At 40.0% G+C, this 57,671-nt stretch carries 59 protein-coding genes (1 of these 59 running past the window's edge); 35 read left to right on the top strand and 24 right to left on the bottom strand.

The genetic code is table 11. The features are described 5' to 3' along the window. Positions 1 to 360: the start of a glycine--tRNA ligase subunit alpha gene (glyQ, locus tag BTO22_RS17675; protein WP_060993456.1), read on the bottom strand. Its footprint begins 573 nt before the window's first position; only the first 360 of its 933 coding nucleotides appear in the window; its start codon is at positions 358 to 360; its stop codon lies beyond the left edge, outside the window. Positions 361 to 578: 218 nt separating this feature from the next. Between glyQ and BTO22_RS17670 the strand changes: the two genes are divergently transcribed. Continuing rightward, on the top strand, positions 579 to 1,826 hold the full coding sequence (locus tag BTO22_RS17670; RefSeq protein WP_105056628.1) for a valine--pyruvate transaminase: 1,248 nt from the start codon (positions 579 to 581) through the stop codon (positions 1,824 to 1,826). A 202-nt stretch (positions 1,827 to 2,028) separates the two neighbouring features. On the opposite strand, the gene ibpA is transcribed toward BTO22_RS17670, so the two are convergent. From ibpA to dnaA, 5 genes are all read right to left on the bottom strand, one after another. Next, the gene (gene ibpA / locus BTO22_RS17665) at positions 2,029 to 2,463 is read right to left on the bottom strand and encodes a small heat shock chaperone IbpA (protein WP_023604444.1); all 435 of its coding nucleotides are present in this window, start codon (positions 2,461 to 2,463) and stop codon (positions 2,029 to 2,031) included. A gap of 426 nt (positions 2,464 to 2,889) precedes the next feature. Next, positions 2,890 to 5,307: a DNA topoisomerase (ATP-hydrolyzing) subunit B gene (gene gyrB / locus BTO22_RS17660; RefSeq protein WP_060993458.1), complete on the bottom strand. Its 2,418-nt coding sequence runs from the start codon at positions 5,305 to 5,307 to the stop codon at positions 2,890 to 2,892. A gap of 17 nt (positions 5,308 to 5,324) precedes the next feature. After that, entirely contained in the window at positions 5,325 to 6,404 is a 1,080-nt protein-coding gene (gene recF / locus BTO22_RS17655; RefSeq protein WP_060993459.1) for a DNA replication/repair protein RecF, read from the bottom strand. Between the two features lie 15 nt (positions 6,405 to 6,419). Continuing rightward, a complete protein-coding gene (dnaN, locus tag BTO22_RS17650) occupies positions 6,420 to 7,520 on the bottom strand; it encodes a DNA polymerase III subunit beta (RefSeq protein ID WP_060993460.1) in 1,101 nt (366 codons plus the stop codon). A gap of 31 nt (positions 7,521 to 7,551) precedes the next feature. Beyond that, complete coding sequence (gene dnaA / locus BTO22_RS17645; protein WP_060993461.1) at positions 7,552 to 8,961, bottom strand: chromosomal replication initiator protein DnaA; 1,410 nt, start codon at positions 8,959 to 8,961, stop codon at positions 7,552 to 7,554. 294 nt (positions 8,962 to 9,255) lie between these two features. On the opposite strand from dnaA, the gene BTO22_RS17640 reads away from it, so the two are divergent. The 23 genes from BTO22_RS17640 to glmU all read left to right on the top strand — a co-directional run bounded on the left by BTO22_RS17640 (position 9,256) and on the right by glmU (position 29,404). After that, positions 9,256 to 10,008, top strand: a complete 753-nt coding sequence (locus BTO22_RS17640; protein ID WP_060993462.1) for an amino acid ABC transporter substrate-binding protein — start codon at positions 9,256 to 9,258, stop codon at positions 10,006 to 10,008. A 151-nt stretch (positions 10,009 to 10,159) separates the two neighbouring features. Next, the gene (locus BTO22_RS17635) at positions 10,160 to 10,831 is read left to right on the top strand and encodes an amino acid ABC transporter permease (RefSeq protein WP_061005055.1); all 672 of its coding nucleotides are present in this window, start codon (positions 10,160 to 10,162) and stop codon (positions 10,829 to 10,831) included. Further along, complete coding sequence (locus tag BTO22_RS17630; protein WP_105056627.1) at positions 10,828 to 11,565, top strand: amino acid ABC transporter ATP-binding protein; 738 nt, start codon at positions 10,828 to 10,830, stop codon at positions 11,563 to 11,565. Before BTO22_RS17635 ends, BTO22_RS17630 begins: the two co-directional genes overlap by 4 nt. 184 nt (positions 11,566 to 11,749) lie before the next feature. Then, entirely contained in the window at positions 11,750 to 11,884 is a 135-nt protein-coding gene (gene rpmH, locus BTO22_RS17625; protein WP_012548915.1) for a 50S ribosomal protein L34, read from the top strand. Positions 11,885 to 11,900: 16 nt separating this feature from the next. Continuing rightward, positions 11,901 to 12,254, top strand: a complete 354-nt coding sequence (gene rnpA, locus BTO22_RS17620; RefSeq protein ID WP_012548914.1) for a ribonuclease P protein component — start codon at positions 11,901 to 11,903, stop codon at positions 12,252 to 12,254. Continuing rightward, complete coding sequence (gene yidD, locus BTO22_RS17615; protein ID WP_081091604.1) at positions 12,221 to 12,478, top strand: membrane protein insertion efficiency factor YidD; 258 nt, start codon at positions 12,221 to 12,223, stop codon at positions 12,476 to 12,478. Before rnpA ends, yidD begins: the two co-directional genes overlap by 34 nt. Positions 12,479 to 12,480: 2 nt before the next feature. Then, complete coding sequence (gene yidC, locus BTO22_RS17610; protein WP_105056626.1) at positions 12,481 to 14,106, top strand: membrane protein insertase YidC; 1,626 nt, start codon at positions 12,481 to 12,483, stop codon at positions 14,104 to 14,106. Positions 14,107 to 14,204: 98 nt separating this feature from the next. Then, positions 14,205 to 15,572, top strand: coding sequence for a tRNA uridine-5-carboxymethylaminomethyl(34) synthesis GTPase MnmE (gene mnmE / locus BTO22_RS17605; RefSeq protein ID WP_105056625.1), 1,368 nt, complete (start codon positions 14,205 to 14,207; stop codon positions 15,570 to 15,572). Positions 15,573 to 15,630: 58 nt separating this feature from the next. Further along, the gene (mioC, locus tag BTO22_RS17600) at positions 15,631 to 16,065 is read left to right on the top strand and encodes an FMN-binding protein MioC (protein WP_105056624.1); all 435 of its coding nucleotides are present in this window, start codon (positions 15,631 to 15,633) and stop codon (positions 16,063 to 16,065) included. Between the two features lie 422 nt (positions 16,066 to 16,487). Beyond that, positions 16,488 to 18,377 carry a tRNA uridine-5-carboxymethylaminomethyl(34) synthesis enzyme MnmG gene (mnmG, locus tag BTO22_RS17595; protein WP_105056623.1) on the top strand — a complete coding sequence of 630 codons (1,890 nt, stop codon included), beginning with the start codon at positions 16,488 to 16,490 and terminating at the stop codon, positions 18,375 to 18,377. 1 nt (position 18,378) lies between these two features. Then, positions 18,379 to 19,011: a 16S rRNA (guanine(527)-N(7))-methyltransferase RsmG gene (rsmG, locus tag BTO22_RS17590; protein ID WP_105056622.1), complete on the top strand. Its 633-nt coding sequence runs from the start codon at positions 18,379 to 18,381 to the stop codon at positions 19,009 to 19,011. A 17-nt stretch (positions 19,012 to 19,028) separates the two neighbouring features. Next, complete coding sequence (locus tag BTO22_RS17585) at positions 19,029 to 19,829, top strand: ParA family protein (RefSeq protein WP_105056621.1); 801 nt, start codon at positions 19,029 to 19,031, stop codon at positions 19,827 to 19,829. Continuing rightward, the gene (locus BTO22_RS17580; protein WP_105056620.1) at positions 19,819 to 20,703 is read left to right on the top strand and encodes a ParB/RepB/Spo0J family partition protein; all 885 of its coding nucleotides are present in this window, start codon (positions 19,819 to 19,821) and stop codon (positions 20,701 to 20,703) included. Before BTO22_RS17585 ends, BTO22_RS17580 begins: the two co-directional genes overlap by 11 nt. Positions 20,704 to 20,892: 189 nt before the next feature. After that, positions 20,893 to 21,282 (top strand): F0F1 ATP synthase subunit I, encoded by a 390-nt coding sequence (locus BTO22_RS17575; protein ID WP_060993472.1) that lies wholly within the window; start codon positions 20,893 to 20,895, stop codon positions 21,280 to 21,282. A gap of 8 nt (positions 21,283 to 21,290) precedes the next feature. Beyond that, on the top strand, positions 21,291 to 22,088 hold the full coding sequence (gene atpB / locus BTO22_RS17570; RefSeq protein ID WP_060993473.1) for a F0F1 ATP synthase subunit A: 798 nt from the start codon (positions 21,291 to 21,293) through the stop codon (positions 22,086 to 22,088). Positions 22,089 to 22,133: 45 nt separating this feature from the next. Beyond that, the gene (gene atpE, locus BTO22_RS17565) at positions 22,134 to 22,391 is read left to right on the top strand and encodes a F0F1 ATP synthase subunit C (RefSeq protein WP_004411110.1); all 258 of its coding nucleotides are present in this window, start codon (positions 22,134 to 22,136) and stop codon (positions 22,389 to 22,391) included. Positions 22,392 to 22,447: 56 nt separating this feature from the next. Continuing rightward, positions 22,448 to 22,918, top strand: a complete 471-nt coding sequence (gene atpF, locus BTO22_RS17560) for a F0F1 ATP synthase subunit B (RefSeq protein ID WP_060993474.1) — start codon at positions 22,448 to 22,450, stop codon at positions 22,916 to 22,918. A gap of 17 nt (positions 22,919 to 22,935) precedes the next feature. Continuing rightward, complete coding sequence (gene atpH, locus BTO22_RS17555; RefSeq protein ID WP_060993475.1) at positions 22,936 to 23,469, top strand: F0F1 ATP synthase subunit delta; 534 nt, start codon at positions 22,936 to 22,938, stop codon at positions 23,467 to 23,469. A gap of 13 nt (positions 23,470 to 23,482) precedes the next feature. Beyond that, positions 23,483 to 25,024, top strand: a complete 1,542-nt coding sequence (gene atpA, locus BTO22_RS17550; protein WP_060993476.1) for a F0F1 ATP synthase subunit alpha — start codon at positions 23,483 to 23,485, stop codon at positions 25,022 to 25,024. A 45-nt stretch (positions 25,025 to 25,069) separates the two neighbouring features. After that, entirely contained in the window at positions 25,070 to 25,936 is an 867-nt protein-coding gene (gene atpG, locus BTO22_RS17545; protein ID WP_060993477.1) for a F0F1 ATP synthase subunit gamma, read from the top strand. A 33-nt stretch (positions 25,937 to 25,969) separates the two neighbouring features. After that, positions 25,970 to 27,373, top strand: coding sequence for a F0F1 ATP synthase subunit beta (atpD, locus tag BTO22_RS17540; protein ID WP_060993478.1), 1,404 nt, complete (start codon positions 25,970 to 25,972; stop codon positions 27,371 to 27,373). An 18-nt stretch (positions 27,374 to 27,391) separates the two neighbouring features. After that, positions 27,392 to 27,814, top strand: a complete 423-nt coding sequence (locus BTO22_RS17535; RefSeq protein ID WP_060993479.1) for a F0F1 ATP synthase subunit epsilon — start codon at positions 27,392 to 27,394, stop codon at positions 27,812 to 27,814. Positions 27,815 to 28,045: 231 nt separating this feature from the next. Continuing rightward, positions 28,046 to 29,404 (top strand): bifunctional UDP-N-acetylglucosamine diphosphorylase/glucosamine-1-phosphate N-acetyltransferase GlmU, encoded by a 1,359-nt coding sequence (gene glmU / locus BTO22_RS17530; protein WP_105056619.1) that lies wholly within the window; start codon positions 28,046 to 28,048, stop codon positions 29,402 to 29,404. 150 nt (positions 29,405 to 29,554) lie between these two features. Here the strand turns inward: glmU and cspE are convergent, their stop codons facing one another. From cspE to ilvG, 5 genes are all read right to left on the bottom strand, one after another. Further along, positions 29,555 to 29,764 (bottom strand): transcription antiterminator/RNA stability regulator CspE, encoded by a 210-nt coding sequence (cspE, locus tag BTO22_RS17525; protein WP_060993481.1) that lies wholly within the window; start codon positions 29,762 to 29,764, stop codon positions 29,555 to 29,557. 277 nt (positions 29,765 to 30,041) lie between these two features. Then, positions 30,042 to 31,574 carry a threonine ammonia-lyase, biosynthetic gene (gene ilvA, locus BTO22_RS17520; RefSeq protein ID WP_061005066.1) on the bottom strand — a complete coding sequence of 511 codons (1,533 nt, stop codon included), beginning with the start codon at positions 31,572 to 31,574 and terminating at the stop codon, positions 30,042 to 30,044. 4 nt (positions 31,575 to 31,578) lie between these two features. After that, positions 31,579 to 33,435 (bottom strand): dihydroxy-acid dehydratase, encoded by a 1,857-nt coding sequence (ilvD, locus tag BTO22_RS17515; RefSeq protein WP_060993483.1) that lies wholly within the window; start codon positions 33,433 to 33,435, stop codon positions 31,579 to 31,581. Positions 33,436 to 33,455: 20 nt separating this feature from the next. Continuing rightward, positions 33,456 to 33,701 (bottom strand): acetolactate synthase 2 small subunit, encoded by a 246-nt coding sequence (gene ilvM / locus BTO22_RS17510; RefSeq protein WP_060993484.1) that lies wholly within the window; start codon positions 33,699 to 33,701, stop codon positions 33,456 to 33,458. Then, positions 33,701 to 35,347 (bottom strand): acetolactate synthase 2 catalytic subunit, encoded by a 1,647-nt coding sequence (gene ilvG, locus BTO22_RS17505; RefSeq protein ID WP_061005069.1) that lies wholly within the window; start codon positions 35,345 to 35,347, stop codon positions 33,701 to 33,703. The genes ilvM and ilvG overlap by 1 nt, the downstream gene beginning before the upstream one ends. 405 nt (positions 35,348 to 35,752) lie before the next feature. On the opposite strand from ilvG, the gene BTO22_RS17495 reads away from it, so the two are divergent. Together BTO22_RS17495 and BTO22_RS17490 are read left to right on the top strand one after the other, a co-directional pair. After that, positions 35,753 to 37,279: a YifB family Mg chelatase-like AAA ATPase gene (locus BTO22_RS17495; RefSeq protein WP_105056618.1), complete on the top strand. Its 1,527-nt coding sequence runs from the start codon at positions 35,753 to 35,755 to the stop codon at positions 37,277 to 37,279. Positions 37,280 to 37,378: 99 nt separating this feature from the next. Beyond that, positions 37,379 to 38,236 carry an acyltransferase gene (locus BTO22_RS17490; RefSeq protein ID WP_181044696.1) on the top strand — a complete coding sequence of 286 codons (858 nt, stop codon included), beginning with the start codon at positions 37,379 to 37,381 and terminating at the stop codon, positions 38,234 to 38,236. Positions 38,237 to 38,310: 74 nt separating this feature from the next. Here BTO22_RS17490 and BTO22_RS17485 read toward each other — a convergent pair whose 3' ends face one another. The 5 genes from BTO22_RS17485 to BTO22_RS17465 all read right to left on the bottom strand — a co-directional run bounded on the left by BTO22_RS17485 (position 38,311) and on the right by BTO22_RS17465 (position 42,268). Next, entirely contained in the window at positions 38,311 to 38,910 is a 600-nt protein-coding gene (locus BTO22_RS17485; RefSeq protein ID WP_181044702.1) for a thiol:disulfide interchange protein DsbA/DsbL, read from the bottom strand. A 90-nt stretch (positions 38,911 to 39,000) separates the two neighbouring features. Beyond that, positions 39,001 to 39,984 carry a serine/threonine protein kinase gene (locus BTO22_RS17480; RefSeq protein ID WP_181044695.1) on the bottom strand — a complete coding sequence of 328 codons (984 nt, stop codon included), beginning with the start codon at positions 39,982 to 39,984 and terminating at the stop codon, positions 39,001 to 39,003. 57 nt (positions 39,985 to 40,041) lie between these two features. Further along, positions 40,042 to 41,460, bottom strand: coding sequence for a cytochrome c oxidase accessory protein CcoG (gene ccoG / locus BTO22_RS17475; RefSeq protein WP_105056615.1), 1,419 nt, complete (start codon positions 41,458 to 41,460; stop codon positions 40,042 to 40,044). A gap of 259 nt (positions 41,461 to 41,719) precedes the next feature. Then, positions 41,720 to 41,983 carry a YihD family protein gene (locus BTO22_RS17470; protein WP_105056614.1) on the bottom strand — a complete coding sequence of 88 codons (264 nt, stop codon included), beginning with the start codon at positions 41,981 to 41,983 and terminating at the stop codon, positions 41,720 to 41,722. A gap of 117 nt (positions 41,984 to 42,100) precedes the next feature. Beyond that, a complete protein-coding gene (locus BTO22_RS17465; protein ID WP_105056613.1) occupies positions 42,101 to 42,268 on the bottom strand; it encodes a hypothetical protein in 168 nt (55 codons plus the stop codon). 241 nt (positions 42,269 to 42,509) lie between these two features. Between BTO22_RS17465 and BTO22_RS17460 the strand changes: the two genes are divergently transcribed. Both BTO22_RS17460 and trhA read left to right on the top strand, forming a co-directional pair. Next, positions 42,510 to 43,298: a sporulation protein gene (locus BTO22_RS17460; RefSeq protein ID WP_105056612.1), complete on the top strand. Its 789-nt coding sequence runs from the start codon at positions 42,510 to 42,512 to the stop codon at positions 43,296 to 43,298. A gap of 99 nt (positions 43,299 to 43,397) precedes the next feature. Next, positions 43,398 to 44,045 (top strand): PAQR family membrane homeostasis protein TrhA, encoded by a 648-nt coding sequence (trhA, locus tag BTO22_RS17455; RefSeq protein WP_105056611.1) that lies wholly within the window; start codon positions 43,398 to 43,400, stop codon positions 44,043 to 44,045. A gap of 74 nt (positions 44,046 to 44,119) precedes the next feature. Here the strand turns inward: trhA and BTO22_RS17450 are convergent, their stop codons facing one another. The 5 genes from BTO22_RS17450 to def form a co-directional block, all read right to left on the bottom strand. Further along, on the bottom strand, positions 44,120 to 45,565 hold the full coding sequence (locus BTO22_RS17450) for a TrkH family potassium uptake protein (RefSeq protein WP_105056610.1): 1,446 nt from the start codon (positions 45,563 to 45,565) through the stop codon (positions 44,120 to 44,122). Between the two features lie 2 nt (positions 45,566 to 45,567). Beyond that, on the bottom strand, positions 45,568 to 46,944 hold the full coding sequence (trkA, locus tag BTO22_RS17445; RefSeq protein ID WP_060993495.1) for a Trk system potassium transporter TrkA: 1,377 nt from the start codon (positions 46,942 to 46,944) through the stop codon (positions 45,568 to 45,570). Between the two features lie 24 nt (positions 46,945 to 46,968). Further along, positions 46,969 to 48,249: a 16S rRNA (cytosine(967)-C(5))-methyltransferase RsmB gene (gene rsmB, locus BTO22_RS17440; protein ID WP_105056609.1), complete on the bottom strand. Its 1,281-nt coding sequence runs from the start codon at positions 48,247 to 48,249 to the stop codon at positions 46,969 to 46,971. Between the two features lie 103 nt (positions 48,250 to 48,352). Next, complete coding sequence (fmt, locus tag BTO22_RS17435) at positions 48,353 to 49,300, bottom strand: methionyl-tRNA formyltransferase (protein ID WP_105056608.1); 948 nt, start codon at positions 49,298 to 49,300, stop codon at positions 48,353 to 48,355. Positions 49,301 to 49,365: 65 nt separating this feature from the next. Continuing rightward, positions 49,366 to 49,875: a peptide deformylase gene (gene def, locus BTO22_RS17430; protein WP_105056607.1), complete on the bottom strand. Its 510-nt coding sequence runs from the start codon at positions 49,873 to 49,875 to the stop codon at positions 49,366 to 49,368. A 117-nt stretch (positions 49,876 to 49,992) separates the two neighbouring features. Between def and BTO22_RS17425 the strand changes: the two genes are divergently transcribed. From BTO22_RS17425 to BTO22_RS17410, 4 genes are read left to right on the top strand one after another with little or no spacing between them, the layout of a single operon-like run. Next, entirely contained in the window at positions 49,993 to 51,063 is a 1,071-nt protein-coding gene (locus tag BTO22_RS17425) for a LysM peptidoglycan-binding domain-containing protein (RefSeq protein WP_105056606.1), read from the top strand. A 6-nt stretch (positions 51,064 to 51,069) separates the two neighbouring features. Continuing rightward, positions 51,070 to 52,179, top strand: coding sequence for a DNA-processing protein DprA (dprA, locus tag BTO22_RS17420; protein WP_105056605.1), 1,110 nt, complete (start codon positions 51,070 to 51,072; stop codon positions 52,177 to 52,179). Between the two features lie 2 nt (positions 52,180 to 52,181). Next, the gene (locus BTO22_RS17415) at positions 52,182 to 52,655 is read left to right on the top strand and encodes a DUF494 family protein (RefSeq protein WP_105056604.1); all 474 of its coding nucleotides are present in this window, start codon (positions 52,182 to 52,184) and stop codon (positions 52,653 to 52,655) included. 11 nt (positions 52,656 to 52,666) lie between these two features. Beyond that, the gene (locus tag BTO22_RS17410; RefSeq protein WP_105056603.1) at positions 52,667 to 53,227 is read left to right on the top strand and encodes a DNA topoisomerase family protein; all 561 of its coding nucleotides are present in this window, start codon (positions 52,667 to 52,669) and stop codon (positions 53,225 to 53,227) included. Between the two features lie 54 nt (positions 53,228 to 53,281). On the opposite strand, the gene BTO22_RS17405 is transcribed toward BTO22_RS17410, so the two are convergent. Then, positions 53,282 to 54,394, bottom strand: coding sequence for a 5-(carboxyamino)imidazole ribonucleotide synthase (locus BTO22_RS17405; RefSeq protein ID WP_105056602.1), 1,113 nt, complete (start codon positions 54,392 to 54,394; stop codon positions 53,282 to 53,284). A gap of 2 nt (positions 54,395 to 54,396) precedes the next feature. Then, complete coding sequence (gene purE, locus BTO22_RS17400) at positions 54,397 to 54,882, bottom strand: 5-(carboxyamino)imidazole ribonucleotide mutase (protein ID WP_060993503.1); 486 nt, start codon at positions 54,880 to 54,882, stop codon at positions 54,397 to 54,399. Between the two features lie 203 nt (positions 54,883 to 55,085). On the opposite strand from purE, the gene BTO22_RS17395 reads away from it, so the two are divergent. The 3 genes from BTO22_RS17395 (at position 55,086) to BTO22_RS17385 (ending at position 56,793) form a co-directional block, all read left to right on the top strand. Further along, positions 55,086 to 55,643, top strand: coding sequence for a Sua5/YciO/YrdC/YwlC family protein (locus tag BTO22_RS17395; RefSeq protein ID WP_105056601.1), 558 nt, complete (start codon positions 55,086 to 55,088; stop codon positions 55,641 to 55,643). Positions 55,644 to 55,707: 64 nt separating this feature from the next. Further along, on the top strand, positions 55,708 to 56,529 hold the full coding sequence (aroE, locus tag BTO22_RS17390; protein WP_105056600.1) for a shikimate dehydrogenase: 822 nt from the start codon (positions 55,708 to 55,710) through the stop codon (positions 56,527 to 56,529). Further along, complete coding sequence (locus BTO22_RS17385; protein WP_105056599.1) at positions 56,530 to 56,793, top strand: DUF1488 family protein; 264 nt, start codon at positions 56,530 to 56,532, stop codon at positions 56,791 to 56,793. Here BTO22_RS17385 and BTO22_RS17380 read toward each other — a convergent pair. Then, positions 56,786 to 57,331 (bottom strand): gamma carbonic anhydrase family protein, encoded by a 546-nt coding sequence (locus BTO22_RS17380; protein WP_105056598.1) that lies wholly within the window; start codon positions 57,329 to 57,331, stop codon positions 56,786 to 56,788. The two genes, BTO22_RS17385 and BTO22_RS17380, sit on opposite strands and share 8 nt — an antisense overlap. Positions 57,332 to 57,671: the final 340 nt, after the last annotated feature.

Below are 57,671 nucleotides of genomic sequence, written 5' to 3'. Positions count from 1 at the left end.
GTTGTCTTCTACGAAACGAATATCATGAACAAGAGGATCGATACCAAGCACTTCTAAAGAACCTAAGTACAGCTCTTGAATGTTATCTGGAGAAGGCTTTAACGCTACCTGAAATTGATAGTAGTGCTGCAGACGGTTAGGGTTTTCACCATAACGGCCATCCGTAGGACGACGAGATGGTTGAACATAAGCGGTAGCCATTGGCTCTGGGCCAAGTGCACGCAGACATGTCATTGGGTGAGACGTACCTGCGCCCACTTCCATATCTAATGGCTGTACAATCGTACAACCTTGTTGTGCCCAATAATCCTGCAGCGCGAGGATCATTCCCTGGAAGGTTTTGATATCGTATTTTTGCATAATTTAATTCGCGCGATGGTTGATAAATATAACCAAGAAGTATACCTCGCAGACCCCTTTGGGAGTAGCAAAAATAAGCACTTTCTCAAAATTCACTTTCAGTTTACGGCCTAAGCAATGAAATAAGAGCCTATCTTGGCTCTTTATCTCTGTTTGGTGTTGAGGTATGTTGTTAAAACAATCAATACATCCACTCTCTAATTATCACGGTAGTCGTAATGAAGTTTACTCAATTTGGCGAAAAATTTACTCGTTACAGTGGGATCACCCAATTAATGGATGACCTAAATGATGGCTTACGCACCCCTGGCGCGATCATGCTCGGTGGCGGTAACCCTGCAGGCATTCCCGCCATGCTCGACTACTTTAAAAACGCCTCACAAAAAATGCTCGATTCTGGTGAATTAGTAGCAGCAATGGCCAACTATGATGGGCCACAAGGCAAAGACAGCTTTGTAAAGGCATTGGCGAAACTACTTAAAGAGACCTATGGTTGGGATATCAGTTCCAAAAACATCAGCCTAACTAACGGTTCTCAAAGTGCTTTTTTTAGCTTATTCAATTTATTAGCGGGTACTTACGCTGACGGCTCTAAAAAGAAAATCTTATTACCTCTCGCGCCTGAATACATTGGTTATGCCGATTCTGAGTTAGAAGTTGATAGCTTCATTTCTTATCGTCCAGAGATTGAATTGCTCGACAACGGTTTATTTAAATACCACGTCGATTTTAGCCAACTAAAAGTTAATGATTCTGTTGGCGCTATCTGTATTTCTCGCCCTACAAACCCTACAGGTAATGTAATCACTGATGATGAAGTGATTAAGCTGGATAAACTAGCGCGTGAAAATAATATTCCATTAATTCTCGATAATGCTTATGGCACCCCTTTTCCTAATATTATCTTTGAAGAAGTTACGCCATTTTGGAATGAAAACACCATTCTATGCATGAGTCTGTCTAAGTTAGGTTTACCAGGTTTACGCTGTGGCATTGTGATTGCCAATGAGAAAATGACGGAAGCGATGACCAATCTAAACGGCATTATCAGTTTAGCGCCGGGAAGCATGGGGCCTGCGTTGGGTCTGCACATGATTAGGTCGGGTGATTTATTACGTTTAAGTGAAGACGTCATTCAGCCTTTCTACCGCCATAAATCTCAAGCCGCAGTTAAGATGCTACAAACCGCGATTACCGATCCTCGTTTTCGTATTCATAAACCTGAAGGCGCTATTTTCTTGTGGCTATGGTTTGATGAACTGCCAATCACAACGATGGAACTGTACAAACGCTTGAAAGCACGTGGCGTATTAATTGTTCCGGGAGAGTATTTCTTTATCGGCCAAGACGACAGTTGGGATCATGCTCACCAATGCTTACGCATGAACTACGTACAAGATGAAGCCATGATGCAAAAAGGCATCGATATTATTGCAGAAGAAGTGCTGAAGGCGTATTCAGAGTAGATAAACTCTGTACTCATGACTCATTGCTTTTCCATCACCAACAAATGGCAATATCAAGTGTTGAATGATCATCAATGACAAACAGCATTGGTGATTCCAAAGCAATAAGTCATCACTATTTCTAAGACCCGCAGTAATAAAATACAGACACAAAAAAGGCGCTATCACAGCGCCTTCATTTCAAATTCTTACCAATCTACGATTAGCTTTCCAGTAAGTTATTGCCGTTAATCGCAATCTTACGTGGTTGCATCGCTTCTGGAATTTCACGTTCTAAATCAACATGCAGTAAACCATTCTCCATGGTTGCGCCCACCACTTTCACGTAATCCGCTAATTGGAATTTACGCTCAAAATTACGCTCTGCAATACCTTGATATAAATAGGTTTTAGTTTCATCAGCATCAGGACGTTCACCACGTACAATCAGCATGTTTTCATGTTGAGTTAAATCGATTTGTTCTTCAGCAAAACCAGCCACCGCCATGGTTATACGGTAGTTATGTTCTGATTTTTGCTCGATATTGTACGGAGGGTAACCGCCATTTGTTTTTGCCGTGTTGTTTTCCATTAGATTGAAAAGACGATCAAAACCAATTGCTGAACGGTACAGTGGAGTGAAATCTACATTACGCATAATACTATCCTTTACTTTAAGCAATAGTGAGTACAACTACCCCAAACTTGGGTCCTTAGTTGCCTCTATCAAATTATAAGACTTTCCATATTGGACAAGTCATTTTCAAAAGACCCTTTCGGCATCCTCTTCATAATTAGATATGCGGCTCAGTAATTTTATTTTCAAGAGATATAACCAAAAATATTTTCCACTCCCATTCAAAACTAATACTAAACAACTGAACTACAAACGAAAACAACCCCCAAATTCCAGATAAAAAAAAGCACCGCCAACAGCAATGCTTCCTAATATATCTAAATTCTAAGTTGAGATAAATTGCCGCTGTAATCGCTTAGTTCAAGGAGAAGGCGCGGAGCTTATGAATATAAGCGAGCACCTTCGACGCAGAAGTAGGACTAACTGGCAAAATATAGAATTAAAAATTTATACGTCTAAGTTAGCTACACGTAATGCGTTCTCTTCAATGAAGTTACGACGCGGCTCAACATGATCACCCATTAGCGTAGTAAACAACTCATCCGCACTTACTGCGTCATTAATCGTTACTTGCATCATACGGCGAGAATCAGGATCCATCGTTGTTTCCCAAAGCTGCTCAGGGTTCATTTCACCCAGACCTTTGTAACGTTGTAAATAAACACCACGACGAGAGTCTTTAATCAACCATGCAATAGCTTCATCCAGTGTTTCTACTGGTTGTTTACGCTCACCACGTTGTGCATAAGCACCTTCTTCAATCAGACCATTAAGTGCTTCTGATAAATCAGCAATACGACCGTACTCTTTCGAGTTCAGTAGATCAGCACTTAATACGTATTCATGTTGAACACCGTGAGTACGAACAACAAGCTTAGGCTGGTGAATGTTTAACTCTTCGTTAAAGTCTAGTGCCGGATTGTACTGGCTTGCACCTGTTTCATGCTCATTAAGATCAGCAACTAATGCTTCAGTCCATGCTTGAACTGTCGCTTCATTTTCACACTCTTCTTGAGTTAAACGAGGCGTGTAAACTAAACGATTTAATAGCGGTAATGGGTAACGACGGCTCATACGCTCAATCAATTTAACCACACCATTAAACGTGCGAATTAAGTTTTCAAGCTCTTGACCGAAGATAGATTCATTTGGATTAACAAATAACGCAGCATTGTCTAATGCTTGCGTAATTTGGTATTCACCCATCGCTTCTTCATCTTTAATGTATTGCTCTTGTTTACCTTTCTTCACTTTATAAAGTGGTGGTTGAGCAATGTAGATGTAGCCACGTTCAATCAGCTCAGGCATTTGACGGTAGAAGAAAGTCAAAAGTAGAGTACGGATGTGAGAACCATCGACATCGGCATCGGTCATGATGATGATGTTGTGGTAACGTAGTTTATCTGGATTGTATTCGTCACGACCAATACCACAACCTAATGCAGTAATTAGTGTTCCAACCTCTTGAGAAGAGATCATTTTATCAAAACGTGCTTTTTCTACGTTTAGAATTTTACCTTTCAGCGGAAGGATCGCTTGGTTTTTACGGTTACGTCCCTGCTTGGCTGAACCGCCAGCAGAGTCCCCTTCCACTATGTATAGTTCAGATTGTGCAGGATCTTTTTCCTGACAATCAGCAAGCTTACCAGGAAGACCTGCGATATCTAACGCGCCTTTACGACGAGTCATTTCACGAGCTTTACGAGCCGCTTCACGTGCGCGAGCCGCATCAATGATTTTAGAACAAACCATTTTTGCTTCGCCTGGATTTTCCGCTAAGAATTCAGCTAATTTTTCATTCATTGCCGATTCAACCGCAGACTTCACTTCTGAAGAAACCAGTTTATCTTTAGTTTGGCTTGAGAATTTAGGATCAGGAACTTTAACAGAAACAACCGCCGTTAGACCTTCACGCGCATCATCACCTGATGCTGATGATTTCGCTTTCTTAGAAAAGCCTTCTTTGTCCATGAACGTGTTTAATGTACGAGTTAACGCAGAGCGGAAGCCAGATAAGTGAGCACCACCATCTCGTTGTGGGATGTTATTGGTGTAACAAAAAATGTTCTCTTGGTAAGAGTCATTCCACTGCATCGCTACTTCAACAACAATACCGTCTTCTTTACGCTCTGCATCAAAATAGAATATTTTCTGGTGAACTGGCGTTTTATTACGGTTTAAATGAGTAACAAACGCTTGAATACCACCTTCAAACATAAAGTGATCAGATTTATCTTCTTCACGCATGTCTTGTAAAATAATAGACACACCAGAATTCAAGAAAGAAAGTTCACGTAGACGTTTAGCTAAGATGTCATAAACAAACTCAACGTTTGTGAATGTTTGGTCACTAGGCCAAAAACGAATTTTGGTACCTGTTGTATCTGTTGTGCCCACAACCGCTAATGGCGCTTGAGGTTCACCGTGACAATACGTTTGTTGAAAAATTTCACCTTTACGATGGATCGTTAGTTCAACTTTTTCAGATAATGCGTTTACAACCGAAACACCAACACCGTGAAGACCACCCGATACTTTGTATGAGTTATCATCAAACTTACCACCAGCGTGAAGTACCGTCATGATAACTTCTGCTGCTGATACGCCTTCTTCTTCATGGATTTCAGTTGGAATACCACGACCATCATCACTAACCGAAACAGAGTTATCTTCATGAATCGTTACAATAATGTCATTACAGTGACCAGCAAGAGCTTCATCGATTGAGTTATCGACAACCTCAAACACCATGTGGTGAAGACCAGTACCGTCGTCGGTATCGCCGATATACATACCCGGACGTTTACGTACCGCATCCAGACCTTTTAGTACTTTAATACTCGATGAATCATAATTTTCTGACATGAGTTACTCTCGCGTTTTTATCCTTGGGCTATTTTGCCATGTTCTATCTCAAACATCTTGCTTTCTTCATCATGCATATCTGCAATCTGTTCAGCAGTTATTGAACTGATAAACACCTGTGCCTTTGTCTGTTTCAAATATTGAGCCAGCAATTGGCGACGGTGACTATCCAATTCAGAAGCAAAATCGTCTATTAAATAGATGCACTGCTTTCCTGTTGCTTCCGTTAAATGTTGTCCTTGCGCTAATCGTAACGCACATACCATCAACTTAAGTTGACCACGAGACAACACATCTTCAACAGGAGTGCCTGCAACTTTAATTCGTAAGTCGGCTTTATTTGGGCCGCCGACGGTATAACCCAGCTGTTTATCTCGCTCAAAATTTCGTTTAAGCAATTCCGCGTAAGGAGTATCTTTCTCCCAACCTCGGTAGTATGACAGCTTTATGTCGAATTCTGGTAAGAATGCCTGACATATTTGTTGAGTTGCTTCAGATATGTGATTGATATAATCCACTCGCCACTGATCGATTTTCTCAGCTAGCAGTGCAAGTTCCAAATCCCAGTAACTCAACTCTCGATAACTTTGTGCCGTTTTTAATAACGCATTACGCTGCTTAGTCAGTCGCTTCACCCTGCTCCATGCATCATAAAATGCAGGTTCCACGTGAAACACCCCCCAATCAATAAATGCTCGGCGAAATTTAGGGCCGTCGGTAACTAATTCAAACCCTTCAGGGTGAATCAATTGAAGTGGTAAAACCTTGGCTAATTGTGCCAGTTTTTGTCCACTTTCTCCGCCTATTTTTACCTCAGTTGTGCCATCTCTCTGTTTATTTATGCCTATTGGCAATTCAAACTGCTCTGGCGTGGTAAATCGACCATGAATAAAAAGCTCGTCACAGTCATTTCGAATAATTCGACCTGTTAACGAGCTTTTGAAAGAACGCCCGTGCCCGAGCAAATAAATAGCTTCAAGGACACTGGTTTTCCCACTACCATTAGGACCGATAACAAAATTAAACCCTGTAGATAATTGAATATCACATGAGTTAATGTTGCGAAAATCATTAATGATTAAACGTGATAATGGCATGTTTTATTATGGTCTTTATAGACGAATAGGCATAACAACATATTGTGCTTCATCATTCGCACAATCTTCCACTAACGCACTCGCGTTCGCGGTTGTCATTGAAATACGTACACGCTCACACTTCAATGTATTTAATACATCCAATACGTAACTAACGTTAAACCCAATCTCTATATCGTCGCCTTGGAAATCTACATCTAAGATCTCTTCTGCTTCTTCTTGCTCTGGGTTATTAGCAGTAATACGCATTTGGTTATTCGCTAAATTAACACGAACACCACGGAATTTTTCATTCGATAGAATAGCGGCACGCGCAAATGCTTGACGCAATTCATCACAGTCCGCTTCTAATGTTTTGTTGCTGCTCTGCGGCATTACACGGCGATAATCAGGGAAACGGCCATCAACAAGTTTGGAAGTGAACACAAAATTATTTACTTCAGCACGTACATTTGAATTACCAAACTGTAAAGTAACACTCTGATCCGGCGAGTCAAGAAGACGAACAAGCTCTTGAATACCTTTGCGTGGCATGATCACTTGTTGTTCAGGTAGTTCAGATTCAACTGGCATATTACATACTGCCATTCGGTGACCATCGGTTGCTACAGAACGGAAGATATTACCTTGAGTTTCGAACATCATACCATTGAGATAATAACGAACATCTTGGTTCGCCATAGAAAACTGTGTGCTTTCTATTAGCTTACGCAGTTGAGCTTGAGATAACGTGATCTCTACTTCACTCTGCCAACCTTCAATATTTGGAAAATCATTCGCAGGTAAAGTCGCTAATGTAAATCGACTACGACCAGAACGTACTAAAACACGATCGCCTTCTAATGCGATAGTAATGTTGGCGCTATCAGGAAGACCACGACAGATATCAAGAAACTTACGAGAAGGAACCGTAATAGTACCGGCTTCAAAATCTCCTTCTAACGTAATTTTACTGATCAATTCTACTTCTAAATCGGTTGCAGTCATAGACAACTGACCATTTTCTACCTGAAGTAAAATATTGCCTAAAATTGGCAATGATGGACGGCCCCCAAGGGCACCAGATACTTGTTGCAGTGGCTTTAACAACAGACTGCGTTCAATAGAAAATTTCATAATACTCATTTATTTAAAAGTAGATAATGACTTACGATGATAACGTTCGAATCAAGTTAGAGTAGTCTTCTTTTATATCATGACTCTCTTCACGAAGCTGAGCTATTTTACGACAAGCGTGAAGTACAGTTGTATGGTCTCGACCACCAAACGCATCACCGATCTCAGGTAAACTATGGTTAGTTAACTCTTTTGACAGTGCCATTGCAAGTTGACGTGGGCGAGCAACCGAGCGAGAACGGCGTTTAGATAATAAATCCGCCATTTTAATCTTGTAGTATTCTGCTACGGTTTTTTGAATATTATCAATCGTCACTAGCTTTTCTTGCAGAGCTAATAAATCTCGTAATGCTTCCCGCACAAAATCAATCGTAATTGCGCGACCAGTAAAGTTTGCATTAGCGATAACACGGTTAAGTGCACCTTCTAATTCACGTACATTCGAACGTAAACGCTTTGCAATAAAGAAAGCAACTTCATCTGCTAGGTGAATCTGATGATCTTCTGCTTTCTTCATCAAGATAGCAACTCGAGTTTCTAATTCTGGCGGCTCAATCGCAACCGTAAGACCCCAACCAAAACGAGACTTAAGGCGATCTTCTACGCCATTAATCTCTCTTGGGTATTTATCTGACGTCAGAATGATTTGCTGGTTACCTTCTAATAGTGCATTAAAAGTATGAAAGAACTCTTCTTGAGAACGCTCTTTATTCGCAAAGAATTGAATATCATCGATAAGCAAGGCATCAACACTACGATAATAGCGTTTAAATTCTTCAATCGCGTTATTTTGCAGTGCTTTAACCATATCTTGAACAAAACGTTCGGAATGCATATATACAACTTTAGCATCTGGTTTACGTTCAAGAATCGCATTACCTACGGCTTGCAATAAATGGGTTTTACCTAAGCCAGTTCCACCATATAAGAAAAGTGGGTTATATGCCGTTCCTGGATTATCAGAAACCTGACGAGCAGCGGCTAAACCAAGTTGGTTTGATTTACCTTCTACAAAGTTAGTAAATTTATGCTTAGGGTTAACGTTAGAGCGATGATTTAAATCAGCAGAAACCGGTTCTGAACTCTGGGATTCCCATGGTTTATTTACTGATTGTCGAGCTTGAAGTTGTGCAGGTGCTGAGGTTGAAGCAGCAACATCCGCAGCCGTTCTTTTAGGCGCTGGTGCAGCAGATACAGGTTTACTTCCCACTTCAAAGCGTAATGTAGGTACATCACTACCACAGAACTCATTTAATAATGAGTTAATGCTATTTAGGTACTTATCACGAACCCAATCCAACACGAAACGGTTCGGCGCAAATAGCGTAAGGGTATTGTCATTTAATTCAGCTTGCAGTGGTCTAACCCACATGCTGAATTCTGCGGAAGGTAATTCTTCTTGAAGGCGCTGTAAACACTGCAGCCAAAGCGATGAAGACACGGACAACCCCACTCATAATTATTTTAAAAGGTTGTCGATTTTATACTGTGGATAACTATTGTGCCAGTGTTAGATCGATGATCCAGTGAATAAGATCGAAGTTATTCACACCGATCACGCTTTTTTACCTAGATCAACACACTTTTTACCTTAGTTATACCCACATTAATCAACAATGATTGAAAAACAGACTTTTATTGAGTATTTGGTTATTACACATAACCATCGGGTATTTAGAGGTGAATCGCAAAAAAAGTATGATGATCCCACTGATGAATAATGGGAGTATCAATCATGAAATGGACAAAGAATATCCTTACTGGATTAGCGTTAACTTTAGCAGCAACACAGTTTGCTCAAGCAGCCACTGAAGTAAAAGTAGGGATGTCTGGTCGTTATTTCCCATTTACCTTTGTTAAGCAGGATAAATTACAAGGTTTTGAAGTTGATTTGTGGGATGAAATTGGTCGTCGTAATGATTACAACGTGGAGTACGTTACAGCGAGCTTCTCTGGCCTATTTGGTTTATTAGAAACCGGTCGTATTGATACAATTTCAAATCAAATAACAAAAACAGAAGCACGCGAAGCAAAGTATCTTTTTGCTGATCCTTATGTTGTTGATGGTGCTCAAATTACCGTTCGTAAAGGTAACGATAGCATTAAAAGTATTGATGACTTAGCAGGAAAAACCGTTGCGGTGAATTTAGGATCGAACTTTGAGAAATTACTAAGAGATAATGATAAATCAGGCCAAATTAACATCAAAACTTACGATACTGGTATCGAACATGATGTCGCTTTAGGTCGCTCTGATGCATTTGTGATGGATCGTTTATCTGCGGCACAATTAATCAAAAAGTCAGGTTTACCACTACAATTAGCAGGTGAACCGTTTGAAACGATCGAAAATGCATGGCCTTTTGTTAAAAATGAGAAAGGACAAAAACTTCAGAAAGAAGTGAACAAAGCCCTCTCTGAAATGCGTGCAGATGGCACATTAGCAAAAATATCTCAAAAATGGTTTGATGCTGACGTAACAAAATAATCTGTTACTTATGTTAAGTAAGCGTTCACTCAGAAGAACGATCAAAACCCACTATCAACTCTAGTGGGTTTTGTGTTTATTGCTTATCTCATTTATTTCATTGACACTAACAACAGTCACTTTTCTTCATACGAATACATAGAGAGACATCATGGGATTTGATTTTACGTATATGATTGAGCTCTTACCTATACTATTTAAGTATTTAGGTACGACACTAGAAATGGCAATATGGGGATTATTCTTCGCATTAGCTCTCGCGTTAGTACTTGCTAACTTAAGAGTATTTAAAGTCCCTGTATTGGATCAACTCAGCCAGCTTTACATCAGTTTCTTTCGTGGAACACCATTGCTTGTTCAGTTATTCCTACTTTATTATGGCCTACCGCAAGTGTTTCCAATTTTTGTAGGGTTGGATGCATTCAGTGCTGCCGTTATCGGGTTAACACTTCATTTTGCAGCTTATATGGCTGAAAGTATTCGTGCAGCTATTATCGGTGTCGATCGCAGCCAAATGGAAGCGAGCTTGTCTATCGGTATGACAACTTCCCAAGCAATGCGTCGTATTATTCTACCTCAAGCAACTCGCGTGGCTTTACCTTCATTAATGAATTACTTTATCGATATGATCAAGTCGACTTCTTTGGCCTTTACACTTGGTGTATCTGAAATAATGGCGAAAGCTCAAATGGAAGCCTCTTCCAGCTTTAAGTTCTTTGAAGCCTTTTTAGCCGTAGCGCTAATCTATTGGGGTGTTGTCGTTATTCTTACCCGAGTACAAACTTGGGCTGAAACTAAACTTAATAAGGCCTATGTACGATGATAAAAATTACCAACCTACATAAAAGCTTTGGTGAGACTGACGTTCTCTCAGGTATTGACCTTACCATTAATAAAGGTGAGATAATTGCCGTCATAGGATCTAGTGGCACAGGCAAATCCACATTACTAAGATGCGTTAATTTTCTTGAAACAGCCGACAAAGGAACTATCAGTATTGATGATGTCAGCGTTGATGCTGAAAAAAATACCAAGGCAGAAATATTAGCGTTACGACGAAAAACAGGCTTTATCTTCCAAAATTATGCCTTATTCTCTCATTTAACCGCACGACAGAATATTGCTGAAGGCTTAATAACTGTCCACAAGTGGAATAAGGCAGAAGCACTCAAACGATCTCAACAAATATTAGATGATATTGGTCTTGGTGATAAAGGAGATAGTTACCCTGCAGCCCTCTCTGGTGGCCAGCAACAGCGTGTAGGCATTGGTAGAGCAATGGCATTAGAAGCTGAGCTATTATTGTTTGATGAACCCACGTCAGCGCTAGATCCTGAATGGATAAATGAAGTATTGAGTTTAATGAAAAAACTCGCTACTCAACATCAAACCATGTTAGTTGTTACCCATGAGATGCAATTTGCTAAAGAAGTTGCCGATAGAGTTATCTATATGGCTGATGGAAAGATCGTAGAACAAGGAACGCCTGAACAAATTTTTGGTTATCCACAGGATCCAAAATTACAGAAATTCTTAAATCAAGTTGGGATCGCATAAAGATCCTTGCGCTCTCGCTCACAAAACGTATAATTCATCGTCCGGAAAATACGTGGAACCTCTTATTGACTATTTTTCTGTCAATGATTACAATTCCGCCTCTTTGTTGAGAGGCGTCGGAATGTACGTCCCACGCCGGGTTTAATTAAACCTAATAACTACTGATCAGTAATAAGGTAATACCATGAAACGCACTTTCCAACCTTCAGTTCTTAAGCGTAAACGTTCTCACGGCTTCCGTGCTCGTATGGCAACTAAGAACGGTCGTAACACAATCAACGCTCGTCGTGCTAAAGGCCGTAAGCGTCTATCTAAGTAATCAATAGATTATTTTGATGAATTACGACTTCTCTCGGGAGTTACGCTTGTTAACTCCCGAGGATTACAAATCAGTTTTCAAGCAAGCTCATCGAGCCGGCTCACCTCACTTCACCATTCTTGCCAGAGAAAATTCACTATCACACCCTCGTTTAGGTCTTGCTGTTCCTAAGAAGCAAATTAAAACTGCTGTTGGTCGCAATAAGTTTAAACGTATAACTCGTGAAAGTTTCCGCAATAAGCAACATTCATTACCTGCGAAAGACTTTGTGGTTATCGCTAAAAAGAGTGCTCAAGAATTGAGTAACGAAGACTTTAACAAGCTACTAGATAAATTATGGCATCGCCTGTCTCGCCCTTCTCGTGGATAGCTATCGGTCTAATCCGTTTTTATCAACTCGTCATCAGTCCAATGATTGGACCTCGCTGTCGATTTACTCCAACGTGTTCACATTATGCAATTGACGCACTAAAGTCACACGGTTTAGTAAAAGGGTGTTGGCTAACTGGCAAACGTCTATTAAAATGTCATCCTTTGAATGATGGGGGCTATGACCCCGTCCCACCCAAGCAGCATAAAGACAGAGAACAATAACGATGGATACCCAACGTAATATTCTGTTGCTAGCACTGGCTTTAGTTTCTTTTTTACTTTTCCAACAATGGCAAGTAGAAACTAATCCGCAGCAACCAGCTACAGTTAGTACCGTTCAACAAACTCACACGAATGGTGATGTTCCAACTTCTTCAACAGCAAACAGTGATACTCCAGCGGATTCAGCACAATCTGACAAGCTGATTACAATCACAACTGATGTGCTTACTTTAAAAGTAGATACGTTGGGTGGTGACATCATTGAATCTGTTCTTAATAAATACGATGCAGAATTAGACTCTAAAGCAAAATTTGTTCTTCTTAAAAACGATGCTGATCATAGCTATATTGCTCAGAGTGGTTTAATCGGTCCTCAAGGCATCGACTCGAACACTGGTCGTGCACAATTTACAACGCAAAAAACAGATTATGTTTTAGCGGATGGTCAAAACGAATTACGCGTTCCGTTAACATTAGTGAAAGATGGTATTACTTATACTAAAACACTAGTGCTTAAACGTGACAGCTACGCTATTGATGTTGATTACACGGTTGATAACCAATCTTCAGCACCAGCAACAGTAGAAATGTACGCAAACTTAAAGCAAAACTTACTGGATGACGGTGGCAGCTTAACAATGCCAACGTACCGTGGTGGCGCTTACTCTACTGAAGATACACGCTATAAAAAATACAGCTTTGACGACATGGAAGATAAGAATTTATCTATCGACATGACAAATGGTCAAGGTTGGGCAGGTATGTTGCAACATTATTTCGCATCTGCTTGGATCCCACGTAACGTAAATGACGCAACACTGACTTCACGTGTTGCTGGCGATTACGGTTACATTGGCGTTCGTATGCCTTCAGTGACAATCCCTGCAGGCCAAGAAGCTACGCTTACAGCAACGCTTTGGACAGGCCCAAAACTTCAACCAGAAATGGCTGCAACTGCTAAATACTTAGATTTAAGTGTTGATTACGGTTGGTTATGGTTCATCGCTTCTCCACTTCACAAATTACTGTCTTTCATTCACGGTATTGTTGGGAACTGGGGTCTAGCGATCATGTTCTTAACGTTCATCGTTCGTGGTGCTATGTACCCGCTAACGAAGGCACAGTACACATCAATGGCTAAAATGCGCATGCTTCAACCTAAGTTGGCAGCAATGCGTGAACGCATCGGCGATGACCGTCAGCGTATGAGCCAAGAAATGATGGAACTTTATAAGAAAGAGAAAGTAAACCCACTAGGTGGTTGTTTACCAATCGTTCTTCAAATGCCTATCTTCATTTCTCTGTACTGGGCACTAATGGAATCAGTTGAACTTCGTCATTCACCATTCTTTGGTTGGATCACGGATTTATCAGCACAAGACCCATACTACATCCTGCCATTACTAATGGGTGCGAGTATGTTCTTAATCCAGAAGATGAGCCCAACGACAGTAACGGATCCAATGCAACAGAAGATCATGACGTTCATGCCTGTTATGTTCACAGTCTTCTTCTTATGGTTCCCAGCAGGACTAGTTCTTTACTGGTTAGTATCAAACATCGTAACGTTAATTCAGCAAACTCTGATTTACCGTGCACTTGAGAAAAAAGGCTTACACTCTAAGTAAGTTGAATTTCTAAAGAAATAAACAAAAGGCGGCCATTGGTCGCCTTTTTTGTTTTATCGGCTTACAATATGCTCAAGCAATAGACATTAAGAATTATCATGACATTACATACAGACACCATAGTTGCACAAGCAACAGCCCCTGGCCGAGGCGGCGTAGGCATCATTCGAGTATCAGGTCCTAAAGCTCAACGAGTTGCTTTAGAAGTAGTAGGAAAAACACTTAAACCTCGTTACGCAGAATATACCCCGTTTAAAGATGAAAGCGGTGTAGAGCTTGATCAAGGCATCGCCCTCTACTTCCCTAACCCACATTCATTTACTGGTGAAGATGTTCTAGAACTTCAAGGTCATGGCGGCCCTGTTGTCATGGATATGCTCATTAAACGTATTTTGAAAATAGATGGCATTCGAACTGCAAGGCCTGGTGAGTTTTCAGAAAGAGCTTTTTTGAATGATAAAATGGATTTAGCTCAAGCCGAAGCCATTGCCGATTTAATCGATGCAAGTTCTGAAGAAGCAGCAAAATCTGCATTAAATTCACTGCAAGGTGTCTTTTCAAATAAAATTAACACCTTAGTAGAATCCCTTATTTACCTTCGAATTTATGTTGAAGCCGCCATAGATTTCCCAGAAGAAGAAATCGATTTTCTTGCTGACGGTAAAGTCAGTGGTGATTTACAAGGGATCATTGATAACCTAAACGCAGTTCGTAAAGAAGCGAATCAAGGTGCGATCATGCGTGAAGGTATGAAAGTAGTGATAGCTGGACGCCCTAATGCGGGCAAATCCAGCCTGCTCAATGCCTTATCAGGTAAAGACAGCGCTATTGTTACAGATATTGCAGGAACCACCCGTGACGTACTCAGAGAGCATATTCACATTGATGGTATGCCTTTACATATCATTGATACTGCTGGCCTTCGTGAAGCCTCTGATGAAGTAGAGCGTATTGGTATTGAACGAGCATGGGATGAAATTGCTCAAGCCGATCGCGTTTTATTTATGGTTGATGGCACAACAACTGATGCTACAGATCCTAAAGTAATCTGGCCTGAGTTTCTTGATCGTTTACCTAAAAATATGGGAATGACCGTGATCCGCAATAAAGCAGATCAAACAGGTGAAGAACTTGGTATTTGCCACGTAAATGATCCTACTCTTATCCGATTATCAGCCAAAACAGGCGAAGGTGTTGATGCTCTGCGTACTCACTTAAAAGAGTGCATGGGCTTTTCGGGTAACCAAGAAGGTGGCTTTATGGCTCGTAGACGCCATTTAGAAGCACTAGAAAAGGCCTCTCAACACCTAGATATAGGCCAGCAACAACTTGAAGGTTATATGGCTGGTGAAATTCTTGCTGAAGAACTGAGAATAGCACAGCAACACCTGAGTGAAATTACAGGTGAATTTACTTCTGATGACCTGCTAGGACGTATATTTACTTCTTTCTGTATTGGTAAATAACACTAAATAATACAAACAATAATGGGCTATTACAGCCCATTTTTTATAGGAAAAATTCATGAAAAATGCATCAATCATTACAGGTAGCACCCTAGGTGGTGCTGAGTATGTTGGCGATCATATCGCTGATTTATTAGAGGAAATGGACTTTACAACCGATATCCATAATCAACCTAATTTAGACGAAATAGACAACAGTAGCCTTTGGATTGTAGTCGTATCTACTCATGGTGCGGGAGACTATCCAGATAACATCAAGCCTTTCATTCAGCAGCTCATCGAGAACAACACAAGCATCTCAAAAGTAAAGTTTGCAATAGTTGCCATTGGTGATTCAAGTTACGACACTTTCTGTGCAGCTGGTAAATCACTGCAAAACACGCTTCTAAAATTAGGGGCAACTGAAGAATTTCCACTTTTAGAGATAGATGTAACCCAACATAGTATCCCAGAAGAACCGGCAGAATTATGGCTAAAAGAATATATTTGTTAATAATTCATTTGGGATCATGATGAAAAGTTATTAAATAGAAAACATCTACTATGTGGATAACTATAGAAAGATCCAGTGATCAAGTTATAGTTATCCATTGAATAAGATCTACTGCACTACCCCCTGTGGATAACAAGCTCTTTTATCCTCAAGCCATCCGATCGAAGATCAAAGAAAAGTAACAACTTTAGATCGATCCAAAGTATATGATCCAATTGATCATTTACCACTTATCCACAGAGATCGATGATCTATATAATAGATCTAATAAAAGATCTCTTTAAAAGATCTTAAATATATTAAGCGATCTTTCTTTTTTGAACTTCGTCACTTTTTCGTTTCTTTCCAAGCTAGAAAAAGGGTAAAATAGATCTCTTAAGTTAAATTCTTCTAACTCTTTTCATTACACCTAAGGTCGAATCATGTTTTACCAAGAAAACTTTGATGTCATTGTTATTGGCGGTGGTCATGCTGGTACTGAAGCAGCACTTGCTGCGGCAAGAACAGGTCAAAAAACACTTCTCCTCACTCATAACATTGACACATTAGGTCAAATGTCGTGCAACCCTGCTATTGGTGGGATCGGCAAAGGCCATCTGGTAAAAGAAGTGGATGCCTTAGGTGGATTAATGGCACAAGCCATTGATCACGGTGGTATTCAATTTAGAACCCTAAATGCTTCAAAAGGCCCAGCAGTAAGAGCGACTCGTGCTCAAGCTGATAGAGCACTGTATAAAGCATTTGTTCGTTCAGTATTAGAAAATCAACCAAACTTAACGTTATTTCAACAAGCCGTAGATGACTTAATTATTGAAAACGACAAAGTTGTTGGTGCTGTAACTCAAATGGGCCTTAAATTCCGTGCTAAATCAGTTGTATTAACCGCTGGAACCTTTTTAGGGGGTCAGATACATATTGGCATGGAAAACTTCTCTGGAGGCCGCGCAGGAGATCCTTCTTCGATCACTTTAGCCCAACGATTAAGAGATCGTCCATTTAGGATCGGGCGCTTAAAAACAGGTACCCCACCTCGTATCGATGCTCGCACTGTTAATTTTTCAGTATTAGAGGCACAACCAGGTGATAACCCAACGCCTGTATTTTCATTTTTAGGTAATCGAGAACAACATCCTAAACAAGTGAATTGTTTTATTACTCATACCAATGAAAAAACCCATGATGTAATTCGCAAAAACCTTGATCGCAGCCCTATGTATGCTGGTGTTATCGAAGGTATTGGTCCTCGTTACTGTCCTTCAATTGAAGATAAAGTAATGCGCTTTGCTGACAAAGATAGCCATCAAATATTCATTGAACCAGAAGGACTAACTACACACGAATTATACCCAAATGGTATCTCAACAAGTTTACCATTCGATGTTCAATTACAAATTGTTCAATCAATGAAAGGCTTCGAAAATGCACACATCGTGCGTCCTGGTTACGCAATTGAGTACGATTTCTTTGATCCTCGTGATTTAAAATCAACGTATGAAACTAAGTTTATTGAAGGTCTATTCTTTGCAGGCCAAATCAACGGTACAACTGGATATGAAGAAGCTGCTGCTCAAGGTCTAATGGCAGGTTTAAATGCTAGTTTATTTGCTCAAGGCAAAGAAGGCTGGAGTCCACGACGTGATGAAGCGTACATGGGAGTTCTGATTGATGATTTATCAACGCTTGGAACAAAAGAACCATATCGTATGTTTACTTCTCGCGCTGAATATCGCTTATCTTTACGTGAAGATAATGCAGATTTGCGTTTAACTGAACAAGGTCGTGCTCTTGGTTTAGTTGACGATATTCGTTGGGCTCGCTTTAGCGAAAAAGTAGAAAATATTGAAAAAGAAAATCAACGTTTAAAAGATATTTGGATTAACCCAAAATCTGAAAATATTGATCAAGTAAATTCGATCTTAAAAACCCCGATCGTTCGTGAAGCAAATGGAGAGGATCTTCTTCGTCGTCCAGAAGTGACTTACAACTCTTTAGTGTCACTTGAAAATTTTGGTCCAGGGATTGAAGATCAGCAAGCTGCAGAACAAGTTGAAATTCAAGTTAAATATGCCGGCTATATTCAGCGTCAACGAGATGAGATTGAAAAATCATTACGCCACGAAAATACAAAACTGCCATTAGATTTGGATTACAGCAAAGTAAAAGGTCTCTCAAATGAAGTGGTTGCTAAATTAAGTGATGCAAAACCTGAAACTCTTGGTATTGCTTCTCGTATCTCAGGTATCACTCCTGCTGCGATTTCAATTTTATTGGTTCATTTAAAGAAACACGGTTTATTAAAAAAAGGTGAGTAACGTGACCGATTTATCTCAACAATTCGATCGTTTGATTGCTCAAACTGATTTAACTGTCTCTGAATTGCAAAAAGAGCAGTTACTTGGTTATGTAGCTCTACTTCATAAGTGGAATAAAGCGTATAACTTAACTTCTGTAAGAAATCCAAGTGAAATGGTTATTAAACATATCTTGGATAGTATCGTTGTTAGTCCAAAACTATCAGGTCAGCGTTTTATTGATGTTGGTACAGGACCTGGCTTACCAGGTATCCCGTTAGCTATCATGAATCCAGAGAAATCATTTACACTGCTAGATAGCTTAGGGAAACGAATTCGTTTTATTAAACAAGTGATTCATGAACTAAAAATTAGCAATGTCAGTCCAATTCAAAGTCGTGTTGAAGAGTTTCAACCTGAAGAAAAGTTTGATGCAGTCCTAAGTCGTGCATTTGCATCAATGACAGACATGGTGAATTGGTGTCATCATCTACCTAAAGAAGAAGATGGTGTATTTTTGGCATTAAAAGGTATCTACTCAGAAGATGAAGCAAATGATCTTCCTGAGTGGTGTTCGGTCAGAGATGTGGCGACATTAATCGTTCCGGAGTTAGAAGGTGAAAGACATTTAGTCACCTTAACCGGAAAAAAATAATGGAATAAGAGGTTAGTGTGGGAAAAGTTATCTCTATTGCGAACCAGAAAGGTGGCGTAGGAAAAACAACAACAGCGGTGAATCTTGCCGCTTCTATGGCAGCAACACATCGAAAAGTTCTACTTATTGACTTAGACGCGCAAGGTAATGCGACGATGGCCAGTGGAGTTGATAAATATGATGTTGATGCTACCGCTTACGAGTTGTTGGTCGACGAAGTGCCTTTTGAAAAGGTTGTAATAGAGAAAACATCTGGTGGCTATGATTTAATCGCTGCAAATGGTGATATTACTGCAGCTGAAATTAAGTTAATGGAAGTGTTTGCGCGAGAAGTTCGTCTGCGTAACATGATCTACCCAATTCGTGGTAACTATGATTTCATCTTTATTGATTGCCCTCCCGCTCTAAATCTCCTTACAATTAACGCCATGGCAGCATCTGATTCTGTATTAGTCCCTATGCAGTGTGAATATTATGCACTAGAGGGACTAACCGCTTTAATTGATACTATTGGTAAATTAGCCGCTGTAGTGAATGCTGATTTAAAGATCGAAGGATTATTAAGAACTATGTTCGATCCTCGCAATCGCTTAGCTAATGATGTATCGGATCAACTAAAAAAACATTTTGGAGATAAAGTGTATCGCACCGTCATTCCTCGAAATGTGCGTTTAGCAGAAGCGCCAAGTCATGGTAAACCTGCAATGTATTATGATAAATACTCAAATGGTGCAAAAGCATATTTAGCTCTTGCCGGAGAGATAATTCGCCGTGACGAAGTGGAAAAAGAAGGGGAAACAGAAATTCATGGGAAATAAACGTGGTTTAGGTAAAGGATTAGATGCCCTATTAGCAACAAGTTCATTGGCTCGCGAAAAGCAAGTTGCAGCTGAACAAAGTGAATCTATTTCAAAAGAAACTCAATTAGTTGAGTTGGGTATCTATCAACTGAATGCGGGTCATTATCAACCAAGAAAAACAATGGAAGAAGAAGCATTAGAAGAATTATCTGCTTCCATTCGTTCTCAAGGCATTATCCAGCCTATCGTTGTTCGTCAAATTTCCCATCAACAATATGAAATAATAGCTGGTGAAAGACGTTTCCGAGCAGCAAAAAAAGCGGGATTAAAACACGTTCCATGTGTTGTTAAATCAGTTGAAGATAAAGCTGCTATTGCAATGGCGTTGATTGAAAACATTCAGCGTGAAGATTTAAATGCAATAGAAGAAGCACAAGCGTTAGAGCGCTTACAACAAGAGTTTGAATTAACACATCAACAGATCTCTGAAGTGATTGGTAAGTCTCGTACAACGGTGACGAATTTATTACGCTTAAATGCTCTTTCTGATGAAGTTAAAGTACTTGTTGAGAGTAAATTGTTAGAAATGGGCCATGCGAGAGCACTACTAGCATTAGAGTCTGAATCTCAAATAGAACTTGCTCATTTAGTCATAAAGAAAAAGCTGACTGTTCGTCAAATAGAACAGAAAGTGAAAGCTTTGTTGTCACCTAAACAAGAAATAAAACCAGTAAGAGAAGATCTTGAAATGACAGAAGTGTCGAGTAAATTATCGACTATTTTGGGGTCTACTGTTGTGATTAATAGAAACTCATCGGGTAAAGGTAAGGTAACTATTACCTTTGACGAGGCTCACAAATTAGAACAACTTATCGCAAAGCTAGAAAGCTAAGTGTGATATAAAACGGTGTTTAAAAGCAAAATTGTATTTTACGTCGTAAAAGTTACTGCTTTGTTCTCATAAATGTAACTTTTTAATGCTATTTGATTGCATTCATATCGGTGCAACGTATAATTTTTGCAAAATCTTTGCTTTATGTTGATATATATCAAAGCAAAGGTGCTTTAAAAGGAAGAATACATGGTAGTTACGCTAGCTAAACCTGGGCGTTTGCTTGCTAAGCGATTGTTATTGATTCAGCTTAGTGTCACTACAGTTATGACAATAGGGATGAGCATAGCCGTTAGTGCTAGTTGGGGAATGTCTGCATTGATAGGCGGTAGTATTTTTATTATTGCGAATTCAGTGTTTTCAAAATGCGCATTTATGTTCAGTGGAGCAAGAGCGGCTAAAATGGTTGCTGCTTTTTTCTATTTGGGTGAAGTGCTTAAAATTCTTATAACAATTGTCTTATTTTCTATTGTTTACGTGTATACGGAGGTGGAACTTGTTCCCCTCAAACTAACCTATTTGCTGGTACTGGGTAGTAATATCTTTGCACCAGTTTTCTTTATTAACAACAGGAAATAGGAAAAGTTATGTCTGCGTCAACGCCTACTGAATATATTAATCATCACCTGCAGAATCTCTCTTTAGGGAAGTTAGGCATTGTTGATGAATTAAGTTTTTGGAATGTGCATATAGACAGTTTGTTTTTTTCTGTGCTAACAGGTGTGTTATTCCTTTGGGTATTTCGTTCTGTAGCTAAGAAATCAACGACTGGAGTACCAGGTAAATTACAGTGTTTCGTCGAAATGGTAGTTGAATTCGTTGATAGTAACGTAAAAGAGACTTTCCACGGCAGAAACCCTTTGGTTGCTCCATTAGCTTTAACCATATTTTGTTGGGTAATTATAATGAATGTCATGGATTTAGTTCCTATTGATTTCATTCCTTACTCTGCTGAACATTTGCTAGGTATCCCTTATCTTAAAGTGGTTCCAACAGCTGATGTAAACATTACTATGGCGATGGCTCTTGGTGTGTTTGCTTTGATGATTTATTACAGCATTAAAGTAAAAGGCCTAGGTGGTTTTGCAAAAGAATTAGCATTACATCCATTTAATCATTGGCTCATGATCCCGTTCAACTTACTTATTGAAGTAGTTTCGCTATTAGCTAAACCTCTTTCGTTAGGTATGCGTTTGTTTGGTAACATGTTTGCTGGTGAAGTGGTATTTATCCTAATTGCTGCAATGTTACCGTGGTATTTACAATGGGTCGGTGCGTTACCTTGGGCTATTTTCCATATTTTGGTTATCTTAATCCAAGCATTTGTTTTCATGATGTTGACTATAGTTTATATGTCAATGGCTCATGAAGATGGCGATCATTAATTTAAATTTTTAATACAACTCTATCTATTCAATTGGAGAATATAAATGGAAACCGTTCTTAGTTTTTCAGCTATCGCAGTAGCTATTATTGTTGGTCTTTGTGCTGTAGGTACAGCAATTGGTTTTGCTATTCTTGGTGGTAAGTTTCTGGAAGGCGCAGCTCGTCAACCTGAAATGGCTCCAATGCTACAAGTTAAGATGTTCATCATCGCTGGTCTATTGGATGCGGTTCCAATGATCGGTATCGTTATCGCGCTACTATTCACATTTGCTAACCCATTTGTTGGTCAACTAGCAGGCTAATCTAGCCTTTTGCTAATTGAATTTTTGTAGCTGATTCTTAACGAGGGGTAGCTGTTGTGAATATGAACGCAACTCTGCTTGGTCAAGCAATCGCTTTCGCACTGTTTGTTTGGTTCTGCATGAAATATGTATGGCCACCAATCATGGAAGCGATCGAGGAACGTCAGAAGAAAATTGCTGACGGTTTATCTGCCGCTGAACGCGCAGCTAAAGACCTTGATTTGGCACAAGCCAATGCTTCTGATCAACTGAAAGAAGCAAAACGCGCTGCAACTGAGATCATCGAACAAGCGAATAAACGCAAAGGCCAAATTTTGGATGAAGCTCGTGAAGAAGCTTTGACTGAACGTCAAAAAATTCTTACGCAAGGTGAAGCTGAACTTGAGTCTGAACGTAAACGCGCTCGCGATGAACTGCGTAAACAAGTTGCAACTCTGGCTGTGATTGGTGCCGAGAAGATCTTGGAGCGTTCTATTGATATAGAATCTCAAAGAGATATTCTTGATAACATCACTGCGAAATTGTAAGTAAAAGGGGGCAAGATATGTCAACAATGACAACCATCGCACGCCCCTACGCGAAAGCAGCTTTTGACTTTGCGGTCGAAAAAGGCGAATTGGACCTATGGGTTCAAATGCTAACTTTTTGTTCAGAAGTCTCAAAAAATGAAGATGTTGCTCAGTTACTGGATGGCGCTATTGCATCAGATAAACTGTCAGAAATCTTTATTTCAATTTGTGGTGAACAACTGAACGAGTTTGGACAAAATCTAATTCATGTTATGGCTGAAAACGGCCGTTTGAAGATTTTACCTAGTGTGTTAGAGCAATTTATCTTTTTAAAGCATGAGCTTGAAAAAGAAATTGATGCTGAAGTTACTTCAGCAATTGAACTGACTGAACAGCAAAAAGCTGACATTAGTGCCAAACTTGAAGCTCGTCTAGAGCGTAAAGTGAAGCTGAATTGTAGCGTAGATGAGGCCCTGTTAGCTGGGGTCATAATTCGAGCCGGAGACCTAGTCATTGATAACTCAGCACGTGGCCGTTTAAGCCGCCTGAGTGAAACATTGCAGTCTTGATGGGGAATGGAGCATGCAACTTAATTCCACGGAAATTAGCGATCTAATCAAACAACGCATTGAAAAATTCAACGTTGTAAGTGAAGCTCGTAATGAAGGTACAATCGTTTCGGTAAGCGACGGTATCATTCGTATCCACGGCCTTGCAGATGTTATGCAAGGCGAAATGATTGAATTACCGGGTGGCCGTTATGCGCTAGCACTTAACCTTGAGCGTGACTCAGTTGGTGCTGTTGTAATGGGCCCATATGCTGACCTACAGGAAGGCATGAAAGTAACAGGTACTGGTCGTATCCTTGAAGTGCCAGTAGGTCCTGAAATGCTAGGTCGTGTTGTAAACACACTTGGTGAGCCAATTGATGGTAAAGGCCCTATTGATGCGAAACTGACTTCTCCAGTAGAAGTGATTGCACCTGGTGTAATCGATCGTAAATCAGTAGACCAACCTGTACAAACTGGCTACAAGTCAGTTGACTCAATGATCCCAATCGGCCGTGGTCAGCGTGAGCTAATCATCGGTGACCGTCAGACTGGTAAAACAGCAATGGCGATTGATGCGATCATTAACCAGAAAAATTCTGGTATTTTCTCAATCTATGTTGCGATTGGCCAAAAGGCATCAACAATTGCTAACGTAGTTCGCAAATTAGAAGAGCACGGCGCGTTAGCTAACACTATCGTTGTTGTTGCTTCTGCTTCTGAATCTGCTGCGCTGCAATATCTTGCACCGTACTCAGGTTGTGCGATGGGTGAATACTTCCGTGACCGCGGTGAAGATGCTCTGATTGTTTATGATGACCTATCTAAGCAAGCTGTAGCTTATCGTCAGATTTCTCTACTACTGAAACGTCCACCAGGTCGTGAAGCATTCCCTGGCGACGTATTCTATTTACACTCTCGTCTACTAGAGCGTGCTGCTCGTGTAAGCGAAGCGTATGTTGAGAAATTCACTAATGGTGAAGTGAAAGGTAAAACTGGTTCTTTAACTGCTCTACCTATCATCGAAACTCAAGCTGGTGACGTATCTGCATTTGTACCAACCAACGTAATCTCGATTACCGATGGTCAGATCTTCCTACAAACAGAACTGTTCACTGCTGGTGTTCGTCCTGCGGTAGACCCTGGTATTTCTGTATCTCGTGTAGGTGGTGCTGCGCAAACTAAGATCATTAAGAAACTGTCTGGTGGTATTCGTACTGCTCTTGCACAGTATCGTGAACTTGCAGCATTTGCTCAGTTCTCATCTGATCTTGATGACGCGACTAAGAAGCAACTTGATCACGGTGAAAAAGTAACTGAACTTATGAAACAGAAACAGTACGCTCCAATGTCTGTTTTTGATCAAGCGTTAGTTATCTTTACCGCTGAGAAAGGCTACTTGAATGATGTTGAGCTTTCTAAGCTTGCTGATTTTGAAGAAGCTCTGCTGTCGTATGCTCGTGGTCAATTTGCCGATCTAGCAACAGAGATCGACTCATCGGGTGCTTGGAATAATGAAGTTGAAGCTCAGTTTGTGAAACTGGTTGAAGATTTCAAAGCAACCCAGACCTGGTAATTCGTTGGTGGCCTGTTACGGGTCACCCGAAAACGGAGAGTAACGATGGCCGGTGCGAAAGAGATTCGTAACAAGATCGGGAGTGTAAAAAGCACTCAAAAGATCACGAAAGCAATGGAAATGGTAGCTGCTTCTAAAATGCGTCGCTCGCAAGAGTCGATGGCAGCATCTCGCCCATATGCTGACACAATACGTAAAGTAATCGGTCATTTAGCGCTTGGTAGCCTTGAGTATCGTCATCCGTATCTTGAGGAACGCGAAGCTAAGCGTGTTGGTTACATTGTTATTTCTAGTGATCGTGGTTTATGTGGTGGCTTAAACATTAACTTGTTTAAAAAAGTCATGGCAGAAATGAATACATGGTCAAAAGATGGTGTTGAAATTGATTTAGCCGTTATCGGCTCAAAAGCAACAGCATTTTTTAACAGCTATGGCGGTAATGTTATTGCTCAAAATTCAGGACTAGGCGATAACCCAAGTCTTGAAGAATTGATCGGTAGTGTTGGTGTTATGCTGAAGAAATACGATGAAGGCCAGTTGGATCGCCTATATGTAGTGAACAATAAGTTCATTAACACAATGGTGCAAGAGCCAGCAATTGACCAATTACTTCCTTTGCCTAAATCTGAAGATGAAGCAATGAAACGTACTCATTCTTGGGACTACATTTACGAGCCTGAGCCTAAACTACTACTAGATACATTATTGGTTCGATACGTTGAATCACAAGTATATCAAGGTGTAGTTGAAAACTTGGCGTGTGAACATGTAGCGCGAATGATTGCGATGAAAGCAGCAACTGATAATGCTGGTGACATCATTGATGAACTGCAACTTGTGTATAACAAAGCCCGTCAATCGGCTATTACACAAGAGCTTTCTGAAATTGTTTCAGGCGCATCAGCGGTTTAAGCATAGGTATTTAAACAGTTTAGAGGATTAACGATGACTACAGGTAAGATCGTACAGATCATCGGTGCGGTAGTCGATGTAGAGTTCCCACAAGGCAATGTACCTCGTGTATACGATGCTTTGAATGTTGTTGATGCACAAGAACGTCTTGTTCTTGAAGTGCAACAACAAATCGGTGGCGGCGTAGTGCGCTGTATCGTAATGGGTAGCTCAGATGGTTTACGTCGTGGCTTAACAGTAGAAAATACTGGCGCGCCAATTACTGTTCCAGTGGGTACTAAAACTTTAGGCCGTATCATGAACGTTCTTGGTGACGCGATTGATGAGTGTGGCGAGATTGGTGCTGAAGAGCATTATTCAATTCACCGCGAAGCGCCTAGCTATGAAGAGCAGTCTAACTCGACTGAACTTCTAGAAACGGGTGTTAAAGTAATCGACTTAATTTGTCCATTCGCTAAGGGTGGTAAAATCGGTCTATTCGGTGGTGCTGGTGTAGGTAAGACTGTCAACATGATGGAACTTATCAACAACATCGCACTACAACACTCTGGCCTATCTGTATTTGCAGGTGTAGGTGAGCGTACTCGTGAAGGTAATGATTTCTACTTTGAAATGCAGGAAGCTGGTGTTGTAAACATCGAGAATCCTGAAGAATCAAAAGTAGCGATGGTTTACGGTCAAATGAATGAGCCACCAGGTAACCGTTTACGTGTTGCTTTGACTGGTCTAACAATGGCAGAACGTTTCCGTGACGAAGGTCGTGACGTTTTACTATTCATTGATAACATCTATCGTTATACACTAGCGGGAACTGAAGTATCAGCTCTACTAGGTCGTATGCCATCAGCGGTAGGTTACCAACCTACACTAGCTGAAGAGATGGGTGTTCTTCAGGAACGTATCACTTCAACTCGTAGTGGTTCTATCACTTCAGTTCAAGCGGTATATGTACCTGCGGATGACTTAACGGATCCATCTCCAGCAACAACGTTTGCTCACTTAGATGCGACAGTTGTACTTAACCGTAATATCGCGTCTATGGGTTTATACCCAGCGATTGACCCGTTAGATTCTACATCTCGTCAACTTGACCCACTTGTTGTTGGTCAAGAGCACTATGATATCGCTCGTAATGTTCAATCAACATTACAGCGCTATAAAGAGCTAAAAGATATCATCGCTATCCTAGGTATGGACGAGCTGTCTGAAGAAGATAAGCAAGTTGTATCTCGTGCTCGTAAAATTGAGAAGTTCTTAACTCAACCTTACCACGTAGCTGAAGTATTCACGGGTGACCCTGGTATTTACGTACCACTTAAAGACACATTAGCTGGCTTTAAAGGTTTATTAGCTGGTGATTACGATGACGTTCCTGAGCAAGCCTTCATGTACTGCGGTAAAATTGAAGACGCGCTTGAGAATGCGAAGAAGCTATAAGGCTGATTAGGAGGCGATATGGCAGCAATGACCTTTCACTTGGACGTTGTAAGTGCTGAGAAGAAACTATTCTCAGGACTAGTTGAAACGATTCAGGTGACCGGTAGCGAAGGTGAACTTGGTATTTTCCATGGTCACGCACCGCTGCTGACCGCTATCACGCCTGGTATGGTGCGTATTGTTAAACAACATGGCCACGAAGAAATTATTTATATTTCTGGTGGTATTGTTGAGGTTCAACCTGGTTCGGCAACTGTTCTTGCAGATGCCGCTATCCGTGGTGAAGACCTAGACGCAGCTAAGGCAGAAGAAGCTAAACGCAAGGCTGAGGAGAATATCCGTAATCAGCATGGCGACATTAACTTCGCTCAAGCGGCCAGTGATTTGGCTAAAGCGATCGCACAGCTTCGAGTTATCGAACTGACAAAACGTTCGCGTTAATCAAGCACCATTAGAAAGAAGGCGACCTATATGGTCGCCTTTTCTTTATTGTTCGCTGTAATTCTTACTAATCTCTCACCCCATCGCGTATTTTTTAGCATATAATTTAACCCGCATATTAATCCCATTGGTTATTCATTAATAAAATGATGAAGTAAGTAATGGATTTAGTATTTTTGGTATTAACGAGCTAGGCAAATTAAGTCAGCATAAAAATAAAATGGGCTTCCTATGAACTTCAGTGCAGTAATTTTAGCAGCGGGTAAAGGCACTCGCATGTATTCAAATAAACCTAAAGTACTTCATACTTTAGCGGGCAAACCAATGGCTAAGCATGTAATTGATACATGTGAAGGTCTTGGTGCTAAAAACATTCATCTTGTTTATGGTCATGGTGGTGATCAAATGCAAGCAGAGTTAGGTCAAGAACGAGTAACTTGGGTTCTTCAAGCTGAGCAATTAGGCACAGGCCATGCGGTTAATCAGGCATCGCCAGAATTTGCTGATGATGAGAAAGTATTAATTCTTTATGGTGATGTTCCACTGATTAGCGCTGAAACAGTTGAAAACTTATTAGATGCTCAACCAACTGGTGGTATAGCTTTACTTACTGTTGTTTTAGATAACCCTATAGGGTATGGACGTATTATTCGTCGTAATGGTCCTGTTATCGCTATCGTAGAACAGAAAGACGCAACAGAAGAACAGAAGCTAATTAAAGAGATTAACACTGGTGTAATGGTTGCTACGGGCGGCGATTTAAAACGTTGGCTAGCAGCTCTTAAAAATGAAAACGCACAAGGTGAATATTACCTAACTGATATTATTGCTGCTGCTCATGATGAAGGTCGTGCTGTAGAAGCGGTACACCCTGTTAGCCCGATTGAAGTTGAAGGTGTGAATGATCGTGCTCAACTTGCTCGTTTAGAAAGAGCATTCCAATTAGCACAAGCACAAAAGTTATTAGAGCAAGGGGTTATGCTTCGCGATCCTAGTCGCTTTGATCTAAGAGGATCATTACAGTGCGGTATGGATATTGAGATCGATGTGAACGTGATCATCGAAGGTAATGTAACTCTGGGTGATAATGTTGTTATTGGTGCAGGCTGTGTACTGAAAGATTGTGAGATTGATGACAATACAATTGTTCGTCCATACAGTGTTATTGAAGGTGCAACAGTTGGTGAAGATTGTACCGTTGGCCCATTTACTCGTTTACGCCCAGGTGCTGAGCTTTGTAATGATGCTCACGTAGGTAACTTCGTTGAAGTGAAAAATGTACGTTTAGGTGAAGGCTCTAAAGCAAATCATTTAACATACCTTGGTGATGCTGAAATTGGTCAACGTGTAAATGTTGGTGCTGGTGTCATTACATGTAATTACGATGGTGCCAATAAATTTAAAACAATCATTGGTGATGATGTATTTGTTGGTTCTGATAGTCAACTGATCGCTCCGGTTACTATCGCTAATGGCGCGACAGTCGGTGCTGGTTCAACAGTAACTAAAGACGTTAGTGAAAATGAATTATACATTAGTCGTGCGAAAGAGCGTCGAATTGCTAACTGGCAGCGTCCTGTTAAAAAATAATTAATCTGTAGTGTATGGATAGTAAAAAAGAAGTCACTTAGGCTTCTTTTTTATGTCTATAATTTGTGCTTAATTGTTTTACTCAAATTGCAGATAAAAAAAATGCCGACCGAAGTCAGCATTTTTTAGAATTCAATTCGAAAATTCGAATTACTCACCAACAACGTTAGCTGCTTGTGGGCCTTTTTGACCTTGTTCTACTTCGAAAGAAACCTTTTGGCCTTCTTTCAGAGTTTTGAAGCCTTCAGATGCGATAGCACGGAAGTGAACGAATACGTCAGCGCCGCCGTTATCTTGAGTAATGAAGCCGAAACCTTTCTCTTCGTTAAACCACTTAACGATACCAGTTGTTTTAGACATAATATATATCCTAATTTTTTTAATTAAATAATTCGCATAATGCGAAGTTGTAGCCATAAAGAATTATTTATTTGAGGTAAAACATATGTATAAAAAGCTTCAAGCATAACTGGTAAAGCAGTATAACGAAGGTTTCAAAAGCATAATATTACAGATAAATAGGTCTGTTTACAGGCCGAGAAAAATAATAGCATTTTTTAACCGATTGTATAGCATAATTTCAAAAATGAATGAAAATAAGGCTAAAATTTACTTAGCCTTATTACGCCGTACGGTCTTAAGATAAAAAGAATCGATAAGCTAGATTATCTGTTTCATCTTTCCATTGGTAACCAAGCTCTTCAAGGTGTTTTGAAAAACTAACAAGATCGGAATCCGTTAATTCAAAACCACATAAAACACGACCGTAATCAGCGCCATGGTTACGATAATTAAAGAGACTAATATTCCAATGAGTGCCTAAGGTACTTAAGAATTTAACCAATGCTCCTGGGTATTCTGGGAACTCAAAGCTATATAATCTTTCTTTTAATGATTTAGATGGTTTTCCACCAATCATGTAGCGAATATGGAGTTTTGCCATTTCATTATCAGATAGGTCTACGACGGGATAGTCGCCTTGTTGTAAGTCATTAATTATATTATCTAGCTCTTGCTGCCCTTCTTGTAATCGAACACCTACAAAAATATTAGCTGATTTATCATCGTTATAACGATAGTTAAATTCAGTAACTGCTCGACCACCAATAAGGTTACAAAACTCGAAGAATGCACCTTGGCGTTCAGGAATCGTTACCGCTAACAACCCTTCTCTTTTTTCACCAAGTTCACATCGTTCAGAAACATAACGTAAGCCATGAAAATTAGTATTTGCGCCAGAAAGAACCGTCGCTAACTGCTTACCTTTCAGTTGATGTTTATCGGCGAATTTTTTGAGACCTGCGAGTGCTAATGCGCCTGATGGTTCAGCAATTGCACGAGTATCTTCAAAAATGTCTTTGACGGCAGCGCAGATTTCATCGCTAGAAACGGTAATATGTCCATCAATATATTTTTGGCATAAACGGAATGTTTCATCCCCAATGCGTTTTACGGCGACACCATCAGCAAACATACTTACTTGATCTAGAACGACGGGTTCTCCTGCATCTAACGCGGCTTTTAAACAAGCTGAGTCTTCCGGTTCTACAGCAATGACTTTAATTTCAGGCATTAATTGTTTAATAAGAACAGCAACACCAGCGGCTAAACCACCACCACCAACAGGAACAAAAATATAATCTAAATGCCCATTTTGTTGTAGCATTTCCATTCCTATTGTTCCTTGACCAGCTATCACAAGTGGATGATCAAATGGAGGAACAAATGTATAACCATGGAGTTCTGATAAGCGTTCTGCTTCTGCTTTGGCTTCATCAAAATTACTGCCATGAAGAACCACATTGCCGCCAAAGCCTTTTACCGCTTCTACTTTTATATCTGGAGTGGTGCGTGGCATAACTATTGTGGTTTGAATTCCAAGTTTAGTACCAGATAACGCCATTCCTTGAGCATGGTTTCCTGCAGATGCCGCGATAACGCCAGCTTTCTTTTGCTCTTCAGTTAGACTAGAAACCATATTGTAAGCGCCACGAAGCTTGAATGAGTGAACCGGTTGACGGTCTTCTCGCTTCAATTGAACTCGGTTTTGAATACGTTCTGACAAACGAGGCATATCTTGAAGTGGTGTCACTGTGGCCACTTCATAGATCGGTGCTCGTAAGATCTGACGCAGATATTCTGCGCCAGTTTGATTAGAAGGTGTAGGCATAAACTTATCCCTCTAACTTAGATTTATCACGTACTGCACCTTTGTCTGCACTAGTTGCCATCATTGCATAGGCTTTTAATGCAAAAGAGACTTCACGTTGACGATTGACGGGTTTCCAGCCTAATTGGTCTTGCTTCACTCGACGTTCAGCCAATTCCACGTCAGATACATCAAGAGTAATTGAGCGACTTGGAATATCAATCGTAATGATGTCGCCTGTATTTACTAAACCAATAGTACCGCCACTTGCTGCTTCTGGTGAGGCGTGACCAATTGATAGACCAGATGTGCCACCAGAGAATCGACCATCAGTAAGTAATGCACAAGCTTTGCCTAGTCCCATTGATTTAAGGTAAGTGGTTGGATACAGCATTTCTTGCATGCCTGGGCCACCTTTAGGACCTTCGTAGCGAATAACAACCACATCACCTGCCTTTACTTTTCCTCCTAAAATTCCTTCTACTGCGGTATCTTGGCTTTCAAATACAATGGCAGGACCTTGGAATTTAAGGTTATCTTCATCAACACCGGCAGTTTTAACAATACAGCCATCAACGGCGATGTTACCAGAAAGAACCGCTAGTCCACCTTCTTGGCTAAAGGCATTCTCTTTGGTTCGAATACAACCATTTTCGCGATCATCATCAAGACGATCCCAACGACAATCTTGTGAGAAGGCTTTGGTTGTTCGAATACCCGCAGGACCTGCACGGAAGAACTTAAGTACCGCTTCATCTTCAGTTTGCATTATGTCGTATTGAGCCAATTGCTCTTTCATCGTTAAACCAAGCACGGTATTAGTATCGCTATTAAGTAGATTTGCACGATCAAGCTCACCAAGGATAGCCATAACACCACCTGCACGGTGAACATCTTCCATATGATATTTTGGTGTTGATGGCGCTACTTTACATAAGTGAGGTACGCGACGAGACATGGCATCGATATCATCCATATCAAAATCAATGTCACCTTCTTGAGCTGAAGCAATAAGATGAAGTACCGTATTACTTGAACCACCCATTGCAATATCTAATGCCATTGCGTTTTCAAATGCTGCTTTGTTTGCGATATTACGTGGCAGAGCAGAATCATCACCTTGTTCGTAATAACGTTTTGTTAGAGTAACGATACGCTTACCGGCATTGATAAATAGCTCTTCGCGATCGGCGTGTGTCGCCAACATTGAACCATTACCCGGTTGAGATAAGCCAAGTGCTTCAGTTAGGCAGTTCATTGAGTTAGCGGTAAACATACCAGAGCATGAACCACAGGTTGGACACGCAGAGCGTTCTACTTGCTCACTTTGTTCATCTGAAATAGTTGGATCGGCGCCTTGGATCATTGCGTCGACAAGATCCAGCTTGATTATTTGATCTGAAAGCTTAGTTTTACCAGCTTCCATTGGGCCACCAGACACAAAGATCACCGGAATGTTAAGGCGCATTGCTGCCATCATCATTCCAGGAGTGATTTTGTCACAGTTAGAAATACAAACCATAGCATCGGCACAGTGAGCATTGACCATGTATTCAACAGAGTCCGCGATCAGTTCACGTGACGGTAGTGAATAAAGCATACCGCCGTGACCCATTGCAATACCATCATCAACAGCAATGGTATTAAATTCTTTAGCAATACCACCTGCTTTTTCTATTTCTCCTGCAACCAGCTGGCCCATGTCTTTTAGATGAACGTGGCCCGGAACAAATTGAGTAAATGAGTTTACTACTGCAATAATTGGCTTACCAAAATCTTCTTCTTTTACGCCTGTAGCGCGCCACAGTGCACGAGCACCAGCCATGTTACGGCCATGGGTTGTGGTGGCTGAACGGTATTTGTTTTTAGGAGTCGTAGACATTATTTTAATCCTTTAAATTTTTATGCGCGATGTAAGGTAGATACGTTTACAGCGGTAATATCCCAAAGCTTCTCTATTTGATTGGTTAGAAGGCTAATTGGACGATCACTTTCTACAATAATTTCGATAGCGGCAACACCATCAGATTGATTCTGGGTTGCGAGTACCTGTTTAATAGAAAAACCACGGTGACGAATAACACGTAATACGCGTTCTAATAGCACTGGTTTATCTGTCGCTTTAATTTCTAAAATATAACGCTGCATTATTCACCCTCCACCATATCTTGGTTTGCGGCACCTGGCGGAACAAGTGGCCATACATTTTCTTCTTCAGAGATAAGCACATGCAGCATATACGCTGTTTTACTTTCTAGTAGTTCTTTTAGTGCAGGCTCTACTTCTTCTTTACGAGTGATCGTTTTTCCAGGGATATTAAAGGCAGCAGCTAATGCGACAAAGTCAGGATTATCATCAAGGATAGTTTCACTATGACGGCCATCAAAGAAAAGTGATTGCCATTGACGAACCATACCTAGACGCTGATTGTTTAATAGCACCATTTTTACAGGAATTTGCTTACGCTTTAATGTGCCTAGTTCTTGAACGTTCATCATAAATGAACCATCACCAGTGATAAGAATGGACTCATCATTAGGGCGAGCGACTTTAGCTCCCATTGCTGCAGGTAAGCCAAATCCCATAGTGCCAAGACCTGCGGAGGTTAAGTAATTCTCAGGAGCTCGCGGTTGAATGTGCTGAGCTGCCCACATTTGATGTTGGCCAACATCGGTAGCAACAATAGAGTTGTCTGGCATCATGTCCGATAGCTGCTTTAGTAATAATGGTGCGTAGATTAGATCGCCGGGATGATCGTAACGCCATTTAAATTCAGTACGCAGAGCTGAAACATGCTCTAACCATGGGGTAATGTCTTGAGATGCACTTAACTGAGGTAAAACAACATTAATGTCGCCACGTAATGTGGAATGAGCGTGACGAAGTTTATTGAATTCTGCAGCATCTATATCGATGTGAATCACTTTGGCGTGAGGGGCAAAACCTTCAAGTTTGCCTGTTACTCGGTCATCAAAGCGAGCACCAACAACGATTAATAAATCAGATTCTTGTACGATAAGGTTTGCAGCCTTAGTACCATGCATACCTACCATACCTAAGTAATGAGGATCATGACGAGCTATTGATCCTAATCCTTTTAGTGTGCTGACTGAAGGCATAGGATTGTTGTTTAAAAATTCACGAACGGCATCGGTAGCATGAGCCAATTGAACGCCACCACCAACATATAAAACCGGCTTTTTGCTTGATTTTAAAATGACTTCTGCTGCTTCAATGCTTTCAGGAGATACAATAGGAATACTTGGTGCTTCAAAATGAGGAAGAGCTGTTACAGGAGCTTCTGCAACTTGTACGTCTTTAGCTATATCAATTAATACGGGTCCAGGGCGACCAGATTTAGCAACTTCAAACGCTTCAGCAATAACTGGGGCTAATTCGTTGATATCAGTAACAAGGTAGCTGTGTTTGGTACAAGAAAGTGACATACCAATGACATCCATTTCTTGGAAGGCATCAGTACCAATGAGGTGACTAGCAACTTGGCCTGTAATGGCGACAAGGGGAATAGAGTCAAGCATTGCATCAGCAAGACCTGTTATGAGGTTTGTGGCTCCTGGCCCTGACGTCGCAAGACAAACAGCAACATCTTTACTTGCTCTTGCCATACCAATAGCCGCCATCGCAGCGCCTTGCTCGTGTCGACATAGAATATGTTCTACACCGCCATCATATAAAGCGTCATAGATAGGCATTATTGCCCCTCCGGGATAACCAAATACGGTGGTGATCCCTTCGTCTTTTAAGGCTTTAACTACTAACTGTGAGCCATTCATACACTGTCGCTCCCTGCGTGAGTGATTGTTTCTCTATTCTTGCACATCATGTGCTCCCATTTCTTCCTGAATCTATAAAAAAACCCCCTTGCTTGTTAGCTTGGGGGTTTTAAGTGTGCGTTGCTGTTGCTACTTTTTGCTCACTTATCCCCGCGCGGTGACCAGAATCACCACGAGAATGTTAATAATTAGAATATTAAGTTGAGCAAACAAGGTCATTTAATCTATCCGTAAACGTGTTTTTTTTGATAATTCGTTACATTAACTTAGTGGTAACACAGACATGGCTCTCATGACAAGAAAAAACTCTCATTTTATTCACAATTCTCGTTCATTTAGCGCTTATATATAACAAATCAATAAAATTTTTCGAAATAGTCGCTTTATAAATAATTGGGTAGGGAAATGGGATTAGCAATAATACACAGTCGAGCATGCGTAGGTGTAGAGGCGCCAGAGGTCACTGTTGAGGTTCATATTAGTAATGGAATGCCAGGGTTCAGTTTAGTTGGGTTACCAGAAACGACCGTAAAAGAAGCAAAAGACAGGGTAAGAAGTGCAATCATTAATGCGAACTTCGAGTTTCCATCAAAACGAATTACAGTTAACTTAGCTCCTGCAGATTTACCCAAAGAAGGAGGGCGATTTGATCTCCCTATTGCGCTTGGTATTCTTGCCGCTTCAGATCAGATCCCTGAGACAAAACTGCGAGGACATGAATTTGTGGGAGAGCTTGCTCTTTCTGGGGAGTTACGTCGAGTAAAAGGCGTGTTACCTGCGGCGTTAGCGTCATTAAAATCCAATCGTTGTTTAATTGTACCTGACGATAATGGTGATCAAGCTGCGCTAGTTGGCAAGGATATTCATAAATCAGCACCTCACCTATTATCTGTGTGTGGGTTTTTATGTGGTCAACAACAGCTTGGGTTATTAACCTCTTCTCCTATAGATGAGCCTATACAATATCTTGATCGTGATCTTCAAGATATTATCGGACAGCAACAGGGAAAAAGAGCATTAGAGATAGCTGCTGCGGGGGGACATAATCTTTTATACCTTGGCCCTCCGGGGACAGGGAAAACAATGTTGGCCTCTCGTATGAGTGATTTACTTCCGGAGATGACTAATGATGAAGCGCTAGAAACCGCGGCTGTGGCTTCATTAACTCATCAAAATATTACGGAATCTAATTGGCGCTCTCGCCCCTTTCGTTCTCCACATCATTCTAGCTCTATGGCCGCTTTGGTTGGTGGCGGATCAATTCCTAGACCGGGAGAAATTTCACTAGCTCATAATGGTATTTTATTTTTGGACGAAATGCCGGAATTTGAAAGAAAGGTGCTTGATTCACTGCGTGAGCCATTAGAGTCTGGAGAGATTGTCATTTCCCGTGCAGCAAGTAAGACTCGATTCCCTGCTCGTTTTCAATTGGTTGGGGCATTAAATCCTAGTCCTACAGGATATTATGAAGGGAATCAAACTCGTACTAATCCTCAATTAATACTCCGTTACCTCAATCGAATTTCAGGCCCTTTGCTTGACCGTTTTGATATGTCATTAGAGATACCTCTATTACCTAAAGGAACACTAACAGAAGGAGGAGATAGAGGAGAGTCGACACAAAAAGTAAAGGCGAGAGTCCTTGTTGCTCGCGCCCGAATGCTTGAACGCAGTAATAAGGTGAATGCTTTATTAGGCAGCAGAGAGGTCGAGAAATATTGCCCATTAATAAAGGAAGATGCGGCATTTTTAGAAAATACACTTCATCAACTTGGTCTTTCTATTCGTGCTTATCATCGAATAATTAAAGTGTCGAGAACCATTGCAGATCTAGCAGGAGAAGAACAAATTCAACGGATTCACCTTGCTGAAGCTGTTGGATATAGAGCAATGGACCGTTTGTTAAAGCAACTTACTGCTCAGGCTGTGTAGTACTTTTTTATCTAGATGGGCGTAAAGATGATTACAAAAACAAAGTGAGGCTTGTTATGATATGAGCAATTTTCACCCTGTTAATAAATGAAGAACCTTATGTTTGCTAATATTCGACTGGTTATCAGTGTTTTGCTTGTTATGCTTAATACAGCGTTAACCTCTTTGATTATCAGTTTTTTTGCTGTTATCAAACTCATACTTCCTTTTTATTTTATAAAAAAAACCACAGTATCAATGGCAAATAAAACCTTATGGGGTTGGGCTACATTGAATCTTTGGATGTTGAATGTGAATAACACCATTGAATGGGTTATTGATGGTGGTGATGAACTTTCTCAAGATAAATGGTATTTGCTTCTTTCTAACCATGTTAGCTGGGCTGATATTGTTATATTGTCATCGGTGATGAAAGATAAAATACCAATGACCAAATTCTTTTTAAAGCATGAATTACTTTATGTCCCGTTTGTAGGTCTAGCGTGCTGGGGGGCTGATATGCCTTTTATGCGTCGTGATCCTGAACGCCGTGAAGATGATTTTAAAGCGATTCAAAAATCATGTGAAAACTTTCGTTCAGTACCAACAACCGTGGTTAACTTTGTTGAAGGAACACGAGCAACACCAGAAAAATTAAAAGAAGCACGTACGCCTTATCAGCATTTATTTAAGCCAAAGATAGGTGGAATAGCCTTTACTCTTTCTGCAATGGGGGAGTTATTTGATGGTATTGTGGATGTTACTTTAGCTTACCCTGATAATCAGGATTCTCCTTTTATTGATATGTTGCAAGGCAAGCTGACTAAAGTGGTTGTTCGTATTAATTTGCACGAAAATGATGAGAAAGTGAATGGTGATTATTTTGGTGATAAAGCGTTTAAACGCAGCTTCCATAAGTGGATAAATGATTTATGGAAAGAGAAGGATGAGTACTTGCAAGGTATTTTAAATAAATGAATTTAGATATATAAAAAGGGAGCGATAATTCGCTCCCTTTTTAGTATCTGTTTTTTCAGGGTAATACCGTTTAACTACTTTTTAAGTAACCAGTTAACTAATTCATAGTATTCTTCTGAACTTTGAATTTTGCCAGTTTCAACAAGATATTTATTGTTAACGATAAGAGCAGGAACACCCGTTAGGCCGCTGTCTTGGAAAGCTTTATCGAAGCGGTTAACCATAGAATTAATTGCAAAACTATTGTAAGTACCATCAAATTCATCAGCGTTCACGCCTTCATCTAAGAAGATTTGACGAATTTCTTTTTCATTACGTGGTGGCTTGTTCATGGCATGAATACGGTTGAAAAAAACAGGAATCATTTTATCTTCAACACCAAGAGATACCATTGTTGCATAAGCTTTACTCATCGATAGGCCCATTTTCCCACCCATGAATGAAACGTGTGTTTTCTTAAAAGTCGCATTATCTGGCAGTGTTTTTTTCAACCCCTGAATCAGTGGTTCAAAGCTATTACAATGCGGGCAGTAGAAAGAAAAGAACTCGTTTACTGTTGGTGTTTTTGATTCAGGAAGGTCTAAAACTTTATAGTAATCCCCTTCTGTAAAGTTTGCTGCGTTAACTGAAAAACTTAGCGCTAAAGCACCAAACAGTGCCATCATTTTCTTCATCATGTGTAACTTTCTCCAATCCATTTGTGTTTGTTTTATTATGTTAGCTTGCTATGTCATTTACAGACATAGCAGCTTATTTAAACGATATCACCATTGTGGCATTAGCTCTAAAGGTGCGTCATTTAAGGCTGCAATTTGTTCTTTAAAGCCTAGAACTTGGCTTTCCCAGTATTTTGCGTCGGCAAACCATGGAAATGCAATAGGAAAAGCAGGATCTTGCCAGCGTTTTGCTAGCCATGCCATGTAGTGTACCATTCGTAGACCACGTAAAGGCTCAATTAGTTTCAGTTGGTTGTGGTCAAAATCGCAATATTCAGAATAAGCTTCAACGAGAATATCTAACTGAACTAATTTATCGTGTCGCTCTCCATTTAAAAGCATCCAAATATCTTGGGCTGCAGGACCGTTTCTTGCGTCATCTAAATCAACAAATAGTGGACCATCTCGCCATAAAATATTACTAGGATGACAGTCGCCATGTAAACGGATTGCTTTACTTGGTTGCCAATGTTCTTCTATTCGGCCAATTAACATATCAAGATCAGAAAAGAAGCTATTTTCTAAATGTGATGGGATGAAAGAGCTATTCTCTAATAATTTACGAGGTTGATATAGATATTCGTCTAGTCCGAATGTTGGGCGGTGAGTAAATAGCTCGGATTCTCCAACTTTATGAATTCGGCCTAAAAATCTACCCACCCATTCAAGTTGATCAAAGTTATCCACTTCAAATGTGCGACCACCTAAACTATTAAATAGAGCAAACCAATAACCGTTAGCAAAGTGAAGCGTTTTACCATTTATTTCTACGGGGGCGGCAATGGGAATATCTTGTTGAACAAGTTGCTGAGCAAAAAGATGCTCTTCTAATATTTGAGCTTCAGACCAACGCTGAGGTCGATAGAATTTAACGACATAACGACGTCTTTCTTCATCTGTGAATTGATAAACACGATTCTCGTAGCTGTTTAAAGCTAAAAAACCTGATTCAGCTCGAATACCGATATCAGCAAGGGCGTTCCATAATATATCAGGGGTGAGGGTACTGAAATTAAAGGCATGTTCAGACATAGTTATTCTCAAATAAAAAGGGCTCATTATGAGCCCTTTGAGTCAATAATAGAGTAATTATAGCGGTTTAAAGAAACGGCTTTCTGCTTTTATTACTTGTTGTTCATTATTTTTAATTTCAAAAACAATGGTAGTAATTGGTGTTGTTAAGTTATCAGCACTGATACCTAAGCTGATCGGTAAACTAAACACTTCACCGGGATCGACATTTACACTATTAGAACCATACCAAGTCACTCCTTCTAAACCAACAACAGACAGGTGGTAATCTTGTTTTTGTTGCGTTTTGTTGATGATTTTTAGTGTGTAGGTATTTTCAACTAATCCAGCATTGTTAATCCGAGATAGTTGGTTTCTATCTCGTAATACATCAAGTCCCATAGGATCTACTGTTGCAATTTGAGCAAAGAATAAACCCATCATTAAAGTCATCACCAGCCCGTAACCAATCAGTTTTGGACGCATAATATGAGTTTTATGTCCTGCAAGTTTGTGTTCGGTTGTATAGCTAATAAGATCTTTTTCGTAACCCATTTTATGCATAGTTTCATTACATGCATCAATACAAGCTCCGCAATTAATGCATTCATATTGTAGGCCGTCTCGAATATCAATACCTGTAGGGCAAACTTGAACGCATAAATTACAATCAATACAGTCGCCTAGCTCTAGTTCTTTATTATCTTTCTTGCGGGATCTTGGTCCTCGAGCTTCGCCTCGCTTGGGATCATAGCCAACAATATAAGTATCTTTATCAAACATTGCAGATTGAAAGCGAGCATAGGGACACATATGTAAACAAACAATAGAGCGCATCCATCCTGCGTTACCGTAAGTACAGGCGGCAAAAAAGAGTACCCAGAATGCTGGTAAAAAATCACTATTGAAGGTGAAGAAATCGATCACAAGCTCTTTGACTGGAACGAAATAGCCAACGAAGGTTAAGCCTGTTGCGATAGCTATCGCTACCCATGCTATGTGTTTGATGGTTTTTCTTACCAATAAATTTGAGGTCATTGGCATTTGGTCTTGCTTACGTCGCTTGTTGGCTGGACCTTCTAGCTTTTCCTCAAACCAGATATACATAAAGGTCCAAACGGTTTGAGGACAAAGATAACCACACCATACTCGGCCTAAAAAGGTGGTAATAAAAAAGAGACCGAAAGCGGCTATAACAAACAATAAAGCAAGTAATGTGAGATCTTGAGGGAATAACGTAGTGCCAAAAAAATTAAATTGTTGGCTACCTATATCTAATAAAATGGCTTGGCGATCACCAAATGAAATCCAAGGTGTTAAAATAAAGAGAGCAAGTAAAAACCAGCCACCATAACGGCGTAGTTTTTGAAATGCCCCTTTACTTTGACGCACATAAATACCGGAATTAGGGTTAAAGCGATCACTGCTAGACTTATGTGTTTTGGGATTAAATTGTTTTGGAGTCACATCTTTGATGTCGATCTTATCCTGACTCATTATTCTTCCTATTATTTTTGTGGGTATCCCAAGGTAGTTTATTGAGCATAACTACTTATTTGTTTGAGATATTAAGACATTGCGGCTGAATTATAGCCTGATGAATAAGTGGAGTTCGTAAGAAGGTTCAAATTTAGTTAAAAAAGTGTGTTTTATTTGAGGAGAAAACGATCATTTTTATTGATATACCCAAGTAAGAGTTATTGAAACGTTTCAGAAATTACTTGGGTATAGAGTAGAAGTTAGTGCTGTTGGTTACTTATAGTAGTCCACGAGCTCTTAAAATAGCGGTTTTAAAATCATCTTCTTGGTCTTTTGCAAGACCAGGGAGCATTTCTGTTTTTTCGCTGTTACGCATTTTTAGATGATAAATAAGAACGTCATCGGTTAGGTCTTCTAACTTGCCTTCGTACTTAGTTTCCTCAACTAGTTTCATAATAAACTGCATAAGATTTAGTTCTGGTTCTTTTTTCCACTCAGGGTGGATTAATTCGATTAATTCATTAACGCGGTGGCATTTCATTGAGCATTCTCCCTATAATTATTAGGGTTAGTATATCTAAGTTATAAAAGATGTTAAGCGGGATGTAATGGTTGTTCTTAGAAAAAAAAAGCGTAACCAATAGGCTACGCTTTTTAATTATGCCGCAAATGAAACTTCTTTTAGAGTTTCTGGTTTTTCTGAAACTACTAAAGTCATTTCAGGGACGTTCTTTTTCGTTACCGCAACTTTTACAAAGTGGCTGCGACGACGATCCACGCTGTGCGTTGAAGCAGAGCGTGAGAACCTGACAGTCATAGGACGCATTGTCGATCTCTATAGCCAGGCACTTCCTTGGCCAAATTAATGACCTAACTATTTATGAGTTACACCAAGGTGGAACTCTTTTCTAGCTTTCGCAATCCATATAAATAGTCAGGATTATGTGTTTAAAAAACACCCATTAAGGGTATCATAAACTGTTAATTAGTCGAGGTGCATCTCAACGTATTTTTACGATCTAGGTAATAATAACTGTATAAAAACATGGATGAGTTAGGAGATAAGAATGTCTTTTTTTAAGAAAACGTTGGCGTCATTAGGCATTGGTTCTGCGAATGTTGACACGATCATTCATCATGAAGTATTGATCCCTGGACAAAAGGTGTCGGTGACAATAGAAGTGACTGGTGGGGCAACGGCTCAGCAAATTGATAATATTGATTTGAAGTTATGCTGCCAATATAAAAAAGAAGTTAAACGTAATCGTGATAACAGCTCACATACACAAATTATCAAACAAACTCATGTGTTGGCCGATTGGAGCTTACCTTATGCGTTTATGATAGAGCCCAAACAAGCACGAAATTTTGAAATAGAATTAGATTTACCACTCAATACTCCGGTGACTATTGGTGAATCTAAAGTGTGGGTACAAACAGGACTAGATATTTCTTTAGGCTTGGATCCAACAGATAAAGATCCGATTACCGTTCGTCCAGAAGCATTACTTGATGGGGTGCTAACAGCGTTAGAAACTGAAGGGCTGCGCATTCGTCAGGTTGAGTGCGAGCATGTTGAAGGGTTTGATTTACCTTTTGTACAAGAGTTTGAATTTGTTCCTTTTGATGGCCCATATCATGGTCGCTGGCGTGAACTTGAGTTAATCGCTTATAGAAATAATGACGAATTAGAGTTGTGGTTTGAGGTTGATAGAAGACACCAAGGAGGAGTATTGAACCTATTATCTTCAGTGTTAATTAGTGGGGATTTAAAGCGTAAATTAGTGCTCTCAACAAAATTATCCCCAGAAGATGCTGGCCAACAAGTTATTGATTTCTTAAATAAAACAACATAATTCATTATTTTGGTGAAAAATCGCCACATTTAAGCTTACAACTGTACGCTTAAATGTGGCATACTTATCTTATCGAGTAATCACTCTATGGGATAATTAATGTCTACTCTTACCCCTTATTCAAAAAAAGAAGAATTAGCCAATAGCCTAACTCATGGTTTAGGACTTATTTTTGGTGTTGTTGCATTAATATTATTGCTTGTTAAGGCATATGCTGTTGATGCAGATTGGCTTACAATGGTAAGTATGTCTGTTTATGGTATTAGTATTATTTTACTGTTTTTGGCTTCAACGCTATACCATTCTATTGCAGCACCTAAAGCAAAGCGTTTATTAAAAACCCTTGATCACTGTGCCATATTTTTGCTTATCGCGGGTAGTTACACTCCCTATCTATTAGTGAGTTTGCGTACCCCTCTAGCCTATTGGTTGATGGCTGTTATTTGGGCTATTGCTTTGATTGGAATTATAGGCAAGATTGTTTTTGTGTATCGGTTTAAAAAATTGTCACTAATCACTTATCTTGTTATGGGTTGGTTATCCGTTATTGCGGTTTATCAGTTAGTCATTCATATCGATATTAATGGCGTTATTTTATTAGGCCTTGGTGGTGTGATTTATTCTTTAGGGGTTATTTTTTATGTCGCGAAGAAGATCCCATATAACCATGCAATTTGGCATTTGTTTGTATTAGGTGGTTGTATTACCCAATTTCTATCAATCTATTACTACGTAAAACCAGTTTAAATACAATTTTCTGATTATAAAAAATGGCCTAGTGCGTAAACACTAGGTCATTTTTTATATTACGGTAATAGGTATTAACCCTTCCAAAACGCGGGGAAGAAAAGAACTAATACCGTCAGTATTTCTAAGCGTCCCATTAACATACCAATACTTAATATCCACTTTGCCGTATCAGGCAATGTGGCAAAGTTTCCTGTTGGACCAACAATATTTCCCATTCCCGGACCTACGTTAGCCACTGCTGTGACTGCACTGGTTATACTTGTAACAGGATCAAGACCTAAACTACCTAATAGGGCTGAGATAACGATGATGGTAAGAATAAAAGTAAATACTAAGGCAACCACTGAGCGGGCGATATCATCAGTTACAGGACGTCCATTATAGCGTTGAACAAATATTCCTGACGGGTGTATTAATTTCATCATTTGTTTATTGAGCATGGTTGAGGCAATTTGAAAGCGGAAAACTTTAATTCCGCCCGCTGTTGAGCCAGAGCATGCCCCCGTCAACATTACGAAGGCAAAAATGATGGCAGGAAAGGCACCCCAAGCAGTGAAATCATCCAAACCAAATCCTGTGGTTGTAACAACAGATATGATATTGAATACAGAAACACGTAAGGCATCCATGATTTCATAATCATTATGAACAACGAGCCAAGCTGCAATTAATAAGCTGGTGATTAAGACCAACTTAAGGTAACCAACGACTTGAGCATCTTTAAATAGAACCTTAGGATCCCGCTTTTTAAGCACCTGAATAAACAGTAAGAAAGGCAAACCACCAGCAAACATAAAGAAAGAAGCAACCCAATGAGTACTATTGGAAAATCGATTCATAGAGCTGTCTGATGTAGAGTAACCACCCGTGGATAACGTGGTAAAAGCGTGGTTTATTGCCTCAAACGGTGTCATCCCTGTAACCAAGTAACTTAAAAAACATAAGAGCGTTAAGCTTAAATAGACACTGACTATGTATTTGGCTACATATTTGGTTCTTGGTGCGCTTTTTTCTGACCAATCAGAGGATTCTGTTTGGAACAATCGCATACCGCCAACATTAAGCATAGGTAGAATCGCTACAGCCATTACGATAAAGCCGACACCACCAAGCCATTGTAATGTCGAACGCCATAACAAAATGCTTGGAGCCATATCATCAAGACCACTTAGTACGGTTGAGCCTGTCGTGGTTATCCCTGACATGGTTTCAAAGTAAGCGTCAGTAAAGCTAATATGGTTAATAAATACAAAAGGCAGAGCTGCAAAGGCGCTAGCTATTGTCCATACGAGTGTAGTGATAAGAAACATATCCCGTACGTTCATTTTAAACTGCTTACTGCGGCCCAAAGTTAAACAAGCAAATGCCACTATGTGTGTAATAGCAACCGCTTGTGCAAATTCGATAAAACCACCTGTACCAGTAAATAAGGCAACAAGGGTTGGGATATACATGAATAGGGCTAGCTTAGACAGCACAAGCCCTATAACAAATAAGATCGGTTTGTAGTTAACCATAATTACAAGAAGAACGGGCTCGGTTGGAATAAACGCTCAACATCCTGAACGTATTTTTTATCCACTAGGAACATAACAACGTGATCATCCTGTTCGATCACAGTCTTATCGTGTGCGATGAGGACTTCTTCGCCACGAACAATCGCACCAATGGTTGTACCTGGTGGAAGTTTGATGTGTTGTACTTCTTTACCAACCACTTTAGAGGTCGTTTCATCACCATGAGCAATTGCTTCAATCGCTTCTGCTGCCCCACGACGAAGAGAAGATACATTTACGATATCAGCACGACGAACATGCGTTAATAGTGCTGAGATAGTTGCTTGTTGCGGAGAAATGGCAACATCAATTACGCCTCCTTGAACTAAGTCGACATAAGCGCCACGTTGGATCAGTACCATTACTTTTTTAGCCCCCATGCGCTTCGCAAGCATGGCTGACATGATGTTTGCTTCATCTTCATTGGTTACAGCAATGAAAACATCCACTTGGTCGATATGCTCCTCACTAAGTAACTCTTGATCGGCAGCATCGCCACAGAAGACAATACTTTCTTCAAGCAGTTCTGATAACTGCTCTGCGCGTTTCATGTTACGTTCAATGAGCTTAACGCTGTAGTTTTGCTCTAAACGTCTAGCAAGACCTGCACCGATATTACCGCCACCAACAATCATAATTCGTTTATATGGACGCTCTAAACGTTGTAATTCACTCATGACAGAGCGAATGTGGTTACTTGCCGCAACAAAGAAAACCTCATCATCGGCTTCGATAACGGTGGTGCCTTGAGGACGAATAGGACGACCTTGACGAAAGATCGCAGCAACACGAGTATCAATATGAGGCATGTGGTCACGAAGTGCAGAAAGAGCATTACCGACAAGTGGACCACCATAATAGGCTTTTACTGCAACAAGACTAACTTTTTTCTCTGCAAAACTCGCCACTTGAAGTGCGCCAGGGTATTCAATAAGTCGTTCAATGTAGCCTGTTACCAGCTCTTCTGGTGCGATTAAGTGGTCAACTGGAATCGCATCTGATTGAAATAAGCGCTCTTTTTCTTTTAAGTATTCAGGTGAACGAATACGAGCAATACGGTTAGGAGTATTGAAAATGGTAAATGCGATCTGACAAGCAATCATATTGGTTTCATCAGAGTTGGTTACCGCAACCAACATATCAGCATCTTGCGCGCCTGCTTCTCTTAATGTGTCAGGATGACTCGCAAACCCTTGAACCACACGTAAGTCGTATTTATCTTGTAACTCACGCAGTCGTTCAGAACTCTTATCAACAACCGTAATGTCGTTGTTTTCGCCAACTAAGTTTTCAGCTAATGTGCCGCCAACCTGTCCTGCACCTAAGATTATGATTTTCATACCGCTTGCTCGCTCGTATATAGATTATGCTTTTCGTAGAACAGCGTAATAGAAGCCGTCCATATTTTCTTCACCCGGAAGAATTTGACGCCCTGGTTTTACTGGATAGGTATTATCTATCAAAGAGGCGTTTTCTGTGCGCTCTAAAAAGGCTTTTACTTGATCGCAGTTTTCTTGTGGTGTAATTGAACACGTCGCATACACCATGGTGCCACCAGATTTTAACTGTAGCCACATTGCATCAAAGATTTCACTTTGCAGTTCAGCAAGCGCTTTAATGTCTTCTGAACGACGTAGCCATTTAATGTCAGGGTGACGACGAATAACACCGGTTGCAGAACAAGGTGCATCTAATAAAATACGGTCAAATTGCTCACCTTGCCACCATTGTTCAGGATAACGAGCATCACCACAAATAACTTTTGCGGTTAAGTTAAGGCGTTCTAAGTTTTCGTACACGCGAGTTAAGCGTGTTTCATCACAATCGATAGCAACAACGCTAGTGTCTTTTGTTCGCTCTAAAATATGAGCGGTTTTTCCACCAGGAGCAGCACAACAATCAAGAATGAGTTCACCATCTTGAGGTTGTAAATATTCAGCAGATAGTTGAGCGGCAGCATCTTGAACTGACACCCAGCCTTGCTCAAAGCCAGGCAATGTAAATACATCACGCGCTTTATCTAATAATAATGCGTCTGTTGCTTGGCTGTGTGGGGTTACTTCAATTTCTTCTTTTTCAAGAAGTGCAATGTATTCATCGCGAGTGTGGTGCTGACTGTTTACTCGTAACCACATTGGTGCTTTGTTGTTGTTGGCTTCAACGATCGATTCCCATTGATCTGGATACGCTTCTTTTAGCATTTTAAGCAACCAGCCTGGGTGACCATATTTACCCGAGTCGTGGCTGATTGATTTGGCATCCAGCTCTTCTTGGCTACGTTGGTAGCTACGAAGAACACCATTAATTAAGCCACGCAGTTTTGGGCCTTTTAGGTTCTTAGTGCCTTCAACTGTTTCGCCAACCGCGGCATGAGCAGGGATACGCATGAAGCTTAATTGGTAAATACCGACTAAGATCAGGTGGTGAAAAACACGTTGTTTCCCTTTTAGCGGTTTATCCATAAGAGATTGAGCAACCGATTCCAAACGAGGAAGAAAGCGCAGTACGCCATAACAAATCTCTTGCAGTAAAGCTTGGTCGCGAGGTTTTATCTCGGCTTGAGCTTTTGGAAGTGCAGAAGAGAGAGAATGACCCTGATCGACAACTTGATAAATAACTTTTGCTGCCGCAGCACGAACGTTCATGTCATCACCTAAAATATGATTGGCAAAAATAAAATGGCAAATACGATATTTGCCATTTAAAAAGTAAGGTGGCGATTATGCCACCTTTTATATTTTGAAGAAATTAGTTAAGTATATTGCCTACTTCGAACCATTCTTTGCGAGAGTTCAAAATATCTTGAACACCCATCGCTTTTTTTCCAGGAACTTGCAGTTGTTCAAATACAATTGCATTTGAAGCGGTAGCTACATAAATACCCGATTTATCGGCTTGGATTATGGTACCTGGCGCCGCATTACCTTGGTAATTTTCAACGCGAGATTGCCACACCTTAATCGCTTTATCATCAACAGAGAAGTGACTCATCGGCCAAGGATTAAAAGCACGAACACAGCGTTCAATGGCATCTGCATCCATTGCCCAATCAATCTTAGCTTCTTCTTTGCTGAGTTTCTTTGCGTAATTAGCCAGTTCATCGTTTTGCTTTTCAGCAATAGCGGTACCGTCAGCAATTGTTGATAAACATTCAACTAAAGCTACAGGACCAAGTTCTGCCAATTTGTTGTACATTGACGCACTTGTGTCTGTTGCTTCAATCGGTAGCGTTGCAATACTTAGCATGTCGCCTGTATCTAAACCAATGTCCATTTGCATAATGGTTACGCCGGTTTCGGCATCGCCAGCCCAAATTGAGCGTTGAATTGGAGCAGCGCCACGCCAACGAGGCAAAATTGAACCATGAACGTTAATACAACCTAATTTAGGTGTATCAAGTACCGCTTGTGGTAATAGCAGCCCGTAAGCAACCACAACCATTAAATCTGCATTTTGATCGGCAAGTTCTTGCTTTGCTTTGTCAGCTTTAAAGTTTTCTGGTTGGAACACGGGAATGTTGTGTTCAAGAGCCAGTTCTTTTACTGGGCTCGCCGTCAGCTTTTTACCACGGCCCGCAGGACGATCCGGTTGAGTATATACGCCTATCACTTCATGGTGAGAGTCGATAAGTGCTGATAAATGGCGAGCGGCAAAATCGGGCGTGCCCGCAAAAATAATGCGTAATGGTTTATTCAAGTTGACCTCGGTATCTCTAATATCAATCCAAATAAGTAGCTTAGTAATTATTTGGATTGTTATGGCTAGTTTTTAGCGTTGAATTTTTTGATCTTCTCTAACTTTTCTTTGATGCGTTTACGCTTTAACGGCGATAAGTAATCAACAAAAAGTTTGCCATCAAGGTGATCTAATTCGTGCTGAACGCAGATAGCTAATAAGTCATCAGCATCAAAGCTAAATTCTTTACCGTCACGATCAAGAGCGGTTACTGATACTTCTGCAGAGCGAGGAACCATTCCTTTTGCACCAGGAACAGATAAACATCCCTCTTCAATGCCATCATCGCCACTTTTTTGAGTGATAACGGGGTTGATTAATACCATTGGTTCGTCACGAGTGTCAGAAACATCGATAACAACAATACGTTGGTGGAAATCAACTTGCGTAGCAGCAAGGCCAATGCCTTCTTCGTCGTACATGGTTTCAATCATGTCATCGATGAATTTTTGGATTTCAGGTGTCACTGCTTCAACCGGTTTTGCTACGATACGTAGACGATCGTCCGGAAACGTTAATACTTCTAATAAAGCCATAATTACTCTAAATATTGAACTGCGCCGTAAACGGCATAAACCTAATAGCTCCAATTCTAGACATTTTATTAAGCAAATGACAGCATCGGTTCAAATGTCTGATAAGGAAAGCGGACCATGTTTAAAAAATTACTCATTTTCACTTCATTTTTTAGTGCCATTATCTTCTCATTACCTTCATTTTCAAGTGAAGAAAAATTGGTGTTAAAACAAGATTATCCTAGTAATTACACCGTTAAAAAGGGTGATACGCTTTGGGATATATCCGCTTTATTTTTGGATAATCCCTGGTTTTGGCCAAAATTATGGAAAATTAACCCAGAGATAGATAACCCTCATTTAATTTATCCAGGAGATGAATTGAGTTTGAGTTGGCAGAATGGCAACCCTGTGCTGAGCGTTAAACCATTAAAAAAACTCTCACCTAAGATGAGAACAGTAATTAAAGAGCCTGTACCGACCTTGCCAACTAGTTTGGTTGTTCCTTATTTACAATCGGATCGATTGATTGATGCTACTAATTATAGAGAAGCATATCGAGTTCTTGGGACCAGTGATGGACGAAAATTCTTGAGTGGGAATGAGCGAGTATATGTCGATGCTGAATTAGAACATAAGGAATGGGGAATTTACCGTACAGTAAATAAATTCTCTCGAAAAGAGACGAAAGAAACCTCTTATGCACTTCGACTCGTCGGTTTGGCCGAATTAGCTGAAACAACAAAGGAGATGAGTGGATTAAAAGTCATTAAGCAGCAACAAGAAATTGCGATTAATGATGTAGTTCTTCCAATTACATCTGGTGATATTAATAAAGAACTAACCACTACTTTTTACCCACAACCTGCACCAAAAGGAATGGGCGTGTCTATTCTCGGTTCAATAGATGGGGCTGACTACTTAGCGGTAAATCAGGTTGCGGTTATTGATCGAGGAAGCAAGGACGGCTTATTGCAAGGCAGTATGTTTTCCTTAAGAGAAGAAGGAAATATCGTTAAAGGAAATAAAGGAGAATATTATTATGATCTTGATAAAGGAAAAAATAAAAATAGCCTCCAATTACCACAAACACAAATTGGAGAGCTAATAGTTATTAGACCTTATGAGAGGTTCAGTTTAGCTCTTATAACTCGAAGTGAAATGCCTATACACAAAGGGGTGATAGCGGTCTCTCCAAATAAGGAGTGATGCATAGTGACAACGTCAGAAGCACACTTATCAGCTTGGCTTACCTTATGTTTTTGCCCTCGAATTGGAGGAAAAGTGATGACTCGCTTACGGGCGGTTGATTCACCAGAAAATATATTGAAATACAGTACAGAACAATTGCTTGCTTTGGGGTTGTCGTCAGCACAAATAACATACCTTCAATGCTCAGAGCATAAAGAGGTTAATAAGTGTTTAGAGTGGCAGGAGAAAAATGATACTCATATTATCTTGCCATTAAGTAGTCCTATATACCCAAAGTTGCTTTCAGAGATCAGTGCGCCTCCTCCAATTTTATTTATTAAAGGAGGTCCTCTTACGCTATCAGAACCGCAAGTAGCAATCGTTGGTAGTCGTAATGCCAGTTTAGAAGGCTTAGATTGTGCTGAGCAATTTGCGCGTTCCATTGTTCAACATAATTATGTTGTTACTAGTGGCTTGGCTCTGGGGGTTGATGGTTATGCTCATCATGGAGCGATTGAAGCTAAGGGAAAAACGATAGCCGTGCTGGGTTCTGGATTAGATAAAATATATCCGGCAAAACATCGTCTATTGGCTGACCGAGTGATTGATAACGGTGCACTTGTTTCTGAGTTTCGTCCGGATGCACCACCAAGGGCTGATAATTTCCCAAGACGCAATCGTATTATTAGTGGGTTATCAACTGGTGTTCTTGTAATTGAAGCTGCGGAACGTTCAGGATCGTTAATTACAGCAAGATATGCGAATGAACAAGGTCGTGAAGTGTTTGCTCTTCCGGGCTCAATACAAAATCCAACAGCAAAAGGGTCTAATGGATTAATAAAAGCTGGAGCAAAGTTAGTTTCTTCTCCTGAAGATATTTTTGATGAAATAGGAGCATTAACTGAATGTGCAATATCTCATCAACCGTCATTATTCGAGCAAGAAGTTATCACAGAACAATTGCCATTTCCTAAAGTGTTCGCTACCGTAGGCAATGAGGCGACGCCTGTTGATATTATCGCAGAGCGGTGTCAGATGCCTGTACATGAAATCATGATGCAATTACTTGAATTAGAGTTGCAAGGTTTCATCGCTGCAGTCCCAGGTGGTTATATTAAAAAGCGGAGGGGCTAGCCATGATGGATGTTCTTATGTATCTATTTGAAACATATATCCATAGTGATGTTGAACTCAGTGTGGATCAAGAAAAACTAGAAGATGAGTTACTTAAAGCGGGGTTTCACCAAGACGCAGTCTATAAAGCACTGGATTGGTTGGAAGATTTAGCGCGTTTACAAGAAGATGATTCTTATACACATATAGAAAAAAGTACATCAACCTCAATGCGTATTTATACTCAACAAGAAATTGAGGGTATTGATACTGCTTGTCGTGGTTTTTTACTTTTCTTAGAGCAAATTAAAGTATTGACCAGTGAAACCAGAGAAATGGTTATCGAGCAAGTAATGGCTTTAGAAACGGATGAGCTATCTTTAGATGACTTGAAGTGGGTTGTGTTAATGGTGTTATTTAACGTTCCTGGTCAAGAGAGTGCTTATACACAGATGGAAGAGCTACTTTATACTGCTGATGTAGGCATGACACATTAAGGCTTTGTTGAATGTCTGGAAAAATAGATAAGCAATTATTTAAAGCTCATGAACAAGCTTTAGAGCATAAATTTTGCCCTGAATGCAGTGGTGAATTAACTATTCGTTACGGTAAAAGAGGCCCGTTTTTGGGGTGTCAAAATTACCCTGAATGTAATTATATCCACCCATTAAAAAGTAACGATGGGCATGTAGTTAAAGAGCTTGGTATACCTTGTCCTGAGTGTGAAAGTGAATTAGTACTAAGGCAAGGGCGTTATGGGATGTTTATTGGTTGCTCTTCTTTCCCTGAATGCACACACATTGAGTCGCTAGAACAGAAAAAAGAAGAACCCAAAGATCATATTGCTTGCCCAAGCTGTTATAAAGGGCTTTTACATGAAAAAAAATCACGCTTTGGTAAAACATTTTATGCGTGTGATGGGTATCCAAATTGTCGTTTTATCGTTAATTTAGAGCCTCAGAGTGGTAATTGCCAAGAGTGTGGCTTTTCTTTGTTGTTGAAGAAAGAGATGGTAACAGGGGTAAAGCTTGTTTGTGCAGATAAAAAATGTAGCACGATACAAAAATAAGAGTAACTCGTATCTATTCTTAAAAATAGACAGAGTTACTCTATATCAATAATGTTATGCAAGAGCAGAGAAAGCGTTACTGTCTAATATTGTTGATAGTTTAGTCAATTCTTTTTGTAGGTTTTCTGAAGATGAGGCACATACGTTGATGTGTCCCATTTTTCTTCCTGCCCTTTTCTCTTTCCCATACCAATGTACATGACAGTTAGACATCAGGAGTATATTTTCAGGTAAAGTGTCTTCGCCTAGAATATTGATCATTGCTGTTGATCTAAGCAGTTTTGTGCCATTTAAAGGTAAATTGCATACGGCTCGTATGTGCATTTCAAATTGGCAAATATCAGTACCCTGCTGCGTCCAATGACCAGAGTTATGAACTCGTGGTGCAATTTCATTTACCAATAACTGACCATCTACATCAAAGAACTCAATTGCAAGTACACCAATATAGTTGAGTTCATCAGCAATAGCTGAAAACATCTCATCAGCTTGTTGTTGTAATTCACAGTTCCCTTCTAAGGCTGTTGATAGTGCAAGTACACCATCAACGTGAACATTCTCAGTCAGAGGATATGTCACCATTTCGCCGTTTTTATTACGAGCACCAATCAATGAAACTTCACGGTTAAATGGAATGAATTGTTCAGCAACCATTGCTTGGTTTGGTGAACTCTTTATAAGTTCTTCCATTTCATTCCAAACTTGGTTTACTTGGTCGTGTTCTTTTAAGCGCCATTGGCCTTTGCCATCATAGCCACCAAGTGCGCTTTTTAATACCATTGGAAGTCCAACAATATCAATTGCGTTTAAGAAATCTTCTTTTGTATTGATGATGTGGTATTTGGCATTAGATACTTTAGCATTGCCCAAAAGAGCTTTTTCTAAGCGACGATCTCCTCCTGCTTTTATTGCATCAGGATTTGGCTGAAATTTTCCACTTTGGCTACATATATCTAAAATATCATGTGGAATATGTTCGAACTCAGCAGTAATTACCGTAACGTCATCAATAGCTTGTTCTAATGATAAATTAATAAGCTGCTGAGTTAATGGATGTACAACATTTTGGTTATTTACGTCATAAGCAATAATTTCAATATTCAATGGTGCACTTGCGAGCGCCATCATACGAGCGAGTTGACCTGAACCGAGTACAAGCACTTTCATGATTAGTCCTCTGATGGATCTGGGTTTGCTAATACAGTCTCTGTTTGCTCTTTACGGAATGCTTCAACAGAGGCCATTACTTCTTCGTTTGATGTTCCAATGATTTGAGCTGCAAGAATACCTGCATTGGCAGCTCCTGCTTCACCAATTGCAAGAGTACCTACTGCGATGCCTTTTGGCATTTGGACGATAGAAAGAAGAGAATCCATTCCTTTTAATGCTTTAGATTGAACAGGAACACCAAGAACGGGAATGCTAGTAAATGCAGCGGCCATTCCAGGGAGGTGAGCAGCCCCACCTGCTCCAGCAATAATAACTTTGATACCACGATCTTTTGCTTGGGTTGCATAGTCAGCAAGTAGCTGTGGAGTTCTATGAGCTGAAACTACTTTTGTTTCATAAGGAACATTAAAACGATCAAGCATTTCAGCAGCTAGTTTCATTGTTGGCCAGTCTGATTTTGAACCCATGATAATACCGACTTTCATTGTGAACTCCTTGGATAAAGATATTGGCAATATATAAAAAGTTGGCAGCATTATATGGGTATTTGATGTCAAGGGAAACGTTTGCGTAAGGAAAAGTACAAGTTATTAACGATTATTGACAATTGAAAAATGGAAAGCAGTTGTTTGATTTCATCTTATCAATAGAATAGAGAGACTAATTTAGTCTAATTAATGGTGTAAGAGTGAAGAATCTAGATCTAGTCGTAAAAGCCTTAAATAATGGTGATGTTATCGCCTACCCGACAGAAGGTGTTTTTGGTGTTGGCTGTGATCCAGATAATGAATCTGCAATCCATAAGCTATTAGTGGTTAAACAACGCCCTCAAGAGAAAGGATTAATATTGATCGCCGCTTCTATTGAGCAGTTACTTCCTTATGTTGATTTTTCTCAGCTAGAGAATAAGCAAATAGAACAGATAAAATCGACATGGCCAGGGCCTGTGACATGGATTGTTCCTGTAAGCCAAAAGACACATTCTTTAGTTATTGGTCAGTTTGATAGTATCGCAGTTCGAGTTACTGCTCATGAACAGGTTAAAGCGATTTGTTCAGCATTTGGAAAACCGATTACCTCTACAAGCGCAAATCTTTCTGGTTATGAACCTTGTCGAACCGTATCTGAAGTTAAGGAACAGTTAGGTGATACCGGAGTCGTTATTTTTGAGGGAGAGGTAGGTAATAGAACTCAGCCTACGGAAATTCGTGATGCAAAAACAGGAAACACATTACGCCAAGGCTAATGCATCTATTATTTCTTTAAGGTAAGGTGACTTAATTAACGTTATTTATTGAAAGGAATCACTTATGGATAAGTATGCTGTTTTTGGTAATCCAATAACACAAAGTAAATCTCCCTTTATACATACCTTATTTGCGCGTCAGACAATTCAATCTTTAGAGTATGTTTCTATTGAGGCTCCTGTGGATGGTTTTCTAGATGCAGTAACTGATTTTTTTGCTAACGGTGGGAAAGGTTGTAATATTACTGTCCCTTTTAAAGAAGAAGCATTTCAATTTGCAAACCAATTAACAGAGCGAGCAAAACTAGCTGGTGCGGTTAATACATTAAAGAAATTAGATGATGGAATTGTTTTGGGCGACAATACTGATGGCGAAGGGCTGGTTCAAGATTTACTGCAATACCAAATCCCACTTCAAGGTAAGCGCATCTTATTAATAGGTGCAGGCGGTGCGGCTCGTGGAGTGCTTCTTCCTTTATTAAAGCAAAACCCCTCTTCTATTACTGTCGTAAATCGTACTTATGAAAAAGCAGAAACACTGGCTACTATCTTTTCAAATTACGGAACTATTAATGCAGTACGGATGAATGAGGTTGATGAATCATTTGATGTAGTTATTAACTCGACGTCAGCAAGCTTATCTGGACAGCTACCAGATATCAGTGCAACAATTTTTTCTAAAAATACGATTAGCTATGACATGATGTATGGTCAAGGAAAAACGGTATTTAACCAATGGGCATTAAAACACCATGCACACCAAGCTTATGACGGACTAGGAATGCTCGTTGGGCAAGCCGCGGAAAGTTTTACTGTGTGGCGAGGTCTTCGTCCTGGTGGGAAACAGATATTGCGTGAATTACGAAAAAACTTAGAAGGTATTTAAATGAATCAGTCAATCCTTTTTAGTGACGATGCTCAATGGAATGAAGAGACACAAACTGTCTTATTCTCTGCTCAGCAGATGGGAAATTTAATTCAATGTGGCGTCACAACTTCATGGTTAGAATCTGAAAGTGGAGAGCAGATAATAAATGACTCTGATGCGTTACGTATTTTTGAAGAGTATCGCTTTGATGTTGAGGAGCAAGCAGAAGCATTGATTGAAGATGAAGAGTTCAATGCTTCTGGTGAAATTATCATTAACTAGCTTCTTCCTTTATATAGTCATTTTTGAATGAAACGTAATTCATCGCTGATGTTTTTAAAAAGGCAATTTCTTCTACAGATAATTCACGAATTTGCTTTACAGGGCTACCTATATAAAGGTAGCCACTTTTGAGTGTTTTGTTTGGTGGGACTAAACTACCAGCGCCAATCATTATATCAGATTCAATAATGGCATGATCTAAAATAATACTTCCCATACCTACAAGTACACGATTTTGTATTTCACAACCATGAAGCATTACTTTATGTCCTATTGTCACATCATCTCCAATAAGTAATGGTGCACCTTTAGGGTTATCTTGATTTTTATGGGTTACGTGTAGGACGGCTCCATCTTGAATGTTAGTACGAAGTCCAATAATAATAGAATTAACATCTCCCCTTGCTGTAACTAAAGGCCAAACACTAGAATCATCACCAATATTAATATCACCTATTAAAACACTGGATGGATCGATATAAGCTCGTAAACCAATAGTAGGAAAGATAGATTTATAACTGCGTAATGACGATTTCATACGATACCCCTTAAATATGATAACTTACTGTTAATGAAATGAGCTAGTTAAGATAATTTAACACTGATTTGTTCGTACTTTAACCATAAAAACATAAATATGAAATTATCTTAAAAAAGCTCTTGCTAATGTGATCGAACTCTCTATAATGCGACCTCACTGACACGGAGAGCCCATCCCATAAGGGTTAGCAATCGGAGTTGGTAAGATGGTTCAGAATTAAGTTTCAAATAAGTGCTTGACACTGAGACTTAAATCGATAAAATGACCGTCCTCTTCACAGAAAAGCGAAAAAGCTTTGAAAGTAGAAGAAAAGCTCTTTAACAATTTGAAACCTATT

It is taken from the genome of Aliivibrio sifiae (genome assembly GCF_002954705.1).
Classification (GTDB): Bacteria; Pseudomonadota; Gammaproteobacteria; order Enterobacterales; family Vibrionaceae; genus Aliivibrio; species Aliivibrio sifiae_A.
Note: the sequence above shows the minus strand (reverse complement) of the source record. Positions and strands in the feature narration are given on the sequence as shown.

Excerpts from the sequence above, each read along its gene's own strand:
- BTO22_RS17410 (WP_105056603.1), top strand. The coding sequence starts at position 52,667 with ATGTCTGGAAAAATAGATAAGCAATTATTTAAAGCTCATGAACAAGCT.
- rpmH (WP_012548915.1), top strand. The coding sequence starts at position 11,750 with ATGAAACGCACTTTCCAACCTTCAGTTCTTAAGCGTAAACGTTCTCAC.
- atpA (WP_060993476.1), top strand. The coding sequence starts at position 23,483 with ATGCAACTTAATTCCACGGAAATTAGCGATCTAATCAAACAACGCATT.
- trkA (WP_060993495.1), bottom strand. The coding sequence starts at position 46,944 with ATGAAAATCATAATCTTAGGTGCAGGACAGGTTGGCGGCACATTAGCT.
- BTO22_RS17450 (WP_105056610.1), bottom strand. The coding sequence starts at position 45,565 with ATGGTTAACTACAAACCGATCTTATTTGTTATAGGGCTTGTGCTGTCT.
- BTO22_RS17425 (WP_105056606.1), top strand. The coding sequence starts at position 49,993 with ATGTTTAAAAAATTACTCATTTTCACTTCATTTTTTAGTGCCATTATC.
- BTO22_RS17470 (WP_105056614.1), bottom strand. The coding sequence starts at position 41,983 with ATGAAATGCCACCGCGTTAATGAATTAATCGAATTAATCCACCCTGAG.
- ilvG (WP_061005069.1), bottom strand. The coding sequence starts at position 35,347 with ATGAATGGCTCACAGTTAGTAGTTAAAGCCTTAAAAGACGAAGGGATC.
- def (WP_105056607.1), bottom strand. The coding sequence starts at position 49,875 with ATGGCTTTATTAGAAGTATTAACGTTTCCGGACGATCGTCTACGTATC.
- BTO22_RS17485 (WP_181044702.1), bottom strand. The coding sequence starts at position 38,910 with ATGAAGAAAATGATGGCACTGTTTGGTGCTTTAGCGCTAAGTTTTTCA.
- atpH (WP_060993475.1), top strand. The coding sequence starts at position 22,936 with ATGTCAACAATGACAACCATCGCACGCCCCTACGCGAAAGCAGCTTTT.
- BTO22_RS17460 (WP_105056612.1), top strand. The coding sequence starts at position 42,510 with ATGTCTTTTTTTAAGAAAACGTTGGCGTCATTAGGCATTGGTTCTGCG.
- ccoG (WP_105056615.1), bottom strand. The coding sequence starts at position 41,460 with ATGAGTCAGGATAAGATCGACATCAAAGATGTGACTCCAAAACAATTT.
- BTO22_RS17640 (WP_060993462.1), top strand. The coding sequence starts at position 9,256 with ATGAAATGGACAAAGAATATCCTTACTGGATTAGCGTTAACTTTAGCA.
- BTO22_RS17380 (WP_105056598.1), bottom strand. The coding sequence starts at position 57,331 with ATGAAATCGTCATTACGCAGTTATAAATCTATCTTTCCTACTATTGGT.
- BTO22_RS17495 (WP_105056618.1), top strand. The coding sequence starts at position 35,753 with ATGGGATTAGCAATAATACACAGTCGAGCATGCGTAGGTGTAGAGGCG.
- BTO22_RS17465 (WP_105056613.1), bottom strand. The coding sequence starts at position 42,268 with ATGCGTCCTATGACTGTCAGGTTCTCACGCTCTGCTTCAACGCACAGC.
- atpE (WP_004411110.1), top strand. The coding sequence starts at position 22,134 with ATGGAAACCGTTCTTAGTTTTTCAGCTATCGCAGTAGCTATTATTGTT.
- BTO22_RS17670 (WP_105056628.1), top strand. The coding sequence starts at position 579 with ATGAAGTTTACTCAATTTGGCGAAAAATTTACTCGTTACAGTGGGATC.
- mnmG (WP_105056623.1), top strand. The coding sequence starts at position 16,488 with ATGTTTTACCAAGAAAACTTTGATGTCATTGTTATTGGCGGTGGTCAT.
- yidD (WP_081091604.1), top strand. The coding sequence starts at position 12,221 with ATGGCATCGCCTGTCTCGCCCTTCTCGTGGATAGCTATCGGTCTAATC.
- atpG (WP_060993477.1), top strand. The coding sequence starts at position 25,070 with ATGGCCGGTGCGAAAGAGATTCGTAACAAGATCGGGAGTGTAAAAAGC.
- gyrB (WP_060993458.1), bottom strand. The coding sequence starts at position 5,307 with ATGTCAGAAAATTATGATTCATCGAGTATTAAAGTACTAAAAGGTCTG.
- atpB (WP_060993473.1), top strand. The coding sequence starts at position 21,291 with ATGTCTGCGTCAACGCCTACTGAATATATTAATCATCACCTGCAGAAT.
- BTO22_RS17480 (WP_181044695.1), bottom strand. The coding sequence starts at position 39,984 with ATGTCTGAACATGCCTTTAATTTCAGTACCCTCACCCCTGATATATTA.
- BTO22_RS17580 (WP_105056620.1), top strand. The coding sequence starts at position 19,819 with ATGGGAAATAAACGTGGTTTAGGTAAAGGATTAGATGCCCTATTAGCA.
- BTO22_RS17405 (WP_105056602.1), bottom strand. The coding sequence starts at position 54,394 with ATGAAAGTGCTTGTACTCGGTTCAGGTCAACTCGCTCGTATGATGGCG.
- BTO22_RS17415 (WP_105056604.1), top strand. The coding sequence starts at position 52,182 with ATGATGGATGTTCTTATGTATCTATTTGAAACATATATCCATAGTGAT.
- mnmE (WP_105056625.1), top strand. The coding sequence starts at position 14,205 with ATGACATTACATACAGACACCATAGTTGCACAAGCAACAGCCCCTGGC.
- BTO22_RS17635 (WP_061005055.1), top strand. The coding sequence starts at position 10,160 with ATGGGATTTGATTTTACGTATATGATTGAGCTCTTACCTATACTATTT.
- BTO22_RS17385 (WP_105056599.1), top strand. The coding sequence starts at position 56,530 with ATGAATCAGTCAATCCTTTTTAGTGACGATGCTCAATGGAATGAAGAG.
- yidC (WP_105056626.1), top strand. The coding sequence starts at position 12,481 with ATGGATACCCAACGTAATATTCTGTTGCTAGCACTGGCTTTAGTTTCT.
- BTO22_RS17490 (WP_181044696.1), top strand. The coding sequence starts at position 37,379 with ATGTTTGCTAATATTCGACTGGTTATCAGTGTTTTGCTTGTTATGCTT.
- BTO22_RS17575 (WP_060993472.1), top strand. The coding sequence starts at position 20,893 with ATGGTAGTTACGCTAGCTAAACCTGGGCGTTTGCTTGCTAAGCGATTG.
- purE (WP_060993503.1), bottom strand. The coding sequence starts at position 54,882 with ATGAAAGTCGGTATTATCATGGGTTCAAAATCAGACTGGCCAACAATG.
- BTO22_RS17630 (WP_105056627.1), top strand. The coding sequence starts at position 10,828 with ATGATAAAAATTACCAACCTACATAAAAGCTTTGGTGAGACTGACGTT.
- ibpA (WP_023604444.1), bottom strand. The coding sequence starts at position 2,463 with ATGCGTAATGTAGATTTCACTCCACTGTACCGTTCAGCAATTGGTTTT.
- dnaN (WP_060993460.1), bottom strand. The coding sequence starts at position 7,520 with ATGAAATTTTCTATTGAACGCAGTCTGTTGTTAAAGCCACTGCAACAA.
- trhA (WP_105056611.1), top strand. The coding sequence starts at position 43,398 with ATGTCTACTCTTACCCCTTATTCAAAAAAAGAAGAATTAGCCAATAGC.
- ilvM (WP_060993484.1), bottom strand. The coding sequence starts at position 33,701 with ATGCAGCGTTATATTTTAGAAATTAAAGCGACAGATAAACCAGTGCTA.
- rsmB (WP_105056609.1), bottom strand. The coding sequence starts at position 48,249 with ATGAACGTTCGTGCTGCGGCAGCAAAAGTTATTTATCAAGTTGTCGAT.
- glmU (WP_105056619.1), top strand. The coding sequence starts at position 28,046 with ATGAACTTCAGTGCAGTAATTTTAGCAGCGGGTAAAGGCACTCGCATG.
- rnpA (WP_012548914.1), top strand. The coding sequence starts at position 11,901 with ATGAATTACGACTTCTCTCGGGAGTTACGCTTGTTAACTCCCGAGGAT.
- recF (WP_060993459.1), bottom strand. The coding sequence starts at position 6,404 with ATGCCATTATCACGTTTAATCATTAATGATTTTCGCAACATTAACTCA.
- ilvA (WP_061005066.1), bottom strand. The coding sequence starts at position 31,574 with ATGCCTACACCTTCTAATCAAACTGGCGCAGAATATCTGCGTCAGATC.
- BTO22_RS17535 (WP_060993479.1), top strand. The coding sequence starts at position 27,392 with ATGGCAGCAATGACCTTTCACTTGGACGTTGTAAGTGCTGAGAAGAAA.
- cspE (WP_060993481.1), bottom strand. The coding sequence starts at position 29,764 with ATGTCTAAAACAACTGGTATCGTTAAGTGGTTTAACGAAGAGAAAGGT.
- ilvD (WP_060993483.1), bottom strand. The coding sequence starts at position 33,435 with ATGTCTACGACTCCTAAAAACAAATACCGTTCAGCCACCACAACCCAT.
- atpD (WP_060993478.1), top strand. The coding sequence starts at position 25,970 with ATGACTACAGGTAAGATCGTACAGATCATCGGTGCGGTAGTCGATGTA.
- aroE (WP_105056600.1), top strand. The coding sequence starts at position 55,708 with ATGGATAAGTATGCTGTTTTTGGTAATCCAATAACACAAAGTAAATCT.
- mioC (WP_105056624.1), top strand. The coding sequence starts at position 15,631 with ATGAAAAATGCATCAATCATTACAGGTAGCACCCTAGGTGGTGCTGAG.